The following is a 57,671-nucleotide window of genomic DNA, read 5'->3' as shown; positions in this document are numbered from 1 at the left end:
TAGACGCTGCCGGCATAGCCCACCACCAGCTTGCAGGGAACGCCCTGACTGCGGAGCATTCCGGCCATCAGCGCGGCATAGTCGAAGCAGATTCCCTTGTTGCCCGCCAGAATGGTGTCCAGCTCGGGCAGATAGCCGCTCTGCACCGTCGCCGCTTTGGCGTTGTCATAGCTCAGACTGCCCACCACATAGTTGTACACCGCGCCCACCTTGTCCAGCGGGCCGCTGACATTCTGGGTCAGCTCCTTCGCCTTCGCGACGGTCTTGGGGGCATTCTCATAGTTGACATACTGGTTGGGCCGCAGGAAGGGCGCGAACTCATCCTTCAGCGACACCTCAAAGCTGGCTGAGGCCAGCACGGCATATTTCTTCCCCGTGGTGTTCTGGAGGGCCGTGACCTTATAGGTGCCGTTGCCGTCAGACAGGGGGAAGGTCGACCATCCCCCGGTGGGCAGGTCATAGGTATAGGTCGTGGTGGGACCGCCCACCTGCACCCGCAGCCGCTTGCTGCTGTTCCCCGCGAACCGGACCATCACATAGCCATCCTGCACGTTGGAGTAGTCGATCTCCGCGCCGCCGCCGCTCTTTACCGCCGTGCCCGAGGCCGCCGGCATCAGCACGGTGGACAGGGCCGCCGGAGAAGCGGTCATGGGCACAATGTCATCCTCCAGGTGGGTCTCCTCCATGGGCACCTGGTCGATATAGGCGGAGCCTCCCCCGGACGCGTTTGAGCTCGCCGCCGGCGTGGAGGTGCTCCCGGCGTCCGGCTCACCCTCCTCCTGATCGGCGGGGGGCTGGGGCTCCTCGCTGGAGGCGGTGCGCTGGGGCTGTCTGGCGCTGGAGGGGCCGAAGGCATCCTCGTCGGCGACAGCCTGCATACAGCCTGCCAGCATACACACTGCCAGCAGCAGGGGGATCAATTTTTTCAGCTTCATGGGGTCCTCCTTTTCACGAGCAAAACAAAGCATCTGCAATCCTGTTCCTGCTCTCCGCGGGCCGTCCCTCTCAGGCGGGCTCCTCCTCCATCTGAACACAGCGCACCGTGAAGCGCTGGCGTCCGCCGATGGTGCAGGTAAACAGGGTCAGGTCATAGCCGCCGTAGCCGTTGGCCGTCAGCATATCCCGGGTCTGGTTCGGCCTGAGCTGCTCCATGGCGGCCACCGAATAGTTGAACACATTGCCGTCCATATCGGTAAACTGGACCTGGTCGCCCACAGTCAGGTTTACCAGCTGGCCGAAGTGCCGCTTATAATTGTGGGCGGCGATGACCATATTCTTTAGATAGGCTGAGCCGTAGTAGCGGCAGGGGGCAATTTTCAGGTTGGGGTAGCTCCACTCATTCAGTACGGGCAGCTCCATGTCCAGAGCCGGAATACTGATGGTGCCGACATAGCTGTTCCCGTCGATCTCCTTCACCGGCATGTCAATCATGGGGTCGATCTCATAGATGGGGAGAATCTCCTCGGGCAGCTCAAGGGCATTCGTCTCATTGATGGCCGCCTGCAGCACCTGAAAGGCCTCGCCGGCACTGGCGCCGGCCCGGTCGTCCTCCCACATGTTGTGGGCGGTCAGTCCCCCCGCCGACAGCAGCAGCAGCAGCCCCAGGAGCATGCAGACAAGTCCATTTTTATTCCTCATACTGCGCCCCCCTGTACCGCACCCAGCCAATCAGGAACAGGAATATCCCGCTGATGGCCAGCAGGGGCACCGGCCACCACAGCTGGCCGGTCTGAGGCAGGTCTGACAGGGGCACCTCCGGGTCGTCCAGCTCGATCTCCTCATAGGGGTCGCCCGGAATTTTCGGCGGAGGTCCCAGAGGCACGTCCGGGTCCTCGATTTCAATCGGGGGCGGCGTGGGGGTCGGAGTATCCGGCTCATCCGGCTCATCCGGGGGATTGGGATTGTCTGGGGGATCTGGATTGTCCGGTTTGCCCGGTTTATCCGGTTTGTCCGGCTTATCCGGCGGGTCGTCCGGATCGTCCGGGTCACTCGGATCGCTCGGTCTCAGGGTATTGACAATCTCCACATTGAACTCGTCGTAGTAGTGATAGGTCACCCTGTACCCGCTGTTCCGCACCTCACGCACGGTCCATGAGTAGGAGCTGTCCAGCCCCTGCACAATGGCCTTCCAGTTGTCCGCCTTGGTCAGGGTGATGGTCCGATCATACTTGCCGTCCTTCAGCAGCTCCACCTGGATGCTGTTGGGCGGATTTCTGAGGGTGCCTCCGTTCTCGTTTCTCCAGCGCTTTACCACCTGGAGCGAGACCAGCTCGCCCGGGTCCTCGGGCGTGACCTTGCTGCGGACCTCAACAGCGCTGACCCAGCCCCATTTCTCCGCGCCCGTCCCGTCCTCATAGCTCATCCAGTTGGGCAGGCAGACCAGGTAGGGGGCCGGCTTATAGACCACATCCTTGTCCCGGTAGGTCTGGTTGGTGACCAGATACAGCCCGGGCTTCAGGCCAGTGAAGCTGGCGGTGCTCTTCTCGCCGCTGATCTGGGTCTCCTTCTGCCGGAAGGGCGTGTCCGGCAGGTGGCTGGACAGGGTTTTCGCCAGAGTCCGCCAGTCTCCGGCGGTCCGGGTTGTGTTCAGGTCCTCGCCCAGGTCCTCCAGGACAGAGGCGAACTGGCCCTTCGCCGCGTCGTAGGACACGCTCCGGCTGACGTCGGCCACATTATACAGCTCAACGGTAATCTTCACGCCCGGGTAGTTCAGGAGCAGGGAGCACTCCCTCCCATACTCCTCTGCCGTCATGTCCCGAATGCTCTCCGCAGCCAGGGCCGGCCGGGCCAGCAGGGCGGCGCACATAAACAGGCACAGGCCCCACGAAACGCTCCGCCGCAGGTATGTTTTCAGTTTCATTTGGATGCCCGCCTTTCCACGCCCGGCGCCTGAGGCGCCTCAGGGCGTTATATTCTTCTTCAATTTCGCTTTCTTCTTTTTCTTCTTCCCGCCGGGGTTGACAATCAGCCATATCGCCAGCAGAAGCAGCATGGGGGCGGCCACCACGGGGGCCACCAGCATGGGATCGACGCGCACCGCGTCGGAGGTCACCCGGGCCGAGCCCGAGTGGGGATTCTCAATCCGCGTGCCCCGCACCAGCAGCCGGTGGCTGTTGATGCCGTATGGGGTGCAGGTTACCAGGGTGCAGTAGTCCTGACCCTGGATAATGTTCAGATCATTCATCTCCTCCGGAAGGACGATGCGGATCTGGTCCACCTCATAGGTAAGTGTCTCGTTCAAAATCTGCAGCTGGAAGTAATCCCCTTCCACAAGCTGATCCAGGTCGGTAAACAGCTTGGCGCTGGGCAGGCCCCGGTGTCCCGACAGCACGCTGTGGCTGGACGGGCCGCCCACCGGCAGGGAGCTGCTCTCGATATGCCCCACCGCAATCTGGAGCACGGTTTCCGCCGTGCCGTGGTAGATGGGCAGGGTGCAGTTGATCTTCGGAATGTCAATATAGCCCATGACGCCGTTTTCCGTCATGTTCAGCTGGCTGAGATAGTCGGCCCACTCCGCCTCTGACAGCAGATAAGGGGTGGTTTTATCCGCCATCCGCTCGTTGTACTCCACGGCGCTCAGCCAGATTCTCTCATAGTCCTCGTGGTTCAGGTTGGCCACCTCTTCCGTATAGGTGGAAATGGCCTGGGATTGGTGGAAGGAGTTCCAATAGTCGCTTGCTGTGGGGTACAGCAGCAGGGCGACCCCCGCCAGAAGTACCCCAATCAGCAATACAGTGGACAGATGCTTTTTCATTCTGCTTCAATTCCCCTACCGCGCCGCGGCCATACCGCGGCGCGGCGGGGGCGCGGATTCTTTGTTAAGTTCTTGTCTTACTCGTCGTCAGAGCTGCCAACACGCCGCTTGGTGATCAGCAGAACCACCGCGCCAACGGCCAGCGCGCCGCCGAGAATGTAGAAGATTGTGGTGCCGATGCCGCCGGTCTCAGGCAGCTGCAGGCCCTGATTGTTTACGATGGTGCCGTTGATCACGCCGTCGTCGTCCACAGTAAGCTTGCTCTCCTGATTGACAGTAATTGTCAGCTTGCCGCCCTCAGGACCAGTGGTCTCAGTCTTATCAGCGGTAATCACAACCTCAATGGGGGCAATATCATTATACTTTTCGTCGGGCTTCTTAGTCTCCACCAGCATATAGGTCCCAGCCTTCAGGCCCTTAACGCTAAACCTGCTGCCGGCGGGCCAGGCAACGCCCTCACTATCTGTGAACTCTTCCGTGCTCGGAGTCAGGACATAAACAGGATCGCGGCCCTCGATGGGCTTGCCGTCCTCGCCGATATCATCCGGGTTGTACAGTGCGAACTCAGCGCCAGTCAGGGGCTTGCCGTCGCCATCCACCTTGTTCACGTCCAGCTCCAGCTCAAACACCTTAACCTCCTCGCCGGGGATAACGTCAGTATTGACATTCATATCTACCTTGTTGGAGTTACCGTCTGTGCCGGTGACGGCATTCTCATTCACCTGGGACTGATAGGTGATCTCGATCAGGGCGCCGGGAGCTGCATTTTCCAGCTCCTGCGCGTTGGGGATCTTGATTTCAAAGGTGCAGCTATCCTCAGGACTCTCAATCAAGGTATACAGGTCGGGCGAAGTCAGTACCTGATCCGGTTTGCCGGCGGCTTTCACTGTGATTACAACGCTCTCCGGCTTAAAGGTCAGCCCCTCGCTCTGCACATCGTGCAGTACGATGTTATAGCCGCTGGTGTCAGTCGCGTTCGTCCACTTCCCGCTCTTGATATCATCAGGCAGCGCCACAGTCAGCTTGAAGTTGACATCGTCGCCCACCTTGTAGATAGCGCCGTCGGACCAGCCGCCCACAACTTCGCCCTCTGCGTTCTTCTTATCCTCATCCCAGACCTCCTTGGTCACCTGGGAGGTGCTGTCCTTGGGGGCAATCTTTACGTCTCCAGTCACGGTCCGGAGCATATAGATGGGCTCGCCCGTGGTCGGCTGGTCTACCATCACACAGTAGCCGGTCAAAACATCCTGGGTGTTTTTGTCGGTCACCAGAACACTGGTATTGAACGCTCCGCTGGTGGCAATCGTCTTAGCCAGAGCGGCATTGTTCGCAACGCTGCTGAACTGGGAGCCAGGGGTCTCAAACTTGTCGTGCAGGACCTTCGCTACATCCTGAGCGCTAGATTCGGCGGTAATGGACTCAAAGGCCTCCGGAAAGTCCCGCTTCAGGGCCTCAATCAGGGTTCCGGGGATTACACTGTCACCCCACTCGATGGTATTTTCCTTCAGGGAGCTGCCGTCAGCGGGAGCAGCCTTGAAGAGCTGATATACGGTGAACTGATGCCCGGTGGAGGCTGTGCTCAGGGAAGCCTTTTTCGGGTCATTTCCGGCATAGGGATCGCCCTCCGCCGCCATCGCGGGGGCCACCATGCCCAGCGCCATAACCAGCGCCAGCATGGAAGCCGCCAATTTCTTGAATTTTTTCATGTTCTATTCTCCTTTCGACTTCTCGGTTTCAGGGGGGTGAGGCTGTTTGGAAGCTTTACAAAACATTCCTCGCCCCCCCTCTGTAGACTCGCCTTTTATACCACAGACAGCCCGCCGCGATCAGCGCCGCGCCCGCCCAGATATACAGATTGCTGCCCAGTCCTCCGGTTTCGGGCAGTTGGTAATAGAAGGTGTTGGTACACAGGACCTCCACGCTGGTCTGGTCGCCGTTGGTCATGGACCCGCCGCAGCTTGAGCCCTCCTGCGCATCACCGCCGTTGACCTGGAAGGAGGTCTTGCAGTTATCCAGGCCGTCCGTTTTCTCGGTCAGCTTATACGTCGCGGTGGCCGGGATGGGGTAAACCAGGAGGTATTCGCCGCTTTTCAGGGTGAAGTCAAGACCCTTTTCGTCGTTGCCTGTCACGCCCTCTTTCAGCGCTTCATCCTCAATTTTCTCTTCCTCTCCCGCTTCGTTTACCTTGTATTTCTCCACATTGAAGGTACTGCCGTCGCCGTTAATCTTCAGGTTGAAGTTGAACTCCTGGTCCATCCTGGTCTCGTCACCCTCCACCTGCTTCTCGATACGCAGGTAGTTGGCTTCGGCGGTGGGCGGCTTATACTGGGGCGCGGGGATCATGTTGGGGATAGTGAACTGCATCCAGCAGGTGGAGCCGGACGCACCGCGCTCGGTGTAGAAGAAATCCAGCCGGTGGGACTCGTTGCTCTCACGGTCTATGGAGATGTAGTCCCACAGGTTCACGTACTCGCCTACAGAGGAGTGAACGCCGCCGATGTCGCACACCAGCTTGCCGTCCAGGTACACCCACATGTCGTCGTCGCCGTAGAAGTAGTACTCCAGCGGGCCTACATACTCCTTTTGCAGGGTAAAGGTTACCGCGAAGCTCATACCGAAGTAGGAGTTGTGGCTCTGGAAGTCGTCGCTGGTCGGGAAAGCTGTCCATTCACTCGTGCTATCGTTCTCTCCATGATACAGCACTTTCGTCCTGTTCCCGAACAGCGGGTCCTTGCCCTTGTTATCAGCGGGGGCGTTGGCATAGATGCTGTCCATGGGCCAGAAGTTGTTGGTCCAGATGCTGGGATACTTTGGATCTGGATGTCTGAACTTCTCCAGGCCTGTAGTACCTGTTCCATTTACGGCAGACAAGGTATAGGTGTCACCCTCACGGTTGAACTGCAGAGAATAATCATCGTAGTAATACTTTCCGACCTGTTCATGGCCCTCGCCCCCAAAAATCTCAGGCGCGGCCATTTTAAAATCGGGTACTCCATCCTTCAGATAGTCGCCAACCAGCCCGAAGGAACATCCCTTATAGCCATCCTTGCCAGGCTCCGCACCTCTTGACGTGGTGTTTAACTTATTGATCAGGCTGCCATCCCGCTTATTTTCGCCAAAGTATGTGCCGGTATTGGCTCCGCCGAAGGCAAACTTATCCGCTGCATCAGAGTTCTCTCTACTGTTAATGCCCTCCGCTCCGGTATAATAGCCTCCTTTGGTATCCTGTTTTCCGTTTGTAATATCATAGTCGTAGAAGGTGGCTTTATAGCTTGTAGTCCCTTCGTTGGACGTCTCATACACCATACGGATAACTGTGTTGTTGGTAATCAGCACTGCACCGGTATCATAGGCAGTTTTGGCGCTGTTGGTGAAGTTCAGGGCGTTGAACACATCCTCCGTATAGGGGGTGTAGGCCGCAGGATCATTTTCGTTCTCCTCGGTCGCCCCATCGGGATAGATGCGGACCTCGGTCAGCTCATAGTGAGCGCCGTCTTCGCTTACTACCTTGCCCAGGTATTCGGTGGTCAGCTTTTCCACCTCAATGGGGTTATACTGGATCGTGGAGGACTGGAAAATCTCCCGCATCTCTTTTACAAAGATGACGTTGCCATTGTCGTCCAGCAGCAGCTCCGCGCTTCTTGGTTCACCATTCGTACCGTTCACATCATAATCTTTCCCATTCTGGGGCAGAATCCCCCCGCTGGTGTCAATGAAGGGCAGGACGTTTGCGGTGGACACCTGCTTACCGTCAATGGCATCGCCTCGTTTTGCCGGCCGGTTCAGGTTGGCGTAATACTCCACCGTGAACTCGGGGAACTGCCCCAGCTGGGCGGTAAAGAGCACGCTTCTCGACTGGGGCGAGACGTTGAAGTACATCACCGCCGGGTTGCCGGAGGGCTCCACAGTGTCCAGCACCAGGGTGCCCACCTCGCTGGGCTGCTCCATCGCGTCCGCCTCGCCCGCCTCCTCGGCCAGCGCGGCGATTCGAACCTCAGCGCTCTCCGGGCTCTGCGCCTCGCCGTCCTCATTGTCGATGGTCATAGTCTCCGAGCCCATATTGACCAGCGCGTCCACCAGCTCCTGGGTAAATTCCACCTCCGCCTCGATGCTGCACCGGGACAGATCAACCTCCCGACCGTCGCTGGCGGTCACGGAGAAGGTCAGCACCGACAGCACAATCTGCTCTGCCTCAGACTCGGGCACGGCGGCAGTGATGTTCCGATACTCCGGGCTGTCCTGATCGGGCTCGTTCACATGGAACTCAATCTTTATAGGCTCCCCCTCCCATTCAGGGGAGTCCGCCCAATCCGAATCCTCTGTCCAGTCGGGGGCGGCTGCCAGCGGCACATCAATATCACCGCTGATAACGCTGCCGTCCTCATCCACACCGCCGGCACTGCTGTCGCCGCCGCTGGTATCTCCGGCGTCACCGCGCTCGATGTCAGCCTCATCCGAAGACGCGGTCCCGGCGTCACTGCTCCCGCCGTCCGCCGGCCCGGCCGGCTCATCCGGGGACGCGGCCCCAGTGTCATCGACGTCTGGTTCAGCAGCCGGTCCCTCCGGCTGCTGGCCGTTTCCGCTGTCCAAGGACGGCGGGGCGCTCTCCTCTCCACCGCCCAAAGTGGCGATTCCCGTAATGTGGAAGGTAGCGTGGAATGCGTCGGTGTCATAGCTGAAGTAGTCGTCCAGCTCGATTCTGGTCGGCCTGGGCTCCATAGGCTCCTCGGGTATCTCAACCAGCTCGGGGGGCTCCTCCAGGCAGTCTACGCTGTGGATATGCTCAGGCAGGGTGCACCGCAGCTTGCCGCTCTCGAAGTAGCAGTCGTCCATATGAACGTGCTCCTTCTGTCCGCAGAGGTAGCTGTCCTCCTCCTCTTTGGGGATGATCTCTACATAGCACTCCTCCACATGGGTGTGCTCCTCCCTGTCACAGGTCAGCACCCGGGTCTCCACAGGGTCCCCCTCCGGGGTGAGGAAGCAGTCGTCGCTGTGCTGATGAAGGATAACCTCCGGCTTGTCGCAGATCAGCTCCTGATCCTCGATCTCTCCGGTCTCCTCATTGCAGGTGATCTCGTAGCACTCCTCTGTGTGCTCATGGAGGATCAGCTCCTCCTCCCGGCAGGACAGCAGCTCGGTAATCTCATAGCACTCGTCCGTGTGGACGTGGCCGCTCTCCCGCTCCTCCTCCTGACAGCGCATCTCCTGGGTCCAATCATAGCACACGTCAGTGTGGGTGTGGCCCCGCTCCTCCTCCTGGCAGTCCAGAATCTTCTCCTCCGGATAGCAGGCATCGGTATGCGTGTGGCCCCCGGTCTTTTCCTCACAGATGAGGGTCCGCTTCTCCGGGTAGCAGGCGTCAGTGTGGACGTGCTCTCCGCCCTCCTCCTGCGTACAGGTGAGGGTCCGCTCTGTGGGATAGCAGGCGTCGGAGTGGGTGTGGCCCTTGCTCTCCTTCTGGCCGCAGGTGAGGGTCCGCTCCGTTTTTGTCTCGTAGCAGCCGCCGGTGTGGGCGTGGCCCTCCGACTCCTTCTTTCCGCAGTCCGGCTCTGTGCTCCGCTTCTCCGTATAGCACCCGCCGGTGTGGGTGTGCTCCCCGTCCTCCTCCAGACCGCAGGTGAGAACCTCCTCCACGGGGTAGCAGGCGTCGGTGTGGGTGTGTCCGCCCGACTCCTTCTGGCCGCAGGTGAGGACCTCCTTCTCCTCCTCGGTGTAGCACTCGTCGGTGTGGGTATGCCCCTCCGACTCCGTCTTTCCGCAGTCGGGAGCGCCGCCCTGCTCCTCGGTGTAGCACCCGTCCGTGTGGACGTGGCCCTCCGACTCCAAACCGCAGCTGGGGACGTCGCCCCGCTCGATCTTATAGCAGGCGTCGGAGTGGACGTGGCCGCCCCCCTCTGTCAGACCGCAGTCAGGGGTGCCGCTGAGTTCCGTTCTGTAGCACGCGCTGGAATGGGTATGGCCGGCCGATTCCTCCAGGCCGCAGGTCAGCTCGCCCCGCACATAGGTGTAGCAGGATGGCCCGTGGGCGTGGCCCAGGACCTGTCTCTCCTCACAGATCAGCTCCCGGAACTCCCGGTAGCAGTCGGTGTTGTGGATGTGAAGCTCCCGCTCCCGGAGGGGGCAGATCAGCTCACCGTTTCGGTCGTAGCAGCTGGATTCGTGGGTGTGGACCACGGTCTCCCCATCCTGCCCCGCTGCACAGACCAGCTCCGGCTGAACAGGGACCAGCTCTTCTGTCCAGCATTCCTCGGTGTGAACATGGGCTTCCTTTCCGCACAGCAGCGCGTTGGACTGAGTCACCGCCGGCATAATCAGCGCGTAGGCAGTGGCAATCGCAACGACAAACGCCAGACAGCGCAGGACCGCCGCTCTGCGCCGGTTCTGCCGTCTGGTGGTCAGATAATACTGCACCCGCACCGCAAAATTCCGTCCCATGTGTCATTCCCCTCCTTCCTGTCAAAATAAGGCTTCCACTATAAATATAAGGTATCAGCTCCGCTTTTCCTTTAAAACAAGCTACAAAATTCCAAATGCCTCCAGGGGCCAGGCCCGGAAAATCAGCTTCCCGACAATCTGCTCATAGGCTATGCAGCCCAGCAGCGAGTTGCGGGAATCCAGAGACACGCTCCGGTGGTCCCCCATGACAAAGACTCTGGACTCCGGCACCTGATAGGGCAGGGTGATATCGCAGTCTCCAAAGGCCTTCTCCTCCAGATAGGGCTCATACAGCTCCCGGTCGTTGACATACACCGTGCCCGCCTCGTCGATATTGACCCAGTCGCCCGGGCCGGCGATGACCCGCTTTACCAGGATCTTATTGTCGTAATAGAACGCGATTACATCCCCCGTCTGGAAGCTGGACCCCTTCAGGGCCACCACCACGTCCCCGCCCGTCAGGGTAGGGGTCATGGAGTTTCCGCTGATCTGGAGCACTGGCACCCACAGGGTGGCCACCAGCACGGCGGCGGCGGCCACGGTAATCAGGGCATAGATGGTATTGCGCATGACCCGGCGGAAGCGCCAGCGGTATTTTTCCCGCCCCAGCTCCGCCTCCAGCTGCTCGATGGAGGGAATCTCCAGCGGTTTGCTCTCTTTGTTCTTTTTTTTCATCCGGTCACCATTTCCTAATCATGCTGCCAGCCGAAAAAGAGGGTCGTCTTGCCGTTTTCCTTCCGCTTTCTCGCCCGGAAGGGCGTCGTCCTGCTCTGGCTGGAGGAGCGGCGCTCCGAGCTCCGCTCCCGCTCTCTGGCGGCCGGTCTGGGCCGCGCCGGCTCCGACGCATAGAGCTCCTCGTTTAAGAAGTCCCACTCCAGCGGGGCCTCGGGCTCCAGCGGCATTTCCGGCTCCAGCGGAGGCTCGGGCTCCGGCTGGACCTCCGGCTCCGGCTGAAACACAGACTCCGGCTTGGCCTGAAACACGGGCTCTGGCCTCGCCTGGAACATGGGCTGAGGCGCGGCCGGGGCCTGAAATCTCGGCGGGGGCGGAGCCTCCGGCCTAAGCCTGGGCTCCATCCCCTCCGGGATTGCGTAAAACTCTTTCACACTTTGAAGATATTGGTTGGCGGCCTCCTGCGCCGCGTCAAATACGCCGTTCAGCCGCAGCGCGGCCTCCGCGATGCTCCCCACCTCCGACAGGTCGGTCTCCCGTTTCTCCCGCTCGGTCTGAAGCGTTGTCTGAAGCTCATGAATTTTGGCGTCCTTTTGGTCCAGACGCTCTCTTAAACGCTCATAGCTCTCTTCCATCTGGCTCAGCTGTCCCTCTGTGTCCCGCAGCAGCTTGCTCAGGCGGTCTGTCTCCTTCGCCTGATCCAGCAGCAGCTGCAGCAGCTCCCGGCGGCCGAGCTTTTGTAACTCCTTGTCTGTCATAGATGTGGGTTCCCTCCTGTAATCCGCAGCCGCGGGCCGCAGATTCCGTTCCAAAAGGCAGGGGCTGTCAGCGAGTTATATTTTATAGTTTTTGGCTTCATTTTTTCAATTTTTGTATACCTCGCTCTTGCACAATCATTATACATCTTCTTATATAGAAAAGCAAGTGCGTTTTTTTCGTAATATCGCCGAATTTTTCGCGCTGAAATTGGAACAAGCGGCAGTTCACTCCGCTGTCAGTATATGAACGCCGGCAGAAAAATGACTCACCTTCCGCCCCCGCGCTGAGAGCAGTCATTTTTCTGGCGCCCGCCCCTCTACGAAGGGGCGGGTCCCTGCGCCGAAGGCCCGCGCTGTTTCGGCACAGCGCGGACCCTCCCGGCAGATTTCAACTTGCGCTCAGGGGACGGGCACCGTTTCCACGGTGTAGCCCAGGTCCCGCAGACCCTGGACAATGCCGGTATTGCCGATCATGTGTCCCGCGCCCACGGTCAACAGGCCGGTGTGGGAGCCCTCCTGCTTCAGGTAGCGATCCGCCCAGGCGATCATGTTGGGGTCACGTCCCTCAAAGAGCTTGGCGTTGAGCTCGTCGGAGGTGTTGGCCTGGATGTCGTCCTTGGGGTAGTCCCCAGCGAAGCCCTGGATGTCCCGGCGCTTCCACTGGTCCATCCAGCGGTCAATGGCGTCGTCCTGCTCCTTCAGAGCGGCCTCATAAGCCGCCTTCTCCTCCTCGCTCAGGTCCTCGGCGGCATCCATTCCCAGATACATCGCCAAATTCATGGTCAGGTAATTCTCCTGATATTCATCGGACAGATCGTCGAAGATCCTGCCCTGGAAGGCGTAGGTCTCCACCCCCTCCACGGGGATGTCTGCGTTGGTAGCCCTGGCGTTGACATACAGGTCGATGGCCATAGCGTTATCGCCGCTGGTCTCATCAAGCATGGACAGAGCCGTAAAGGTGTTGGCCAGCGCCCAGGGCTTGAGCCGGGCGATCTCAGCCTCCGTCATGCCCAGGGGAGTCAGGGCATCGATGACCTCCTGATAGAGCTCAGAGTCGATGTGGTCCTTCAGGGTGGTGCCGTCGGAGTAGGCCTGCATGGCGGTAAACTCGTCAATGCCCTCCTGGCTGTTGAAGTCCAGCTCAAAGGCTGCCAGCTCGGCGGAGGTAATCACATCCCGCAGCTGCCTGTGGAAGGGGTAGAGGTTGTTCCGGTCGGTGTGGATGGAGCCCAGGAGATACAGGGTATTCCCATTCCCCTCGGCCTTCCACAGCAGGCCCAGAGAGCCGGCGTTCTGCTGGTCATACAGGGCCAGGATCAGACGATTGGCAAAGACGGCGGCCTCCAGAAGGGTGCAGGGCCGGTCCAGGCCCATGTCCCCGGCGCCGTCCCCTCTGACCACCCCCAGGGAGGACAGAAATTCCACCGGCCCGGCGTCGATGCCCGGGAAGGCATAGGGGAGGGCCTCCATATACAGGGCGTTGAGCACGCCGCCCCGGGTGGTGTCAAGCACGAAGGAGCCGGTGCCGGACCGCTGCTCCACTCCCAGCAGGGCCAGCTTATCCGCCACCACCTGTGTCATCCTGTCCAGCTGATGCTGCTCCACCGTCTTGTCCCGGTCGGAGGTCTCGATCTCGTCTCCAAACAGGCCCATGGCGTAGCCGTCGGCCATCTCGCTCCAGGCCCAGTCGGGAATACCCGCGGGGTCATACTCCACCGTGGTAATCGAGGTGTCCCCTCCACCCCCGTTAGGATCGGCGGGGACATTCTCCGCGGCCATAACAGGCATCGCGCTTCCAATCAGCCCCATTGCCAGCAGCAGGGCAAGCAGTTTCTTCATGTGTATCTTCCTTTCTTCGGGCAAAGCCCAATCATTCTATTATATTGTATCATGGAATCCTCGTATGTCAAATTAAATTCTCCACAAAAATACTCCTGCACCTCTTGTACCGCTGATTCAGAATAGCACACCGCATTTCACAAGTCAATTAAAAAGTGATTTAAATATTCAACTCACTTTGTGACATGGAATAACGATTGCCCGGCAAACTATAATGTACTCAAAAAGGAGTTTAAACAGTGAGGCACTATGGAGAAATTTATTATCACCCCCCGGGAGGACAAGACCGTCACCATGACCATCCGCATTGACAGATCCCTCCAGGAGCGGTACAACGAGCTCTCCGCCCGGACAAACCGCTCCCGGAACGAGCTCATCGGCATGGCCCTGCAATACGCACTGGACCACATGGAGCTGAGAACAGCAGAAACGCCTCCCCTGTAAAAGGGAGGCGTTTCCCATGCGGCGCTCAGGCCAAATCTAAAGCTCCAGCCACTCCGCCAGGTCCCACAGGTCGGGGGAGATGTGGTCGGGGCGGAAGCGGGCAAAGGCCTCAGCCGGAGTAGTCCCCAGGAGGACGGCAGCGAAGCGGGTCCCGGCGTTCCGGGCCGCCCCGGCGTCCAGCACAGTGTCCCCGCAGAACAGGGCGTTCTCCGGCCTGACCCCCAGCCGGTCCAGCACAAACAGCAGCCCCTCCGGGTCCGGCTTGTGCCGCTTGACGTCGGCGCTGCCCACCACCAGGTCCACTGTATCCGCCAACCCCAGCCGCTCCAGGATAATTTCGATGGTATCCCCCCGCTTGGTGCTGACGATGGCCGTCTTGACCCCCCGGGCCTTCAGCCCCCGGAGCAGCTCCTCCGCCCCGGGAAACAGGGTGGTCTCCCTCCGCTGGCGCTCCACCGCCACCTCAGAGAACAGCGCCCGGAACTTGGCCTGGCGCTCCGGGTCAAGGTCCCCGGTCAGCATGGAGTAGGCGTCTTCCAGCAGAAAGCCCACCGTTTTCCGCACCGCCTCCCGGTCAGGTGCGGGCCAGCCCAGCCCGGTCAGGCCGTGGACAAAGCCGGCCACGATGGAATCGGTGCAGTCCCCCAGCGTATAGTCAAAATCAAAGCAAACTGCCTGAAACATCACATTTCCTCCCTTAGGGCCCGTCTCGGGCTCTACTGCATCACAATCATATTGGGCCATCGGCTCTCTATCAGGCCGTCGTCATACTGCTGGTCCAGGAAGGCCTCAAAGGCGCCGGAGGGCTCCGGCTGGAGGGGCCGGGCGCCATACCGCAGCATGGCGGCACTGGTCAACAGGGCGTTGCACACCATCAGCCCCACCACCGCCCAGGTCATCACCTTGCCCGGCAGGGCGGGAACGGCCTCGATGGCCCGGGACATCACCGGGTAAATGCCCTTGATCCAAATCACCGCCAGCACCCCCCAGAAAAAACAGAAGAGCACATTGGTCCGCCCGCCAATGTTCAGGGGCATGTGGCTGTAGTCCCAGAACACAGTGCCGAAGACCAGCTCGGTGAACACGCTGCAAAGGTACTCATAGGTCCCGCCGATGACGAAGCCGGCAGCAAAGACAAAGAAGGAGTCCCGGTGAGCCAGCCCCTGTAGGGAGACGGTGAGCACAACCGCCCCCAGCCCCCAGACAAAGCTGAAGGGGCCGTAGAGCACGCTGGAGCGGTTCATCCACTGGCCGTTGACCAGTCCGCACCAGAAGGTCTCGATGATGTCCCCCAGCAGGGCCGAGGTGAGGAATACCCACACCAGCTTGTCCAGACAGATCCCCCTGGCGAAGGTATAGCTCCCCTGCTCCTCCGGGGTTATCTCCCGGATGCCCGGGTAAGCCTTCTGAAGCCGCCTCCACAAACTGGCGGTTATCCGCCCGGCGATCCGGCCCTCGCTGCTCTCCGCCTCCCGACGCTCATAGGCCCGGGCACCTCCGGTGCGCAGGGTGTACAGCACCCCTCCGAAGTCCGCCGCCATCAGGGTAAACAGGACCAGTACAGCGGCCATCTTCAGCAGCTCCGGTACAAGGGCCAGCAGAGCCAGCAGCAGGGGGTGGACCACCAGATAGATCACGTAGCAGCCTGCCGCCACCGCCAGGGAGTAGATCAGACCCCGGGCACTTCCCCCCAGCACACGGTCCCGCTTCCCGCCCCAGTCCACTCCAGGGCCCAACTGCCGGTTTAAGTGGTCTGCCATGCTCTCCGAAACCGAGACGATGGCCAGGGTGAACAAAAATTGCAGCCAGTACCGCCCCGTCAGGGCAGGCAGGGTGAGGATCATCAGGTCAAAGGCCGCCCCGTAAGACAGTAGGAAGGGCATGGTCAAAAAGCCCCGGTTATAAAACCGGCGTCGGGCCAGGGCATAGTACAGCACCTCTGCGCACCAGCCCAGAAAGGAGTAGATCAGCAGATAGAGCCCCAGGTCCAGCAACTGTGTCATATTCATGAAGCCGTTAACCTCTCTTTGCGTTTTTTAGCATTGAGCATTCCTGCCCCGAGAGCTCTTTCTCACCTCTGAAGCAGCTCCTGGGCCAGCTCGATGAAGCGCTGGCCGAAGTGTGACAGCTCCCGGCCCTCCCGATAGCCGGCCACCAGCCGGCCATAGGTGGACGGGTCGGTAAGGGGGAACAGGTCCACCCCCACCGACTCGGTGGTGGAGGCGGGGATGGCCCGGAGGAACAGCTCGGGGCAGATGGTGACCCCGATGCCCGCCTGGGCCATGGCCAGGGTGGTGACGGTGTTCTCCGTCTCCAAAATCAGCTGGGGCTTGAAGTAGTACCGGCTGAAATACTGGTCCACAATGCTCCGGGTGCGGTTCCCCCGCTTGATGAGGACGAAGGGCAGCTGCTCAAAGGCCCGGATATCCGCCCCCTGGGCATACTGCTGCCGGACCCGCTCCGTCTCCTCCCCAAACAGATACCGGGTAAAGGTTTTGGGCACCACCATCATCAGCCGCTGCTCCGTAAGGGGGACGGTAGCCACCCCCTCCAGAATGATGGGCTGGAAGCAGATAATCAGGTCGGTCCGCCCGTGGGACAGCTCCGACTCCAGCTGGGTGGAGTTGCCCTCATACAGGGAGAACTCCACCTGAGGGAACTCCGTGCGGAACCGGGGCAGGATGTCGGGCAGCAGAGCCAGGCCGCAGGTGTGGGAGATGCCCACCCGCAGGGCCCCCATATACTGCTTGTTGATGTCCCCCACCTTGGTCAGATACTGGCTGTACAGGTCCAGGATCTGGGTGGCGGTGTCCACCATCAGCCCCCCCGCGTAGGTGAGGGACAGCTTGGGGGAGCGGGTGAACAGCTTCACGTCCAGCTCCCGCTCCAGGTTGCCGATGTGGTTGGACAGGGACTGCTGGGAGATGTACAGCCGCTCCGCCGCCCGGGTGATGTTCAGCTCCTCCGCCACAGTCAAAAAATACTTCAAATGTTGAAAATTCACAAAAATACCCCGCTTTTTTTGTGGATGCCCCATTGTACCACAATTATTTGGCTGTGGCAACCCTCAACAAAAAGATACTTCTCAAAACGAAAAAAATATGGCATAATAGTCAACAGTGAGGTCACGAGAACGGGCTTTCGCCCAATTTTGATCGAATTGGAAAGGAATGTTGGCTTATGAAATGCTTAATTATCGACGTCGTCTCCCCCGCCATCGCCACAGAGCTGGGCAAATACATGGAGGTAGACACCAAGATTCTCCCCACCCAGGAGGAGCTGGCCGGGATGATCGGCGACTATGAGGTCCTGATTATGCGCGTGGACCCCGCCATCAACAAGGAAATCCTGGATGCCGCCAAGAAACTGAAGGTCATCGGCGTGTGCTCCGTGGGCCTGAACCACATCGACATGGCTGTCGCCAAGGAGAAGGGCATCCAGGTGTTCAACGCCCCCGGCCTGAACGACAACGCCGTGGCCGAGCTGACCATCTCCAAGATGCTGGACATTTCCCGCCACACCATCGACGCCTGCAACGACGTGAAGGTGGGCAAAAACTGGGACAAGTATAAGTTCATGGGCCGTGAGCTGCGGGGCAAAACCCTGGGCATTCTGGGCTTTGGCCGTGTGGGCCAGCGGGTGGCCAAGCTGGCCCACGCCTTCCAGATGTACGTGGTAGCCTACGCTCCCTATCTCCCCGAGTATGTCTTCGATCAGGAGGCCACCAAGGGCGTGTCCGTTGACGAGCTGCTGAAGGTGTCCGACTTTGTCTCCATCCACATGCCCCTCACCCCCGAGACCAAGGACCTGTTCAACGCCAAATCCATCGCCACCATGAAGGACGGCGCTGTGGTGCTGAACATGGCCCGGGGCGGCATTGTCAACGAGCAGGACATGTATGAGGCCCTGAAGTCCGGCAAGCTGGGCGGCTTCGCCACCGACGTGATGGCCAACGAGCTGGCCGCCGGCGGCCTGACCGAGGGCGCTGGCTTCGACTCCCCCCTCTTCGAGTGCGAAAACTTCATCGTCACCCCCCATCTGGGCGCCCAGACCACCGACGCCGCCCGGGCGATCGGCGTGCACATCATCAACAAGGTCAAGGATGCCATGGGCCTGAAATAAGCTGGAACCTCCGCCAAAAGGCCGGGGCGGCGCGTATAACGCGCCGCCCCGGATTTTTCTATTTTGCCTCCCGCAGCCTGCGGTATTGCAGCGGGGTCATCCCGGTATACTTCTTAAAGACAGTGCAGAAGTAGTTGCTGGACGACCACCCCATCCGGAAGGCCAGATCAATAATGGGCTCGTCCGTGCTCTCCAACAGCACCTTCGCCTTTTCCACCTTATACTTATTCACATACTTCTTCAGGGTAGTCCCCATCTCCTTGAGAAAGATGGACTCGAAGTAGGAGGCGGAGTACCCGGCCTCCTGGGCCAGCTGCTCCAGATTGAGGGGCTTCATGTAGTTCTCCTCAATATACCGCAGGGCGAAGCTGACCCGGCTGTCCGCCCTGGCGCCCTGTGTCTCCTCCACCGGCTGCATCAGGGTAAACTGGAACAGAAAGCAGGTCAGATATTGCAGGCCAATGCTGCGCTGCAGCGGCTCTCCGGTTGAAAACAGGTCGAAGGCCTGGCGGAGCAGGGAGATGCAGGTGAAGGGCACCTTGACATGCCGGTGCTCCATCCGCCGGTACTGCTCCCGGAGCAGGTCAGAGTGGGTCTGGTCCAGTCCCAGGATCTCCCCCTCCCCCTCCGTGCGAATCTGAAAGCCATAGAACTCGTTGGGGCTCTGCTGGGCCGGGCCGCTGCTGTGGGCCTCCCCAGGGAAGAGGATCAGCCCCTCCCCCGCCGAAAGCTGATAGCGCCTGATCTGTCCCTCCGCCGCAATGTTCGTCGCCCAGTGTCCCTTCACCACACAGTGTATCTCACACAGCCCCCGGTGGTAGTGGACGTCAGGCTGAGGGTCCGATATCAGCTGCTTGCGGTAGGAGAAGTTGCCCAGACCGGGAATGCCGTGGACATCCTGTGTGATAATGCGCTTGTTTTTCTCCCAGGTATAGGGATCAATCAATTCCTTCGCACCGCCGTCTGTCTGTCCCTTTGGCGCCTGACACACTGTGCCCACAGCGCTCACCTCCTTAAAAATTATAAAAAATCACTTCATATAATTTTGAACGCATTATCAATATACTTTATAGTATAATAGCCAAAAAGTTTCCGGAATGCCCCGTCCTTTTCTGCTATTCATACTGTTTACACCGGCCCTTTGTTAACTCAATATTAACATGCTTCCCTTCCTCCCGCAACCATTTTTTATCCGGTATTTCCCGTAAAAACGACAGAATCAGCCGTTCAGGGAGCCGGGAAAGGAGATCATCAGATGATTTACGACACCTTGGAGCACCTGGAGGTCTATCAGGGCGCTCACCCCGGCGTGATGAAGGCCCTGAGGCTGCTGCGGGACACCGATTTCTCCCAGTGGGAGGACGGCCGCCATGAGATCGACGGAGACCGGCTGTTCCTCCTGCTTCAAAGCTACGAGACCAAGCCGGAGAACGACACCCCCGAGGCCCACAAAAAGTACATCGACATCCAGTACCTTCTCTCCGGCCGGGAGCTGATGGGCGTCGCCCCCCTGGAGGACATGACCGAGGAGGTTGACGCCCGCCCCGAGGGGGACATCTGGTTTTACCGCGGCCCCGTGAGCAATTTCCTGCTGACCGGCAGCCGCTTCGCGGCCCTCTGGCCCGGAGACGCCCACGCCCCCTGCGTGGCGGTGGACGGAAAGCCCGTCCCCTGCCGGAAGTGCGTGGCTAAAGTCCTGGTGGACTGGGAAGGATGAAGCCGGACAGCCTGCCGGGAAAGCTTTTCCAAAAATATATCGAAAAGGAAAAGCAGCTCCACCGGAAAAAGCCCGCCATGCCCTTTGTGGGAGAAAAAAAGCAGATGTGGTATTTCCTCATGAATCAGATCGACCAGACGCCGCCGGAGCGCGGCGGGGAAGATGGGAGCGCCGGGGAATAACAGACCGGCCCTCCGTCAATACTTTAATTTTTTGGAGGCAGGAGCAATGAAAGAAATCAAGAACGGCATATGGCCGGTGATGATCACCCCCTTTACCCCGGACAACAAAATTGACTACACCGCAGTGCAGGGGATCATCGACTGGTACGCCAGCCACGGCGTGACCGGCATCTTCGCCGTCTGCCAGTCCAGCGAGATGTTCTTCCTCACCAGGGAGGAGCGGTACGAGCTGGCCAAATACGTGATTGACCACGGCCACGAGAAGGGCATGGGTGTGGTGGTGTCCGGCCACGTGGCGGAGAAGGTGGAGGACCAGGTGGAGGAGGGCCAGGCCATCATCGACATGGGCGCCGACTCCTACGTGTTCATCTCCAACCAGTTCGCCCCCCAGGGGGAGAGCGAGGAGGCGGCCAAGGAGCGCATCTCCTACCTGATCGAGCACATCAAGGCCGACAGCTTCGGCATCTATGAGTGCCCCTACCCCTACAAGCGGGTCCTCAGCCCCGAGCTGTTGAAGTGGTGCGCCAACACCGGAAAATTCGCCTTCCTGAAGGACACCTGCTGCGACCTGGAGCAGCTGAAGGCCAAGTGCGAGGCCGTGAAGGGCACCCCGCTGAAGATCTTCAACGCCAACGCGGCCACCCTGCTTGAGAGCATGCGGTACGGCGTGGCGGGCTACTCCGGTGTGATGGCCAACTTCCACCCCGACCTGTACGCCTGGCTGATGGAGCACTACACCGACGCCGGCGAGCAGAGCAAGGTGGAGCAGATGATGGCCTTCCTGGGGGCCGCCTCCATGGCGGAGTGCCAGGTCTACCCCATCAACGCCAAGTACCACATGAACCTGGAGGGTGTGCCCATGTCCCTGGTGACCCGCGTCCGCGACCCTCAGGAGCTGCTTATGGGCAAGGACCCCGCCGGGATTCCAAGCAGCAAGCTGCTGGAGATCCAGCAGTTCAAGGTCTGTGAGGACATGTTCCGCAAGGCGTTTTTCGCCTGACTGCCCCGCATATTTCCCTCTCGGGGGATATGAAATAAATCCAGTAAATTTTAGGAGGAAACAAAATGAAGAAGACCTTATCTCTCATGCTGGCCGTCTGCATGACGCTGTCTCTGTGCGCCTGCGGCGGCAAGACCCCCAGCACCTCCGGCTCCGGCGCCGGCAGCACCACTCCCCCCGCCAGCAGCGGCACTCCCTCTGGGAGCAGCACCCCCTCCGGCTCCGGCGCCTATGACGCCTCCGGCGACCCCAAGATCGACCTGATCTTCACTGCCAACGCCTCCAGCGCCGACTGGCACGGCATGGCTATGACCACCTTCGCCGAAGAGGTGGAGAAGCTCTCCGGCGGCTCCGTCACCTGCTCCGTCTTCCCTGACAGCACCCTGTACTCCTCCGAGAACGAGTGGGATGCCATCAGCCAGGGCCAGGACGGCGGCGGCGCCGACATGGCCTATATCTCCTTCCCCACCCTGTCCACCCAGCCCGGCCTGGAGTGGTGCGCCATGATCAACACCGCCTACTTCTGGTCCAGCTATGACCACATGACCTCTGTCCTGAACGGCGAGATCGGCCAGGATATGTATGCCCGCATCGCCGAGAAGACCAGCATCACCCCCCTGAACGCCTTCTACCTGGGCGCCCGGGCCATCAATACCCGCACCAAGCAGATTGACAAGCAGTCCGATATGAACGGCATCCTGCTGCGTATGCCCTCCTCTGAGGCATGGCTGAACCTGGGCCGCGCCCTGGGCGCCGAGCCCACCTCCATGGCCTTCTCCGAGCTGTACACCGCTCTTCAGACCGGCGCCATCGAGGGTCAGGACAACCCCCTGCCCTCCGACATCAACGCCAAATTCTATGAGGTCGCCAAGTACTTCGCCATCACCAACCACGTGGTGGACTCCATCCTGCCCTGCATCAACACCAACACCTGGAACAAGCTGACCGACGCCCAGAAGCAGGCCGTTATGGAGGCTCTGGAGGTCGCCCGGGAGTTCAACGACACCAAGCGTATTGAGCAGGAGAACGAGTGCGTGGACACTTTGAAGGAGAACGGCTGCACCGTTACCTACCCCGACATCCAGGAGTTCAAGGACTACGCCTCCAAGTGGTATTCCGATCACCCCGACGTGACTGCGGACTGGGATATGGATCTGTATCAGACCATCCAGGACGCCGCCAAGTAACAGCTCCCCCCGCGTTTCTTCGATTGCATTGAGACAAGGGCCTTGGGGACCGGGCCGTTGGACCCGGTCTCCAAGCGCTCTCATCAGAGGAGGTGTGCCCAGTGGAAGCTTTCAAAAATGTGGTGAAAAAAATCAACAACATTCTCGGAGTCTTATTCCCCTGCATCCTGTTCCTCGCGCTGTTTTTCAGCTTTGTCGTCACCGTCGCATACCGGTATCTTGCCAACAAGTCCGTCGTCTGGGGCAATGAGGTGGCCATTCTGGCCTACATGTGGATCATGTTCTTCGGCTGCGGAAAGGCCATGGAGAACGATGAGCACGTAGTGTTCAGCCTGGTTTACGACGTGGTGTCCCCCTTTGTCAAAATGGTTATGAAGCTTGTATATAACGCGGTACTGGCCATTTTCATGGTCATCTGCTTCCCGCCCTGCATGAAAGCGCTGATCGCCAGCACACAGATTACGGGCGTTTTAAAGGTCCCTTACACAGTCGTCTTCGCCCCGTTCTTCTGGATGATGCTGAATATTATCGTATATTCCATCATCAACATCAAGAAAGCCCTGGACGAGTACAAGGCGTCCGGCTCAGAGGGCAGTAAGGAGGCGAGCGTATGAACTGGGGCGTCTTTGTTCTTTTTGCAGTCTTGGCAGTCTGCTTTATTATCCGTATGCCCATCTCGTTCTCCATGCTGGTGGCCCCCATCGCCTATTTCCTAGTAGCCAACCCCAACCGTCTCAATTCGCTGTACACCGTCATCACGGGCAACATGATCGCCGGCTTCACCATGCTGGCCGCCCCGCTGTTCGTGTTCATGGCCAACGTGCTCAACGAGTCGGAAATCACCGACAAGATGTTCAATTTCTGTAACGGTCTCTTGGGCAGGATGAAGGGTGGCACCGCCCAGGTGAACGTTCTGATCTCCCTGATCTTCTCCGGCATGACCGGCTCCGCCATCGCCGACGCCTCGGGCATCGGCCTGATGGAAATCCAGCAGATGAAGAAGGAGGGCTACGACGCGGAGTTCAGCTGCGCCATCACCGCCGCCTCCGCCACCATCGGCCCCATCTTCCCCCCCTCCATCCCCATGGTCATCTACGGCATGCTCTCCGGCGCGTCGGTGGGCAAGCTGTTCATGGGCGGCATGGTCCCCGGCGTGCTGCTGGCCATCCTGCTGATGATCTATGTGTTCTTCATCTCCCATAAGCGCAACTACCCCTCCGGCGTCATTATGACTCTGGCCCAGTTCCTGCGGGCCACCCTCATCGCCCTGCCCGCCCTGCTCACCGTGATCCTGCTGCTGTGGGGCATCTACGGCGGCGTGTGCACCCCCACCGAGGCCGGCGCTCTGGCTTCCGCCTACGCCCTGCTCATCGGCTTTTTGGTGTACCGCTCCCTGGGCTGGGAGAAGCTGAAGATCATCCTGGTCAAGACCGCCGCCAACACCGCCACCTTGGCTCTGCTGTGCGGCTCCGCCTATCTGTTCTCCTATGTGGTAGCTCTGGAGAAGATTCCCGCCACCGTGGCCTCCTTCGTCACCGGCATCTGCCCCAATAAATACATTTTCCTGCTGGTGGTCAACATCGTCTTCCTGCTGCTGGGCTGCGTGCTGGATGTGTCCACCATTCAGCTGGTGTTCGTGCCCATGGTACTGCCCCTGGTCAAGGCCTTCGGCATCGACCTGGTCCACTTCGGTGTGGTCATCTGCCTGAATATGATGATCGGCCTGTCCACCCCGCCCTTCGGCATGCTGCTGTTCATCGTGTCCGGTCTGGGCAAGACCAAGATCGCTGGGGTAATCAGGGAGATCCTGCCCATGGTCATCATCATGATCGCTCTGCTCTTCCTGTGCACCTACTGCGAGCCCATCGTTATGTTCCTGCCCAACCTGATGCACGGAGCGTAAAATTTTATTCCTTTTCAAAACAAACCTGGGAAAAGGCCTTTTCTATCTATGAAAAGGCCTTTTCCATTGGTCCAAGGAGAATTGTTATGGAACACTGTGAACTTGACCAGCTGCGCCGGCAGCTGGAGGACCCGGACAGAGCCCTGCGCAGCGCCCCCTTTTGGGGCTGGAACAGCCGGCTGGACCGGGAGGAGCTGGCCTCCCAGGTCCGGGACATGGCGGACAAGGGTCTGGGGGGCTGCTTCATCCACTCCCGGGAGGGGCTGGAGACCCCCTATCTCTCAGAGGAGTGGATGGAGGACGTGTCCGCCGCCGCGGAGCAGGCGGAGGAGTCCGGCCTGGAGCTGTGGATTTATGACGAGGACAAATGGCCCTCCGGCAGCGCCGGGGGGATGGTGTCCGCCGCCGACCCGGAGGGGAACACCGCGAAGGCCCTCACCCTGGAGGTTGTCCCCTGTGGCTCCGCGCCGGAGCTGGGGGAGGATGTGGTGGCAGCCTGCCAGGTGGAGCTGGAGGGAAGGACCATCCGGCGCTTTGGCGGCGGCGGCACCCTGCTCATCCTCCGCCGGGAGCGCTCGGACAGCAGCGAGTGGTACAACGGCTCCGCCCCTGGCGACAATCTGAGTGCCGGCGCGGTGAGGCAGTTCATCGCCCTCACCCACGAGAGATACCGGGAGCGTTTCGCCCCAAAATTCGGCTCCACGGTCAAGGGCTTCTTTACGGATGAGCCCAACTTCTGCGACTTTTACAGCGCCTTCACCCCCGGCCGGCCCTGGCTGCCCTGGACGGAGGACTTTATCCCGGAGTTCATCCGCCGCCGGGGCTACGATCCGGAGGCCTGCCTCCCCCTGCTGTTCTTCGACGGCCCGGACAGCTCCATGATCCGCCACGACTACTGGCGCACCCTGTCGGAGCTGTTCGGCGAGCGGTACATGAAGCAGCTCTACGACTGGTGCGGGGAGCAGGGCCTGTCCCTCACCGGCCACATGCTCTATGAGAACGACCTGGGCTACAACATCCGGGTCTGCGGGGCGGCCATGCCCCAATACCGCTATCTCCACTGCCCCGGCATCGACATTCTGGGGGAGCAGTCCCGGGAGTATCTGACGGTGAAGCAGTGCACCAGCGTGGCCAATCAGTATGGCCGGAAAAGCGTGGTCTCCGAGACCTACGGCTGCACCGGCTGGGCCTTTGACTTTGAAGGCCAGAAGTGGCTGGGGGACTGGCAGTTTGCCCTTGGGGTGACCCGCCGGTGCCAGCACATGATGCTCTACTCCATCGCCGGCTGCCGGAAGCGGGACTACCCGCCGGTATTCAACTACCAGAGCTCCTGGTGGCAGTACAACCGTCTGATGGAGGACTACTTCGCCCGTCTGTCCGCCTGCACCTCCGCAGGCAGGCCGGTGCGGAGCATCCTGGTCCTCCACCCCATCTCCTCCCTGTGGACCAAATGTGCCAGCGCCCCGGAGGAGGACCTGTCCCACGTGGACATGAATACCGGCTGGTCAGACCCCCATATCACCGCTCTCAACGTGGAGGGGGAGGCCTGCAACCGGCTGGCCGAGGCCCTGTTCCGGGCTCACCGGGACTTCGACTTCGGGGATGAGACCATCCTGGCCGAGAAGGGCCGGGCGGAGGGGGGCGTCCTCACCGTGGGAGAGGCGTCCTACACCACCGTCATCGTCCCCAAGGTTTGCTCCCTGTTCCGCTCCACCATGGAGCTGCTGGAGGAGTACCTGAAGGGGGGCGGAAGGCTGATCTGGATGGGCGAGCTGCCCGGGATGACCGAAGGCCGCCCCGGAAACCGGGCCGCCGCCCTGCTTGAGCGGTATTCCTTCTCCCGTGCGGACAGCCTGGAGGACCTCCTCCGGGAGCTGGACCGCCTCTCTCCCCGGCCTCTCTCCATCACCAACCAGCTGGGGCAGGAGGATACGGAGCTGCTTTCCATGCTCCGACAGGTGGGGGAGGACCGGCTGCTTCTGGCGGTGAACCACGACAGGAGGGAGTCCCACTGGGTGAAGCTCACCCTCCCTGGGGGATATGAGGTGGAGGAGTACGATCCCTGGACCGGCAAATCCCGCCCTGTCACCGCCGGGCAGGAGGGGGGAAGCACCGTCTTTGCCGACACCCTGCCTCCGGCCTACAGCAAGGTCTACTTCCTCCGGGCGGGAGGAGCGGACCACCCCCTGTCCATCTCCCCGCCCTATGAGCACCCCCACCGCAGCGAGCCCCTCTTCGCCCTTCTGGGCCCCTCCGCCCCCTTCACCCGGACTATGCCCAACGCCCTGGTGCTGGACCTCTGCGCATACAGCCTGGCGGGCTCCGGCTTCTCCCCCGACATGGAGCTGTGGCGGGCCCAGAAGGAAATCCGGGAGGCTCTGGGGATGCAGCAGGTCTACTACAACGGCGCCCCCATGCGCTACCTGTGGGTGGAGAAGGAGAAAAACAAGGCCGGCGTCCCCTTCGCCCTGCGGCTGACCTTCCAGGTCTGGGAGACGCCGGACACCCCCTGCCGCCTGGCTATGGAGGCCCCGGAGGGGCTGGAGGTGCTGTGCAACGGTGTCCTCTGCCAGGAGGACGGCGGCTGGTATGTGGACAGGGCCATCCGCACCCTGACTCTGCCCGAGCTGGTCCCGGGGGAGAACGAGCTTCTCATCCGGGGGGCCTACCGGGGCCACCTGGAGCTGGAGGACCTGTTCATCATCGGCGATTTCGGGGTCAATCTGGCCCGGGAGATTGTCCGGGAACCGGACAGGCTCCATTTCGGCGACTGGTGCGCCCAGGGCTACTGCCACTACCCCGGCGACATGGTCTACCACTTCACCGCGCCCCCCTGCTGTCCGTCGGAGGGCCGGATTATCCTGACCCTGGAGGCCCACTCCGCCGCCCTGGTCCAGGTCACGGTCAACGGACAGGCCGCCGGCCACCTGTTCGGCGCGGGCTACAACACCCTGGACATCACCGCCCTTCTGGAGGACAGGGAAAACTCCATTGATCTCCGGCTGGTGGGCACCCCCCGGAACCTGTTCGGGCCCCTCCACCAGAAATACACAGGCTGTACTCGGATCAGCTGGGCGGACTTCCGCACTGAGGGAGCTCTGTACACCCCGGACTGTGTTCTCCACCCCTATGGCCTGTTGGGCCAGGTCAAGCTCATCAAAAGGTAAAATCGGGTCCCCGTCCTTTTGGACGGGGACCCGATCTCCTTTTCAGTCCAGAAAGCCTGGCCGGGCCCTCACGCTATACCGCTGCTCCAGCAGGTGCAGCTGCTCGTCGGTGATGGTGTGGAGCCGGGGCAGGTGGGCGATTTTCAGATAGACCTCTGCCGCCTTCTCCGCCGTCTCGATCAGGCCGAAGGTCTCGTCCAGATTCCGGCCCGCGCCGTAGATGCCGTGCTGGGCCCAGACCACCAGTCGGGCGGTGGTCATCTTCTCCGCGGTTGCCTCGCCGATCTGGGTGGTGCCGCAGAGCATCCAGGGCAGCACGTTCACTCCGTCGGGAAACACCACCAGGCACTCGGTGGACATCTGCCACAGGGTGCGGGTAAAGGCCCGGTCGTCCAGCGGGTGGACATAGGTCATAGCCAGCAGGTTCACCGGGTGGCAGTGCATGACCACCCGGTTCTCCGGGTCGGTCCTCAGCCGGGCGGCGTGGCTCATCATGTGGGTGGGAAATTCCGAGGTGAAGCTTCCCCCGTCAGAGTACCCCCATAGCAGCTGGGCCTGGGTGCCGCCCTCTGTCAGCCGGACCAGTCCCAGGTCCGCCTCCGGCTCATACCGCACGTTTTTGAAGTACTTCCCCGTTCCGGTGACCAGAAAATCCCGGCCCTCCAGCTCGGGCGCGGAGAAGCCGGTTGGGATGGTCCGCAGGACCTGGCCGGGGTCCACATATTCCTCCGCCTGCCCCCGGTCCAGCATCAGGCTGATGTTGCCGCCGTTGCGCTCGTCCCAGCCCTGGCCGTACATGCTGGCGGTGGTGCGGATCATCTCCGTCACAAAGGGCGCGTTCAAGATATCCTTCATGCTCTCTCCTCCAAAATATCCAGTAAATGTCCGCTCCCTGCCGGGGGAGCGGACATTTTCAGCTTGCTCAGCCCTTCAGGCTCTCGGCCCAGGCGGCGTACTTGGCTACCTTGGCCTCGGCCTCCTCCCTGGACGCGCCGTTAGCCAGGATGTAGACCTTGACCTTGGGCTCGGTGCCGGAGGGCCGGACGATCAGGCTGGTGCCGTCGGCCATCTCGTAGCGCAGCACGTTGGAGCCGGACAGCTCCATCCGGGACCTCTTGCCGCACTCCACGCAGACCACGCTGCCGTCCTTATAGTCCTTCTGCTCCTTGACAGCCACGCCGGCGATCTCCACCGGGGGCTTCTCCCGCAGGTTTGCCATGAGCCCGGCCATCTTTTTGAGACCGTCCAGGCCGGGCATGACCAGGTTGCAGGTCTTCTCACTGTAGAAGCCGTACTTGTCATACAGGGCCAGCAGGGCGTCGTACAGGGTCATCCCCTGGCCGGCGTACCAGGCGGCCATCTCGCTGAGGGCCACGGCGGCAGTGACGGCATCCTTATCCCGGACGAAGGAGCCCAGCATATAGCCGTAGCTCTCCTCATAGGACATAATCACGTTCCCCTCGCCGCTGCTCTCCAGCTGGTCCTTTTTCTGGGCCAGGAATTTGAAGCCGGTGAAGGTGTCGAAGCACTTCAGGCCGTTGACCTCGGCCACCTTCCGGGCCATCTCGGTGGTAACGATGGTCTTGAGGGCCACGGGATTGGCGGGCAGGCGGCCGGTGCGCTTCATGGCCCCGATGAGGTAGTCCAGCAGCAGCACGCCGGTCTGGTTGCCGGTGAGCACCTTGAACTCGCCGCCGCCCACGTTGACCATGATGCCCACCCGGTCGGCGTCGGGGTCGGAGCCCAGGATAAAGTCGGCCCCCTCCTTTTTGGCGATGTCCACCGCCAGGTAGAAGCCCTCCGGGTTCTCCGGGTTGGGGGATTTTACAGTGGGGAAGTTGCCGTCGATGACCATCTGCTCAGGGACGCAGATGACGTGCTTCATGCCCAGCCGGCGCAGGGCCTCGGGGATCAGCTTATATCCGGTGCCGTGGAAGGGGGTGTACACCATCTTGAAGGTGTCGGCCACCTTTTCCACCGCCTGGATGTCGATGGCCTGAGCCAGGGCGTTTGCCAGGAACTTCTCGTCGGTCTCCGCGCCCATGAGGACAATCTTACCCTCGGACACGGCCTGATCATAATCAGCCTTCTTCACGCAGGCAAAGACGTCCAGCTCCTGCATCTTCTTTGCCACCTCGTCGGCGTGCTTGGGGGGCAGCTGAGCGCCGTCCTCCCAGTAGACCTTATAGCCGTTGTACTCCTTGGGGTTGTGGCTGGCGGTGACGTTGATGCCGGCGATGCAGCCGTACTCCCGGATGGCGAAGGACAGCTCGGGGGTGGGGCGCAGGGCCTCAAACAGGCGGACAGGAATGCCGTTGCCCGCCATGACGCAGGCGGCCTCCCGGGCAAAGACATCGGAGTTGTTCCGGCAGTCGAAGCAGATGGCGACCCCCCGCTTGACGGCCTTGGGGCCCTCCTCCAGGATGACCTGGGCAAAGGCCTGGGTGGCGTGGCGGATGACGTGGACGTTCATCCGGTAGGTGCCGGCGCCCATAGTGCCCCGGAGACCGGCGGTGCCGAACTCCAGCTGGGAGAAGAACCGGGATTCGATCTCCTTGTCGTCGTTTTTGATGGCCTCCAGCTCGGCTTTCTCCTGGTTGGACAGGGCGGAGCTGACCAGCCAGGCCTCATAAGTATCGCGATAGGACATAATCACATTACCTCCTGCGGTTAAAATTTTACACATGCTATTGTACCACAGAGGGGATAGGATTTCCAGATATTTTTGTCAAAAATTACAGCTTCAGCCCGGCCATGTCCTGGGGCAGGGGGACGGCAAACTGCTGTTTTTCTTTTGTAATGGGGTGGAGGAAGGACAGATACCCCGAGTGGAGGGCGGGGCGGGAGATGAGGCTCCGGTCCTCCGTCCCGTAGAGGAAATCCCCAGTGAGGGGGTGGCCGATGTGGGCCATATGGACCCGGATCTGGTGGGTGCGGCCCGTCTCCAGCTCCAGGCTCACCAGGGCCCGGTCCCCCCAGCGCCGCAGAACCCCGTACCTCGTCCGGGCGGACTTGCCGTCGGGCCGGACCATCTGCTCCATGAGGGAGCCGGGGCGGGGGCCCAGAGGGGCGTCGATCACCCCGGCGGGGGGCTCCGGGACGCCCTCACACACCGCCAGATAGACCCGGCGGAAGGCATCCGTGTGGAGCTGATTTTTCAGCACCTCCTGGGCGTGGGGGTGCTTGGCGGCGACCATCAGCCCGCTGGTCCCCCGGTCCAGCCGGTGGACGGGGTGAAAATCGGCAGTTTCCCCCTCCTCATCGTAATGATAGAGGAGAAAATTACCTAGCGTATCGTCAAAGTGCCCCGGCCCCGGGTGGACGGACACCCCTGGGGCCTTGTTGAGGACAATCACGTCCAAATCCTCATAGACGATGTCCAGCGGCCCCGGCGCCGGGAGAATGCCGCTGCGCCGGTCCGGGTCGTCCAGCCGCACGGAGAGCACCTGTCCCGCCGCCGGCCGGAAATCGGTGTAGACCCGCGCCCCGTCGGCCAGGATGCCGTCCTCCAGCCACTTGATGCGCTTTACCACCGTCCCCGAAAGGCCCATCCGCTTCCGGAGCAGGGTGTCCACCTTGACCCCCGCCAGCTCGGGGGTAACGGTCAGCTCCAGCCGCCGGCTCACAGCTTTTTGGACAGCCAGGCGTTGGCGGTCACGAACGCGAGGCAGAACAGGGTCATGACCGCCAGCAGGGCTCGAAAGGCGTCCATACTCAAGGGCAGCACCACAAACAGTGCCGCCGCCGAGGCGAAGAAGGTCACTCCGCCCGCCACCTCAAAGGCGGTATGGACGATTTTCCGTTCCCGCTCGTCGGTCTCCTTGATTTTCGCCTTCCGCTGGGCCTGGGGGTGGGTGATGAGGTACTGGGTGCGGATCAGCAGCACCAGCGCCCCGGCGGTGATGCCGCTGGCCGCCCCCAGATAGAAGCCCTGGGCGTGCTCGGACAGGGGGCTGTTTGGCACCAGCAGAAACCAGCAGGCAAAGCCCACCAGCCCGATGCACAGCATGGCGATGGCCGCCCAGCGGCGCTGCTTCAGGGACTTGCCGTAGTCCCCGTTTCCGGTCAAAAGTTGTTTTATCAGCATGTTTCAGTTCTCCTTCCATATTTACAGGTTTGTACCATAAGGCCCCCTTCGCAAGGGGGCTCCCGGCGAAGCCGGGTGGGGATTTTCGGGGAAAACCCTCCGTCATTTGCTTCGCAAATGCCACCTCCCTTTGCGAAGGGAGGCTTTTTCGCCTGCGGGACGGGGAAACGGCGGGACGGGTCGTCCCGCCCTACACACGGTTCCCTCACATCTTTTTATTCCACCGATGGATGTTAATCATATAGAAGGTGCAGTGGAGGACGATGACCACCGAGATGGCCACCCCCCACAGGCCGCCCACAAAGATCTGGATGACCATGAACGCCGCCCACAGCATGTACAGCGTCCAGTACCAGGAGGACATGGCAGCCTTCTCCCGGATGGCCACGTTGCGCTCGTCACGCTCGCCCCGCTCATACTCTTTTTGCTGTTCCGGGGACATCCGGATGCGGCTTAGCGCGATTCCAACCGCCCCGAAGCCCATCAGCACACCGCCCAGGGTGAACATGGCAAGGCTGAGCTGCTCCGGGACACGCTCCCCCAGCAGGAACGCGGCGAGAATCAAGGCAAGAGCGGCTGCAAACATCACGTAGGGGAATATCTTTTTCAAAAAATCCTTCATAACAAAACCTCCTCAATACTTCCGGCTGACCCACCAGCGGGTAAGCCCAATCGCGCATATCCGAAAGAGATTGACCCAGATCAGCAGGGTGAAAATATCCCGGTTCTCCTGATAGAGGCCGTACACAAACAGCAGGACCACCCAAAGCCCGGTTTCCAAATCCAGAACGACACAGGCGGCCTTCCCCCGAATCATGTCGTTCCGCTCGTCCCGGTCCGCCCGGCTGCGCTCCTTCTGTTCCTCCTCCGGCAGGCTCTTGTAATACGCAAGGGAAAAGGCATTCATCACCAGCAGACCCACGCCGACGGGAATCAAAACCACAGGCAGCTTCTCCCGCAGAAGGGCGGGGACAAAGGGGAGCAGCAGAAGCAGTCCGGCCAGAAGAGCCCCCGCCGCCAGGGTCCAATCCCATTTCGACGGTTTTCCATAGCGTTGTCTCATGTCATCTCCTCCTCAAACAGAATTACCGCGTCTTAATATTTCCGCTCCAGCCACCAGCGGGTGGCAACACAGGCCAGCTCCCGGACGACCAGGACCAGGTACAAAATGCTGTACACAGACGGCTGGTTTCTAAAAACGAATACAATCGTCGCGATAATCAGCACAGCGTCCTCCAGGCTCCAGCAATTCCGCATTGCCCTGTCCTGAATCATCCGGCTGCGCTCATCACGCTTTTCCCGCTCCGCTTCCCGCTTCTCTTCCGGGGTCATGCGCTTGTCCCGCCATATCTGCCAAAATCCCAGGAGCGCTGTAATAATAACAAGCCAAAGCCCTGTAACCGCCATGTTTTTCTCCCACTGTCCGGCCCCCGCCTTGGTCACAAGGTAAATGCTGAGTCCCAACATTGACCCCAAGCGGATCAAATCGTCCTGCATCGCGTTACTTTTCAACAGCTTCATGTTGTCTCCTCCTCAAACAGAAATACCTCCTCGATGGTCAGCCCAAAATACTTCGCTATTTTGTGGGCCAGCAGCAGAGAGGCGTTGTACCGGCCGCTCTCCAGGGAGATGATGGTCTGCCGGGTGACGTCCACCCCGTCGGCCAGCTCCGCCTGAGAGATTTTCCGGGCTTTGCGCAATTCAGCGATACGGTTGGTCACCAGACCACCTCCTTATATACAAAAGTAAATTTTGTACTCCCGCCCGAAGGGCAGGAATACAGGGCTATGTGCGGGTGGGTGTAAAGCGTGCTTTACTGTCCGTAGTATAGCACGCTTTACATTTCGTGTCAAGGGAGCTTTACATTTTTTTGCAAAAAATTTGAGGCCGCCCAAACGGGCAGCCTCATAAAAAACTCACTGTATTTTCTGGCTCTCCAGATACTCGTCGTAGCTCATCTTCCGGTCGATGAGCTTTCCGTCGGCGGTGAAGTCAAAGACCCGGTTACACACGGTCTGAATGAGCTGATGGTCGTGGGAGGCCACCAGCACGTTGCACTTGACGGCCTCCAGCCCCTTGTTCAGGGCGGCGATGGACTCCAGGTCCAGGTGGTTGGTGGGCTGGTCCAGCATGAGGACGTTGGCCCCGGACAGCATCATCCGGGACAGCATACACCGCACCTTCTCACCGCCGGACAGGACCTTCACCGGCTTGTGGACCTCGTCCCCGGAGAAGAGCATCCGGCCCAAAAAGCCCCGGAGATACTGCTCCTGGGGGTCGGGGGAGAACTGGCGCAGCCACTGGACCAGGTCGTCGTCATTCTCCTGGAAGTAGGGGGTGTTGTCCTTGGGGAAGTAGGAGAAGGTGGCCGTCTGGCCCCACTTCACCGTCCCCTCGTCGGGCTCCAGCTCCCCGGCCAGAATCTTGAACAGGGCGGTGTGGGCGTTCTCGTTGTCCCCCACGAAGGCGATCTTCTCGTCGTGGCCCACGATGAAGGACACCTTGTCCAGCACCTTCACCCCATCGATGGTCTTGGACACGTCGGTGACAAAGAGGATGTCCTTGCCCACCTCCCGGTCGGGGGAGAAGCCCACCCAGGGGTAGCGGCGGGAGGAGGCGGGCATCTCCTCCACGGTGAGCTTGTCCAGGAGCTTGCGCCGGGCGGTGGCCTGCTTGCTCTTGGACTTGTTGGCGGAGAACCGGGAGATGAACTCCTGCAGCTCCTTGATCTTCTCCTCGTTGCGCTTGTTCTGGCTCTTGATAAGCTGCTGGACCAGCTGAGAGGACTCATACCAGAAGTCGTAGTTGCCCACATACATCTTGATTTTGCCGTAGTCGATGTCCACAATGTGGGTACAGACAGTGTTGAGGAAGTGCCGGTCGTGAGAGACCACGATCACGGTGCCCTCAAAGTCCAGCAGAAAGTCCTCCAGCCAGTTGACGGCGTCAATGTCCAGGTTGTTGGTGGGCTCGTCCATCATCAGCAGGTCGGGACTGCCGAAGAGGGCCTGGGCCAGCAGCACCTTCACCTTCAGCCGGGCATCCAGGGTGGCCATATCGTTGTAGTGCAGCTCGGTGCCCAGCCCCAGGCCCTGAAGGATGCGGCTGGCGTCGCTCTCCGCCTCCCAGCCCCCCAGCTCGGCGTACTCCTCCTCCAGCTGACAGGCCAGCATCCCGTCCTCGTCAGTCATCTCCTCCTTGGCGTAGAGGGCCTCCTTCTCCTTGCCCACATCGTAGAGCCGCTGGTTGCCCATGATGACGGTGTCCATCACGTTGTAGGCGTCGTAGGCGTTCTGGTCCTGCTTCAAAACGGACATGCGGATGTTGGGCAGGATGGACACCTGGCCGGAGGTGGACTCCAGCTCGCCGGACAGAATCTTCAGGAAGGTGGACTTGCCGGCGCCGTTGGCGCCGATGATGCCGTAGCAGTTGCCCCGGAGGAACTGCAAATCCACATGGGAAAACAGCGGGGTGCCGCTGTAGTTCAGGCTCAGGTCGGTGACGGTGATCATAGTCGTTCTCCTTTTGAAGCTCAAAATATTCGCTGACCATCATACCACATAACCGGAAAAAAAGACAGCGTTTTTTTCACAAAAGCGCCGCCTTTTTTCCCTTAATCATATTCACTGTGCCGATTCACATTTACCTCCAGCTCCTGAAAAAAGAGCTTGACCAGCGTATCGATGCGCTGGAAGCACCCCGGGTCATCCAGCTGGCTGTTATTCAGAATACAGCGGATGGCCTCCAGGGTCTGAACCGCCCGGCTCTCTATAGCAGACTGAAGCACATCCGGATCGATCCGCCCCACATAGTCCGCCACCATTCTGCCCAGCTCAGCATGATACAGAGTGGTTGAAATCGGGAATTCTTCTTTTTTTAACATACTTGTACTCCATTCATTGTATAATTATAATACATTCACATTATAATATATATTTACTTTATATGCAAGAGTAAACTTTATTTGTTAGGAGGGTTGTCCTATGCTGGATGAAATGCTGACAATTAAAGTGCGTGGAGACGACGGGCACCGCAATATTACCGTTAGAATTAAAGAACGGACACTTCAAGGCATCGAGGAGATCGTAAAAAGTACAGGTCACAGCCGGAACGAAGTGATCAGTCTCATGCTGGAATATGCCCTCCCTCGTATAAAAATAGAGTCCGAGTGAATAATTATTCATAATTTCCCTGTTTTTTGACATTTCTCGAAAAAATCTTTTATAAATTCACATTTTCCCTCTTGCCGGATTCTGGATATTGTGGTATACTGTCCTTGGTCGAAAGACCGCCTGTGCATATTTTCCCAGCGATAACGGCCGAGTCCCCTCTCGGCCGTTATTTCATGACCGCACGCCCAAAGCAGTAATTCCCCTGACGCCGCTCCTCCGGAGCTTCCGCGTCAGGGGAATTTTTCTGTCTCATTACAGGCACAGCGCCTCCAATATATTCCGGCCAAAGTCCTCCAGCCGGGTCTGAATGCCGGGCAGGTTCAGGGCCTGTCCGGGGAAATTGGCCGTCTCAATCAGGGCAAAATTCGGGGGGAGGTAGAATGATTTGTTCATGTTCATGGCGTCGATCACCTGCCGGGCCACCGCGTCTCCCCCGGAGTAGCCCGAGACCACAATGGCAAAGACCGCCTTGTCATAGAACCGGGTCTGGCGGAACAGGGCGGTAAGGCGGTTGACGCAGGCGGTGAGGTTGGCGGGCAGGGCATCGTTATAGTTGGGGCACAGCAGCACCAGGGCGTCCGCCGTGCGGACGGCGGGATAGACCTCGTTCTGCATCACGCCGCCGTAGAAGCATCCCCCCTTCTCGCCGAAGTGGAGGCACATGGTGTAGGGGCAGCCGGAGCAGTCGGAGAGCGTTCCGTTGCGCAGGCCGATCTCCTGGATGTCACACCGGCCCTCCAGCCTCTCCCGGACTCTGGACCACAGGTCCATGGTGTTGGAGGTGTGGTGGCTGGAGGCGTGGAGGACCAGCACATTGGGCCGCTCTCTTTTGGGAAGGGTCTCTGTCTCCACCCGCTCCGCCAGCTCCCCGGCGGCGGCCCGGTAGGCCCCCATCCGGTCGGTGCCCAGGTTTTTGGCCTGGACCTCAAAGTTAGCCAGAGAGCCGGTGGCCTCCACCAGGGGCCGGCCCACCAGGGCGCAGCCCGCCCTGTTCAAGGCCAGGGCGGCCTCGGCGGCGACGGATTTGGTGTACAGCTCCCCCGCCCCGTCTACAATGAGCCCGGCGGTGCAGCCGGCCAGCAGGTTGGGCTCCTTCCGCAGCCAGGCCAGCATCCGGACGTACTCCAGATTGGTGCCTGCCTCTCCCAGGGCCAGGGCGAAGAGCAGCCGCTGGCCCTTCAGACTGACCAGCTTCTTCGCCGTCCGAACCGCCCGGACCGCCCGCCCGGCCAGGACGCGATTCAGCACACCCTCCAGCCGCTGGCCCGCCCACCCCTCGTCGGGGGTGGGGTAAATGAGTGTAATGGACATAGTTCCACCTTCCTGACATGGTGTGTAGGGGCGGATATCATCCGCCCGCGGGAAACCGGCGCAGATCTGGCGGGCGCATATTATGCGCCCCTACAGAGGGCCGGCAGGGCGTGACCACTGGGCGCGCCGTTTTATCGGGCGGCCCGTCGCGCCCTGCATCAGATGATTCCCTTCAAATGCTCCGCCGCCTCCCGGATGTGGCCGAAGAGGGGGTCTGGGATGCGGGGCAGCAGCTCGGTCTCCACCCCGGCGGGGGTGAAGCGGTTTTTCACGCCCATATAGACCCCATCCAGGAAGACCGACCCGCAGTGCCACTCCCCCCGGAGGGTGAGCAGCAGGGACAGGGCCCCGGAGGACAGGGCGGGGGCCACATAGGGCTTGAAGCCGATCTCCCGCATTTTCAGGTTGGCGGTGACGGTGAGGCGAGTCAGCTCCTGAGACAGTTCCTCGTCGTAGTGGTCGATGGAGTTGGCGATGAACAACCCCGTTCCGTGCGGCCCGAAGGACCGGCCCTCGGTGAGGAAGGAGGCAAGCCTCTCGTCCCGCTTGGCGAAGTAGGCCGCCCGGGCGTTCATCACCCCCAGACCGAAGCCCTGGACCTGCTCGGGCCGCAGGCCCCTGCCGTCCCAGTTGCCGTTTTCGTCCTTGTTGCTCTCCAGATAGGCGGTCTTTGCCAGGGGGTCCACCGGGTCGGACACGGCGCACCACAGCCCCCGGAACCCCTTCTCCCGGGCCATTTTTGCGTAGTGCTTCACAATGCCGGCGTTGGCCTCAAACTGGGCCATGCGCACATCCTGCACCTGGGAGCCCACCGGCGGGATGCCCTTGGAGGCCACAAAGACAAACATGTCGCAGTCAAACAGCTCCTCCGGGGAGATGACCTCCACCTCGGGGAACATGTTGTAGTTCCAGGGCAGATTGATCTGACCCATCTCAAACTCCCACCGGGCGGTGATCTGGCTGCTGAGGTCGCAGATGCCGATGGAGGAGATCACATCCCCCCCCAGCAGCTTCAGCCCGGTGAGGAGGGTGGAGCCCACATCGCCGATGGCCACAATGTTTACCCGCTTTTTGCCGGAGCCAGGTGTCCACCGCAAAAGCTCCTCCCAGCCGGGGCGGCTGGTGTTGACGGCGGTGACCCGGCCGTCGGCGATGGCCTGCTCCACATTCTCGTCCACCATCAGGGGGATGGGGCGGTAGTCGGGCGGGGGCATGAGGGCCTCCCCCCAGGGACCGGTGCTGTCCAGATCGGGCAGGCGGGAGGCGTCCAGCGCCTCCAGACCGTGGCCGGCCAGCAGCTGGCCGGGGTGGTTCACCTTGAAGGACCCCCGGCCCAGCACCGGGTCACCCGGAACGGCGGCGAAGAGCCGCCAGCTGTTGGAGGGCTCCACCTCCGGGCCAAGGCCCTCCAGGGGAGTCAGCGAGGCCAGGGCCGCGCCGTTGACGTTGTAATAATACATGATAATATCACTTCCGGTATTGTGTTTATCCGTCGGTAGGGGGCGGTCTCTGTGCCGCCCCGTTTTTTCGATTTCGGCGACGGAGCGGGGCGGAGCCCGCCCCCTACAGGTCATTGATTCTGCCGGGCGTAGGGCGGGACGACCCGGCCCGCCGTTTTTCAGGGTAACGCCACCCTCCGGTATTGTATTTGCCCGTCGGTAGGGGGCGGCCTCTGCGCCGCCCCGTTTTTCAGCCTCTGCGCCGCCCCGTTTTTCAGCCTCTGCGCCGCCCCGTTTTTTCGTTTTCGGCGGCGTGCCGTTTTTCGATTTCGGCGGCAGGGCGGGGCGGAGCCCGCCCCCTACAGGTCACTGATTCTGCCTCAACAGCTGCTCCAAGTCGTTTTGCAGATAGACCGAGGCGGACAGATTGGGGTCGTAGTGCAGGCAGGTGCCCTTGTCGGGGCACAGGGGGAGGATAATGGCCTCAGGCAGCCGGGACAGGGTGAGGTTGCGTCCATAGAGCAGGCGGTACTCCTGCTCCAGGGTGGAGATCAGGTCCAGGGAACACTCCAGGCAGGTGCGGGACAGATTCAGCGAGGCCTCCTGGCCGCATTCGTCCTGGAACAGGGGCCTGGCGTAGGGCAGGATGTGATTGATGCCGGGCAGCAGTCCGGGCACTGGAGACCTCTGCCGCCGGACGGTGTTGCCCCCGATGAAGGGGTACAGGGTGGCCTCCACAAACCACTGGCGGATGCGGGGCAGGAAGTAGACGCTGTCCACCGGCTGATTCCAGGATGTCATCAAATCCTTTCCGTATCCCGACAGGATACCCACCAGCACCATCCGGATGGGCACTCCCTCCTGCTTCAGGACGGGACCCAGCCGCTTGAGGCGGAAGCCGGGGTGCATCAGGTCGTCCACCAGGATGACCGGGCGGTTGAAGGACTTGAGGGTGCGCACCTGGCTGGGGATGGGGGCGTAGTAGGGGAAGGCCTCCAGGGTGCTCTCCCGCAGGTCGGGAGAAAAAACCTTGTCTGTGTGGAGGGTCTTGGTCACGGTATTGGGCACCATCTTGCCCCGGAGCAGCTTGCCGAAGGGGACGCACATGCTCTCCCCCAGCACCCTGGGCTGGGTGGGGACCTCGGGAACATGGTTCAGGGAGGTGATTTTTTTCAGCAGCTTGTGGTGAATGGTGTCGGCGGACAGGGTGAGCACCAGGGAGCCGGGATACAGCCCGGTGAGGGCGGTCTGGAGCCGCTCATGTCCCCGGCGGATGGCGGCCAGCACCCGGCGGTTGCGGCTCAGGGGGTCCTGAATGGCGGTCTCCAGGTTTTGAATGAGGACCGTGGGGGCGTGCATGTCCACCTCCCAGAACATGCTCACGCCGGGATGGGGGGTAAAGCCCTGCCGGGCGAGCAGGTCCTCCAGCTCCCGGCTCATGGTGCGGCTGTGGGGGCGGAAGAGGCCATAGACACACTCCTGCTCCAGGGCGTAGGCCAGCAGCTCGCTGATGAGCAGCTGGAAGTAGTACCCGTGCATCTCGGTCTCCTCGGCAAAGAGGGAGGTAATCAGCAGGACGTTGCCCCCCGAGCTGAGCCGGACATGGTTGGCCAGCTCCTGGTCGGGGATGGAGGCGAAGAGCTGAGAGGTGGACAGCATCCGATAGCTGACATGGCCCAGCCGGCGGCCGGTAGCCGTCTCCACCAGGACAATCACCCGGTCCTTCTCCTCTACAATGCTGTTTCGGACCAGCTCGCTGTTTTTGTTGTGGATCTCCAGCTCGGCCAGCAGCTCGGGGGTGGGGGTGTCCATCCACTGGAAGTCCAGCTCGCCGGCGTCCAGCATGGGCTTCTCCTGGCCGTCACGGAGGTAGAGGCCGTTCTGATAGATAAAGTCCTGGATTACCGGGTCGATGAAGTTGGAGATATCCCGGTTCAGGTCCACGTTCTCCCGGATGCGGGTGGAGCTGATGTCCTCCAGGTGGGGGGGCAGCTGGAGCTGAATCACCTGACCGTTGATGGGCAGCGGGGCGGGCAGCTCCGCCTCCCCCGCCCGGCGGAAGATGACGTGGTTCATCTGGTGGACGGACCAGGGCTGGGGCTCGGCCCGGTAGGAGGAGGCGTTGGCCACCACGTCGCTCCCCGCCACCAGATAGACCTTTTGGCCGGGGAAGAGCTCTACCAGCCGCCTCAGGTCGGCGGGGTTGGCGATGTTCACCGGGATGTCGTCGGGGAAGAGGTGGACGTGGAAGTCCCCCGCCACCGACAGGTTGACGATCTGCCGGCGGATCAGGTGGGGCTGGGCCTTCTTGGACCAGGAGAACTCGTCCACCGCCAGATAGACCTCGAAGCCCATGTCCCGGATGGCGTGGACAATGCCCTTGTGGGACAGGGTGAAGGGGTCGAAGGTGCCGGGGAAGAAGGCGATCTTCCGGGGCTTTTCAAAGGTAAAGGGCCCGTGGTCCAGCCGGCGCAGGGCGATGAAGCGGTTGATGTGGGCCAGGGCGGAGGCCCGGTAAAACAGGGTCAGTCCGTCCTGCCGGGGGGACTCCTGGATCAGGAAGAGCAGCTTGCGGTAGCACAGGGCAAACAGCCGGGCCTTCTCCTCCATATCCAGGCCGGAGCTCTCAAAGAGGAGCTTGCCGGTGACCAGCAAGGCCTCCTGCCGCACCGTCTCCCGGTAGTGGGCCAACCCCTGGAGGAGCAGGCCCAGCAGTTCCTGCCGCCTGGCCTCATAGACCTCGGCCCGCTCCGGAAAGCGGTGCTGATAATCCGGATAGTGCTGGAGCAGCACGGCGATGGTGTTCAGCGCCCCGGCCACGGCGGAGTCGTTGGGGGAGCCCAGCAGCCCCTTGAGCCAGAGCACCTGCTCGTCCAGCTCGCTGGGGTGGAGATACAGGGCGGCCTCCCCCAGGTATTGGGGGATGTATTTGGAGATCTCATACTGGCCCATCTCCAGGCCCTTGCCCAGCTCCACCACCACCTCGTTGCGCTGGTCCCGGCGCAGCAGGGACAGGGTGCGTACCAGGGCGGCGCCGGCGGTGTGCCGCACGCCCACCCGTTCAGACACCTTGACCAGGTTGGAGAAGTGGGTGGCGATGTGGAGTATGTGGGTCTTCACCCCGTGCTCCACCTGGTCCCGAAGCAGCTCCACGCCGGCCACCTTGACAATCCAGGGGGTGGCAATCTTCAGGTTGTCCAGAAAGACCTCGCTGGTGATATCGGTGTCATACAGGGTGTGCTCCAGGGCGGACACATCCCGGCCCGCCCGGCGCAGGATGCGGCACTTTAAAAACACCGTGGTCAGCTGGCGGGAGGGGGTGTCCTCCACAATCTGGGCGATGCGGGCCATCTGGGGGTGGTCCCGGGGGATATTCCGCACCGTCTCCCGGAGGAACTGGAGGGCCGCGGTGACCAGGCGGGGGTCGTCCAGGGTGGTGAAGTGGGCGGCGAAGTTGACCAGCATCTCCCGGGTCTCCTCGTCATAGTGCTTGGGGGGCAGATACCGGGCGGCGTCCAGCAGGGTGAAAGCGGTGTCCGCGCTGGTGTGCTCCGGGTCGGCGTAGTAGCGCAGCAGCATCTCCAAAAACCGGGGGATATCCCCGGGCCGGGCGTGGTTCAGCATGGACTCGATCATCAGCTTCAGACAGTAGGCGATGTGGGCCCGCTGCTGGGGGGTGGTCTTGTGGTCGGGGAAGATAATCATGTCCAGATACTGGCCCCACAGGGTGAAGGGGACCTCCTCCGCCGGGTCGTTCTGGGCGTCGGCGGGGACCTCCTTGCGGTAGACCAGGTGGAAACGGGCGATGATCTGACCAATGAGGGCGCCGGCCTGACGGCGGATGTCACCCTCACGGTGCATCAGAAGCTCATAGAGGAAGCTCAGGGCCTGGGTCTTCTGCCGCACCGACAGATAGGTAAAGTACTCCTCGAACACGTTGAGGTAGGCCCGCAGCTGCTGCCAGCTCTTGGTGGACCGGGCCCCCTCGATGATGTTGCCGAACTTCTGCTCGTTGGACAGCATGTGCATCAGCTTCAGGTTGTGCTCCACCGACAGCAGGATCAGTCCGTTCAGGGTCTCCTCCTGGCCCATGAGGGCCGGGTCCTTGTGGGGGGCGGGCTCCGTCTGGCCGCCGGTGAGGTCCACATCCACCCCCAGGGCGCGCATGTAGTCCTCAAAATCGTGGAGCTTGCCGTAGACGAACTCATAACGGCGGCGCTTTTTCCGGTCCACATTGTCCAGCTTGGACAAAATCACCTGGAAGGACTCGTCCAGGGGATAGAGGATGACCACCTCGCTGCCGTCCCTGTCCCGCTCCGATTTGGAGCGGAAGTCGGCGTAGATGAGCAGCAGGGACTCGGCCGACAGGGACTCCAGCTCCAGGTCCCAGGTGGAGTGGTTGGAGGCGATGTGGCTGATGTCCCCCATCTTCCGCTCCAGCAGCCACTGGTCGGTGTAGTAGTAGTGGAGATAGGGCACCCGCTCCCCGGGGCGGCAGCCGAATTTGCCCAGGTCGTGGGCGGCGGCGGCCCCGGAGATCAGGGCCAGATCCACCTCCACCCCCGCCTTGGCCAGCCCTCTGGCGGCGGTCATGGCGATGTAGTGGACGCCGGCGATGTGGCTCAGGGTCTTGAAGGGGGTGAACTCCATCCCCAGGCGCATCAGCTCATAGAGGAACTCCTCCCGCCAGGCGGTCATCAGGCGGCGGTACTCCCGGGCCTTGTCACAGCCCTCATACTCCTCCTCAGATAAGAACTCAAAGTCCAGCATGGGGTCGAAGGGCAGGGCCTCCCGCTCCCAGTCCAGCAGAATCTGGAGGACGGTGAGGTAAAATACCGCCCCTCCGGCACAGCGGGGGGCCTCGGGGGCAAAGCCGCTGTTGGGGAACATGACGCGGCAGATGTACTGATAGCAGAATGGGCCCCAGCCCTTCTCCGGCGGCTCGGGGCAGATCATGTCCAGAACAGGGGCGCACAGCTCCAGAATGTGGGCGCAGCTCAGCCGCTCCCGGATGGGAAACAGCGCGGACAGCCCCTCCTCCCAGGCGGGAGCCTTCAGCAGCTCGTGCAGAGCCCGGCGGCCGGGGAACTTGTCCGGCTTTCTGGCTGCCAGGGATTCAATAATTTCGTGGTTCAGCTGGCGGATCAGTTTGTTCATAGTGCCACCTCATCCCGCCGCCCATCCCTCCGGGGCGGCAAAATTTTTTCATGGTAATTGTAGCACAGTTCAGCCCGTTTGGAAAGAGGAAACCCGGCCCGAAACCCGGGCCGCGCCGCCGAAAATTTCCTTGTGTCCTCTGTCGAATTATGCTATAGTTAAAATATATGCTGCTGAAATAATCCCCAAAGACAACATGAGAGGAAGGAAATCTATGAAAAAGAAAGCCCTGTCCCTCGCGCTGGCTCTGGCAATGTGCCTTGGCCTGACCGTCCCAGCGTTTGCCGAGGAAAACAAGACTGCAATTACAGACGACGACGGATACAGTTATACTCTGTCCCAGGCAACCGTAGGCAGCTATATTATGGAACGTGGCTTGCACAGCGATAAGGAGACGGGCACTACCGCAGAAAATGTAACCGTCTACCAAATCCAGGAAGGCACTATAATCACGCCGGTATGCTCCGAAGGCACTTTGAATCGAGAGCATACTTTGGGCAGTGGTTATGAACTGACAAAGGAGGAGGGCTTAAAACAGGCTGGCGCAGTGATCGGCGAAGACCGTGCGGAACGCGCCATACAGTTTGTTGTTGTCTACCAGGAAGTAGAGGCTGAGGACAGCGGATATATGCGCGCCCTCAAGAATTTAGTGTATGAATATGATGATACTTATAACGAAGTAGTAACGCAGCCGCTGTCTGAAGGACTACATCTAATTCGCCGTGAGATCAGATGGATCTATGCTGGAGACAGCAGTAACCCGTCGGCTGTTATTCCCCCTTCTCAGGGCGAGGGATGTGCCAGCTATCTCTATGTTGAGGTCGTGTCGAAGAACCAGCCCACCGATCCCCAGCCCACCACCCCTCCCGCCGAAACCATCCCTGCCAGCGGCACAGCCAAGGCCAGCACTCAGGCGGTTGAGGTGGACGGCAAGGCGGTGGAGTTCCAGATGTACGCCCTGCTGGACGCCAACGGCAACAGCACCAACTATGTGAAGCTGCGCGACCTGGCCCATGTGCTCAACGGCACAGCCGCCCAGTTCTCTGTGGGCTATGACGGAACCATATCTCTGACCACCGGCCAGCCCTATGAGGACACCGGCTCCGAGATGACCACCCCCTTCTCCGGCGACCGGGCCTACACCGGCGGCGGACAGTCCGTCAAGATCAACGGACAGGCCGTGGAGCTCACCGCCATCAACCTCCTGGACGACAACGGCGGCGGGTACAACTACTTCAAGCTGCGCGACCTGGGCGCCGCCCTGGGCTTCAACGTGAGCTGGTCCGCTGAAAGGGGCATCTTCGTGGAGACCGACAAGCCCTACGCGGGATAACATCAAAAACCCGCCTCGAAATCGAGGCGGGTTTTTCATCTCTTCATTCTGTCCTCCACCACCCGGCCCACCACCGCCCCCAGCAGCAGAATATTGCCGCACAGGTAGAGCCACACCAGCAGGATAATCAGGGAGGCAAGGGAGCCGTATACCAAGGCATAGCGGGACGACATACCGATGAACCAGGAGAACACCACCGACGCGCCGGCGATGGCGGCGGCGGCCAGCAGAGAGGACAGCAGCAGCACCCGGTTCCTCATGACCCGCCGAGGGGTTCCCGTCCGATAGACCATCAGCACCAGCAGCAGCACAAAGCAGAACAGCAGCAGATAGCGCATCCACCGCCACAGTCCGGACAGGGGCGGAATGCGCTCCGCCAAGCCCTGGGGCAGGCTTGCCTCCAGCAGCCAGAAAAACCACTCGCCCGTGAAGATGACCACCACCGACAGATAGACGGTGAGCAGAAACAGGGCCGACAGCAGCACGCTCACCGCCACCCGGCGCACCGGGCGGACGTTCTCCGTGCCGTGGAGGTGGTCCAGGGTAGCCAGCAGCGTGCGCAGTCCCGCCGAGGCGGAGACGAGGATGGTCGCCAGGCTGGCCAGCACCAGGGCCCGGGACTGACTGTCTGCCACATAGCCCAGATAGTCCTCCATCACCGCCAGCGCCTCGGGGGGGATAATCTGGTCCAGCGACCGGAGCAGATTCTCCAGGTCCAGATGGAACAGGCCGATAAAGTAGTTGACGCACACCAGCAGGGGGAACAGGGTCAGGATGAGAAAGTAGGACAGGGCCGCCGCCGACCGGGGCGCCCCCACCCGCAGAAAGGTGTCCGCCGCCTCCAGCGCGAAGGAGACCGGGGGAAATGACAGGATTTTTTTCATCAACGGGCCTCCTTTCATCAGGAAAAGGCGGTGGCGTGTGTGCAGGGACGGACATTGTCCGCCCGCGGGCGCGCACTGCGCGCCCCTGCATGATCCTTTCGCCGCGGGGGCGGATATCCTCCGCCCGTGACGACATCTCCCTATAGAAGGCGGGCGCATACTATGCGCCCCTGCACAATTCTATCACAGCCTGCCGTCGAAATACATACGAAAAAAGCCGTCTGTACCTCAGACGGCTTTCTACGCGGCTTCAGGAGCTCAGGCCAGCTTGCTCAGCTTGACGGTCATCTTGCTCTTCTTGTTGGCGGCATTGTTGCGGTGCAGCAGACCCTTGGCAGCGGCCTTGTCCACCGCCTTGACAGCCACCTTGTAAGCGGCATCGGCCTCGCTGCGGTTGCCTTCCGCCACCGCGGCCTCAAACTTTTTGATGTCGGTCTTCAGCGCGGATCTCGCGGCCTTGTTCTGCGCGGCCTTGGTCTGGGCGACCAGCACACGCTTCTTGGCAGACTTAATATTCGGCAAACCAAACACCTCCTCCGATTTTATAATTTTGACTTTGGGCGTCAATCCACCCACGCAGATTTGTATTGTACCACCCCTTTCCGAAAAAATCAACTGTTTTTCGGGTTTTTTTTATAATCGCCGGATAGTTTTTCAAAAGCCGCAAAAGCTAGGGCGGAAAAGGAAAATATTCCACAACATCTTGCATAACAGGAGGCGCGTCTGATGCGGATAAGGCGGACGGACCTGGCCCTGGAGGCCAGGGAGCTATGGCAGGAGCAGGCGGGACGGCTCACCGCCCTGCCCGGGGTGGAGGCCCACGACGGCCTCCGCGAGGGCATTCCGGTGGACACGGTCAGGATTCTGAACCAGGAGGGGGAGCAGGCCCTGGGCAAGCCCAGCGGGACCTACATCACCCTCACCCTGGAGGGGCTGGCCAACCGGGAGGAGGATATCTTCCGGCGGGCGGTCCAGGCGGTGGCGGCGGAGCTGTCCGGCCTGCTCCGGCCCGTCCCGGCGGACGGCCTGGTGCTGGTGGCCGGCCTGGGCAACCGGGCCATCACCCCCGACGCCATCGGTCCGAGGGTCCACGAAAATGTGTTGGTTACCCGCCATTTGGTTCAGAAAATGCCGGAGCATTTCGGCCATCTGCGGCCGGTGGCCTCGGTGACGGCGGAGGTTATGGGCAGCACCGGGGTGGAGAGCGGCGAGCTGGTGCGGGCGGTGTGTGAGAAGATCAGGCCCGCCTGCGTGGTGGCGGTGGACGCCCTGGCCTCCCGGTCGCTGAAGCGGCTGTGCCGGACGGTCCAGCTGGCCGATACGGGCATCACCCCCGGCTCCGGGGTGGGCAACCACCGCATGGGCCTCACCCGGGACACACTGGGTGTACCCGTTGTGGCCGTGGGCGTTCCCACTGTGGTGGACGGGGCCACCCTGGCTGCCGATCTGCTGGGCTCCGACGGCTTGCCCGACCTGGGGGAGGGCCGGGACCTGCTGGTCACCCCCAAGGACATCGACAGCCAGGTGAGCGACCTGTCTAAGGTCATCGGCTACGGGCTGAGCATGGCCCTCCAGCCCGGCATCGCCCTGGAGGAGCTGGAGCTGCTGCTGTCATAGGGGGCGGTCTCCGCGCCGCCCCCGCTCCGCTGTCCCTTAAAAATCGGGCCGGCACAGAGGCCGGCCCTGCAAAAAATTTATGGAATACCCTTGCCTAATTCAGGCAAGACTAGAGGAAAAGGCTGGCAAAGGATGTGACAGATATGGTGAAGGGCATCACCCGCCAGGTGATCCTGGTAAAATCCCCCGACCCCCGCCTCTTTGAGGAGGCCATCTTCATTGTCAAGGAGGAGGCACTGGCCCGGGAGGGGGTCAGCGCCGACAAGGTACTCCGGGAGGCCCGGCAGGCCGCCGACGGCTATATCAGGCAGGGCAAGGTCTGGAACCGGCGGCTGGAGCGGCTGCCCGCCCCTGTCTGGGGGGCCGTGGGGGCCGTCCTGGCCTCGGCGGGCTGGGTCCTCTGGCTGTTTCTGCTGTAACCCGCCGCCCCGGCCGGCATAGAATGAACTGAGAGGGCCGGCGGCCCTCTCCCCTCCCGTACCACAGAGGTACTTTCACCAAGGACAGCGGTTTTCTTCTTTCCTCCTTACTATAATCTGGCGGCCCGACGGAACAGTATTCCGGCGGGCCGTTTTGTCGTGCCGTCAGGCGCCCGGTCTCCCGCTCCAAAATAAGCTGAAAAATCGCTTGCATATCGGCAAAATTTGCGCTACAATGGGGACAAGGCAAACATAAGGCAGGACGTGGGGCGCTTCCAACACCCCACGCCCCTATGCGGGAGAAATGCCCTCCCACACAACAGCATTTGCTGCACCAGCCCTTATTATACCGAAATTGCCGCCGCTTTACAAGTGGCGGTTTAAGGGTTTGTGTCTTCTTTTGCGGTGTGGGATTTTATCCTGCGCCGCTTTTTGTTTGCCTTGGCGGAACTGCCGGGGGAAAGCTCCGGTCCCCCGGCGCGGTCCGCTGAGGAAAACAGAAAAGGAGAGAAAGACATGAAGAAAATATTGGCGGGTCTGCTCGCCCTCTGCCTGCTGTCTGGCCTTTGCGCCTGCGGCGGGGGCAGGGATTCAGCACCCCTTCCGCCAGCCACAGAGAACAGCCCATCCATCGACAATATGACCGGGGAGGACCGCATTTCGGAGGTGGTGGAGCAATTTTACAATGGTGCGTATACCATCGAGGATATTCAGAATATGTATCGAAGCGGTGAACTCCCTGCAAATGTCCTTTGGGATTCGCTGGGTGTTGATCCGCCCCCCGATCTAGAGGATCAGTTCAAGGCCGAATACTGGGAGCATCAGATGATCTATATGGGGGTCACTGAGGAAAATATTCTGGATTTGTATCAACACGGTGAGGTCTCTGAAGCCGTTCTGAGCAGACTGGGGATTGAGGTGCCGGAAAAAGCCGGAGGACCCATAGATATTACCGCAGGGCCGATTCTGATGGAGGGTTCTCTCCAGCAGGGATTTACAGCGGCGCAAATGGATTTGTCCACCGGAGAATTGAAAACGGTTTTTACATTCTATAACGATAAGCAGTATCAATTCCCATTTGGAACCGACGGCTATCTGGGGTGCTATTTTGCCCAACAGTTGTTTGATGAGAAGATGACAAAATTAGCTGTGTCATGGTACAACCAGACAGATTCTTCTCAGCATGTCGGCTGGGTTGATGGGGACGGAAATTTGACCGATGTCACAGAAATACTTCATCCGCATACAACGGATTTTTCCAGTAAAATTCCTCATGATAACTACGCTCTGTTTTCACCTGATGGATATTTTGTGTTCACGGACCTGGATAAGGAATGCTATTGCTTTGTGGATATTGACACAATGTCCGTTGTGGATGAAGTTCCATATATGATTGACGACAGTTCATATTACAGCGAAAAATTTGGCAACACTGCTTATCGGGTTGTTTTCATGCCAAACGGATCACTCAAAGCACTGTGGCATACAGAAGACCTTAACTATGCGGGCGCTAATATTATAGATTTTGGCGACTGCTGTATTGAATTGCCAGACGGAGGCAGTAGTTCTCATTTGACCACATGGGATTGCTTTGGCGATGAGATCATTTTATGCACGGGGCACGATTCGGAAGGACATTTTATTGCGGAGATAGGCAAGGGAATTGGTGAGCAGAAGCTTGAAAAGTACGGAAAAATGAAGGGGAACTATGTTTGGAACCTGCATGAATCAAATGGTGATGTAGTAACGATAAAGATTACCCCTCATTCAGATTACAGACTTGAACGCTGCGCCTACTCTAACGGGCAAATTGCTTTTATAGGGAGTCGGGGCAGTGAGCGGTTTCTGTTCACGGTAGAGGAAGCCGAAAACTCAAATCCGACACAAATCGCACCCCTTGAATCCTCTTGGCAGCTATTGTTTTGGAAATAACAGACGGCCCGGTGAGATGTTCACCGGGCCGCTCTCTTGTCGTCGCAGGACATTATTCCTCATCCAGCTTCAAAACCGCCATGAAGGCCTCAGTGGGCAGCTGGACAGTGCCCAGGGTGCGCATTTTCTTTTTGCCCTCCTTCTGCTTCTCGAGGAGCTTCTTCTTCCGGGTAATGTCGCCGCCGTAGCACTTGGCCAGCACGTCCTTGCGCATGGCCTTCACCGTCTCCCGGGCGATGATCTTGCCCCCGATGGCCGCCTGGACGGGGACCTCGAAGAGCTGGCGGGGGATGTTCTCCTTCAGCTTCTCGCAGATGCGCCTGGCCCTGCCGTAGGCCTTCTCCCGGTGGACGATGAAGCTCAGGGCGTCCACCTGGTCGCCGTTGAGAAGCAGGTCCACCTTCACCAGGTCGCTGGGCTCATAGCCCTCCAGTTCGTAGTCCAGGGAGGCGTACCCCTTGGTGCGGGCTTTCAGGGCGTCGAAAAAGTCGTAGATGATCTCGCCGATTGGCATGGAGTAGTGCAGCTCCACCAGGTTGGTGTCCAGATACTGCATATCCTTAAACACCCCCCGCCGCTCCTGACACATGGGCATGATGTTGCCCACATAGTCCGGGGGCGAGATGATGGACACCTTGGCGTAGGGCTCCCGGGCCTGGGAGATGGCTCCGGGGTCGGGGTAGTTGTGGGGATTGTCCACCCGGACCACAGTCCCGTCCGTTTTGGTGACCTCATAAATTACCGAGGGTAATGTGGTCACCAGGTCCAGGTCGAACTCCCGCTCCAGCCGCTCCTGGATGATCTCCATGTGGAGCATCCCCAGAAAGCCGCACCGGAAGCCGAAGCCCAGGGCCACCGAGGACTCGGGCTCGAAGGACAGGGAGGCGTCGTTGAGCTGGAGCTTCTCCAGGGCGTCCCGCAGGTCGGGGTATTTGGACCCGTCCTCTGTGTAGATACCGCAGTAGACCATGGCCTGGGCGGGGCGGTAGCCGGGCAGGGGGGCGCCGGCGGGGCTGTCCGCGCCAGTGATGGTGTCCCCCACGCTGGTGTCCTTCACGTTCTTGATGGACGCGGTGAACCAGCCCACCTCCCCGGCGGACAGCTCCGGAGCGGACTCCATCCCCAGGGGCTTCAAATAGCCGCAGTCCAAAACCTGGTATGCGGCCCCCGAGGCCATCATTTTCACGTTCATCCCCTTTTTCAGGGTGCCCTCCATGATCCGGAAGTAGACGATCACCCCCACATAGGGGTCATACTGGCTATCGAAGATCAGGGCCTTCAGGGGGGCGGCGGGGTCCCCCTCCGGGGCGGGTATGTTGCGCACAATGTCCTCCAGCACGGCTGGGATGTTGACCCCCTGCTTGGCGGAAATCTCCGGGGCGTCCAGGGCGGGGAGGGCCAGAATGTTCTCGATCTCCTCTTTCACACGCTGCGGGTCGGCGGCGGGCAGATCGATCTTGTTCACCACCGGGAGGATCTCCAGGTCGTGCTCCATAGCCAGGTAGGTGTTGGCCAGGGTCTGGGCCTCGATGCCCTGGGAGGCGTCCACAATGAGCACCGCCCCCTCGCAGGCCGCCAGGGAACGGCTGACCTCATAGTTGAAGTCCACATGCCCCGGGGTGTCGATGAGGTTCAGGTGGTAGACCTCCCCATCCTCCGCCTGGTAGTCCAGACGGACCGCCCGGGCCTTGATGGTGATGCCCCGCTCCTTCTCCAGGTCCATGTTGTCCAGCAGCTGGGACTCCATCTGCCGCTGCTCCACCGCCCCGCACAGCTCAATTAAACGGTCTGACAGGGTGGACTTGCCGTGGTCGATGTGGGCGATGATAGAAAAGTTTCTGATTTTACTTTGGTCGGTCATTATGTGTGCCTCCTTGAGGTGTGGAAATCAGGCCCCCTTCCCAAGGGGGCTCCCGGCGAAGCCGGGTGGGGGTTTCTCCTGTGGAAACGGATGCGTTTCGTCAGGGGAAAACCCTCCGTCATTTGCTTCGCAAATGCCACCTCCCTTTTTGAAGGGAGGCCTTCGGGCGGCCGCAGGCCGCCCCTGGAGGATTACCGGCAGCGGCTGATTTTTGCGCTCTCCTCCGGGGAGAACAGGTACTCGTTCCGATACCGCTCCCGCAGCTCCGCCAGGGGCGTGCCCGACAGGGCGGTACGCAAGTCCTGCTGGAGCAGAGCGATGACTTGGGCGAAGGTTGAGGTTCTATAGATCCCGCGTTCCCGGCGTTTCAGCTTAGCCAGAGGGTGGCCGTCGAAATTGTCCAGATCGTCCAGGCAGACTGTATCCAAAAAGTCGATCATATTCATGGCGATATCCTCGTAGAGCACGCACCCCACATCCTCCCAGCCCAGGGGATATCCGTCACTTCTGTCAATATCCTGCATCATGGTGGCCAACCAGATACAAAAGTTGTTGTAGGATTCGGACTCCCATTGGCTGAAGTGCGCCTGATAGAAGGCCTCGCTCTCCGGGTCCTTCTTCAGGCTGTCCTCATCCATGAAGCTGAACACGGCCACCCGGGCGGCCTCGTAAAAGCTCTTCTTGAACCGGCCAAATTCCCTGTCTCCGCATTTCCCCTCCAGAAAGTCCCACAGCAGCTCAATGGCGGTCCCAAGGATCTCCGGGGTGGGCTCCTCCGGGGCTATATGCTTGTAGGAGTTCCACCAGCGGGTGAAGATCAGGGTGTCGGCCAGGCGCTGGACCTCAATAGGCTTATCTGCAAGGCACGCCTCAATGTTCTCCTGCAGGTCGGTTATAAAGTCTACCTTCTCCTTCAGGCTCAGGGCAGGGAAATCAATTTCATAGATCGGTTTCACGGTGTCCTCCTTATTTCTCATCCCGGGCCGCCCTACAGGTCTCGGCAATGGCTGATCTTCGCGCTGTCCTCCGGGGAGAACAGGTACTCGTTCCGATACCGCTCCCGCAGCTCCGCCAGGGGCGTGCCCGACAGGGCGGTACGCATGTCCTGCTGGAGCAGAGCGATGACTTGGACAAAGGTTGGGGTGCTGTAGATTGCACGTTCCCGGCGCTCCAGCCCATCTAAAGGGTGGCCGCCGGAATTGTCCTGATCGTCTTGGCAGACTGTCTCTAAAAAGCCGATCATGGTCAGGGCGATATCGTTATAGAGCACGTAATCCACCGGAATCCAATACAGGGGATATCCCTCACTCCCGGCAATATCTTCCATCACAGCGGCCAGCCAGACACAAAAGTTGTTGTAGGATTCGGACTCCCATTGGCCGAAGTGCGCCTGATAGAAGGCCTCGCTCTCCGGGTCCTCCTTCAGCCTGTCCTCACCCATGAAGCTGAACACGGCCACCCGGGCGGCCTCGTGAAAGCTCTTCTAGAACCGGTCAAATTCCCTGTCCCCGCATTTCCCCTCCAGAAAATCCCAAAGCAGCTCAATGGCGGTCCCAAGAATCTCCGGGGTGGGCTCCTCCGGGGCTATATGCTTGTAGGAGTTCCACCAGCGGGTGAAGATCAGGGTCATGGCCAGGCGCTGGACCTCAAGGGGTTCATCTTCAAAGCACGCCTCCATATCATCCTGCAGGTAGTTCATAAATCTTTGCTTCCCCTCCGGACTCAGCGCGGAGAAATCAATTTCATAGATCAGTTTCATGGCGTCCCCTCATTTCTTATCCTGGCTCGCCTTCCGTCCCCCGCAGGGCAAGGCCCCCCCCTTGTGGGGGAGCTGTCACGCGAAGCGTGACTGAGGGGGCCCACCTCCCAATACCCCCTCCGTCTGGCCTACGGCCAGCCCCCTCCCCCATATAGGGGGAGGCTTTTTTGCGCTCCACTACAGTCTATTTCTTCTCCTGCTTCTTCCTGCCTCCACTGATGGCGTTGACCCGCGCGCCGGTGTTGTGGACCACCTGGAGGATGGACTGGTACAGCACGGGGTAGTCCCGGGCCAGGGCGTCGTGGGTCATCTCGGGCCATGGGCCCTTGGCCTTGGCGTGGGCGGCCAGGGCGTCGGCCAGCTCGGCCTCGCAGCACTTCATGTCCGCCTCATGGAGGCCGGCCTGAAAGTGCCGGGGGGGGACGGAGAAGAAGTCGGGGTTGTTGTCCGGGTTAGCGTCGTAGAGCCGGCGGTAGACGGTGTACACGGCGGTGGACAGGTAGCCGGCGGCGGCCTGGATGGCCTCCCGGCTGCCCGTCCTGCCCAGCAGGCCGAAGAGGACGCCGATGGAGTTGACCAGCAGCTTCTTGCTCAGCAGGGCAAGCACCCCCCCCTTGATGGAGTTGTTCTTCTCGTCGCTGATGTCGTAGAGCTCCTCGGCGGAGATGGTGGCGCCGTCCCGGGTCAGGGTCCGGCCCAGAAGGAAGTCGGCGGACACGCCGTAGTAGTCGCAGGCCTTCACCACAAAGGGCAGGCCGGGCTCCCGGATACCGTTCTCATAGTGGCTGAGCAGGGCCTGGGAGATGCCCAGGGCGGAGGCCGCGGTGCGCTGGCTGACCTTCTTCTCCTGCCGCAGCAGAGACAGGGTGCGGGCAAATTCTTCGTTCATATCTCTCTCTCCTCATAATCAACGGCCGGGGGCCCGGCCCTTCAATACGCTTGGTATAGTATACCTGAAATCACTCCCCGGCGTAAAGAGGGAATCCAAAAATTTTCCCGGGATTTTTTGCTCCCTTTCCGGAAAAACTATGCCTGCGGCTCTTGCTTTTTGCCCGGGAAAATGTTACCATCTTATCATGGAAGCAGATGTGCTGTCACATCTATCTTTGATTTGGAAGGAAGTTGTCACATGTTTAAAAAACTCATTGAGATCCTGAAAGCCCACCCTCGCAAGATTGTATTCACCGAGGGCACCGACCCCCGTATTCTGGAGGCCTCCGCCCGCCTTCTGTCCGGTACCTTCCTGACCCCCATCCTCATCGGCAACGCCGCCGAGATTCAGGAGGCCGCCGAGGACGCCGGCTTCAACATCCGGGGCGCCATCATCTACGACCCCGAGACCTATGAGAATATGGACGCCATGGTGGAGCGGATGGTGGAGCTGCGCAAGGGCAAGATGACCCCCGACGAGTGCCGGGTCATGCTGAAAAAGGGCAACTACTTCGGCACCATGCTGGTGGCTATGGGCGTGGCCGACGCCCTGCTTGGCGGCGCTACCTACTCCACCGCTGACACCGTCCGTCCCGCCCTCCAGCTGGTTAAGACCAAGCCGGGCAACACCATCGTGTCCTCCTGCTTCATCCTGGTGCGCCCCTCTGCCACCGGCGGCAACATGGTGCTGGCTATGGCCGACTGCGCCATCAACATCGACCCCAGCGAGGACGAGCTGGTGGAGATCGCCTCCGAGACCGTCTCCTGCGCCAAGATCTTCGGCGTGGACCCCAAGGTGGCCTTCCTCAGCTACTCCACCCTCGGCTCCGGCAAGGGCGCCGCCGTGGACAAGATGCGCAGCGCCGCCGAGAAGGCCAAGCTGGCTATGCCCAATGTGCCCATCGAGGGCGAGCTGCAGTTTGACGCCGCCGTCTCCCCCCGGGTGGCCGAGACCAAGTGCCCCGACTCCAAGGTGGCCGGCTACGCCAACACCTTCATCTTCCCCGACATCAGCGCGGGCAACATCGGCTATAAGATCGCCCAGCGCCTGGGCTCCTTCGAGGCCTACGGCCCCATCCTGCTTGGCCTGAACGCCCCCATTAACGACCTGAGCCGGGGCTGCAACGCCCAGGAGGTCTACTCCATGGCTATCATCACCGCCGCTCTGGCCTGATTTAGAGCGCCCTATGGGGCGCTCTTTTTTGCGGGCAGGGAAATCAGCAAACAGGAGCGCTCCTCAGAGCGCTCCTGTTTTTTTACGCCTTATGCTTTTCAAGAAGGGCGTCAATCTTCGCCTTAATCTCTCCGGGCTTCAGGTATTTCAGCAGGTAGCCCGCCGGCTTCAGAGACAGCAGCGCCCGCACCACCTCCGGGTCGTCCCGGCCGGTGAGGAAGATCACCGGGATACTGGCGAAGCTCTTCTCCGAGCGGAGCATCTCCAGGGTCTGCTTGCCGTCTACCACCGGCATCTCATAGTCCAGCAGCACCAGATCGGGCTTGTTCAGGGTGATGGTCCGGATGGCGGCCACCCCCGACTCCGCCAAAGCCACCTCATAGTCCTTCTCCAGCAGCTGCTTCATTCCCTGGCGGATGGTCATGGAGTCGTCCACCACCAGAATCTTCAGCCGGTGCTCGATCTCCTCCTGCTCCTCCTGCTTCTCCCGCTTCGCCAGATATTCCTCCACCTCAGCCAGAGCGCTGGCGTTCTCGTTCTCGATGGCGGTGCCCACTCCCTCCTCCAGCAGGTGGGGGGCGATGACGCAGTAGGCGAAGTAGCCCGCGCCGCCGGTGTTCAGCAGCAGGCTGACCTGCATGGTCTCCTTCTCAAAGACCTTCTGGAACTGCTCGTAGGACAGCAGGGTCTCCTCCTTCAGTTCGTAATTCTGCATGGAGGGGAACTGCTCCATAATCCGCCCCACGAACTGCCGGGCGGTATACCGGGCGGCGTGGATCAGCATGGTATCCAGCTTGCCGGTCTGAAGGCCCATGACCTTGCCCACGGTGTTGATGAGCAGCTTCTCCTCAAAAACCAGCATAATCTCCTGGCGCTGCTCGCTCTTCTTCGTTTTGTAGGACAGGCGGTAATATACACCCTTTCCGAATTTCTCGCCGCTGTAGGCGTCGCTGATAACCTGGGACTCCAGATGGAACATGTCGAAAACCAGCTGGATGATGACCTTCTTCATCTCCGCAACTTCTTCCCCGGGCAGCAGGGACTTCCAGGAGCTGGTCCGCTTGCCGGCAATGGCCTGGTCCTCTGTCAGCGTATGTCCGATGAGCCAGCCGGCGCACACCCCCAAAAAGTGCTCCACCGCGTCCGGGGCGTAGTCCGTCTGCTCCAGCTCCTGCTCCAGGGCCGGGAGGGTCTGCTCCCGGAAGATCCTGTGGATGCGCTGGTGCTCCTCCAGCCCCTCATAGCCGACGGAGGCCATGTAGGCCTCCTCGTCGGAGAAGTGCTTCATCGCGTGCCCCTTGAAATACTTGATACCCTCCTGGCAGGTCCACTGGCTGTCCTTCTCCTCCTCCCGGAAGCGGAACAGCTTGTTGATAATCTTAAACAGCCGCTGGTGCTCCTTGTCGATAGACTCGACTCCGGTGTTAAACTCCTCACGCCACTCAAATCTGGCGTCCATAAAAACCCCTCCTCACCGCCATGATTTCCGCAGTTTTCTTTTAAGCAAGATACCACAAAAGAGTCCTCATTTCAATAGCAATTTGGAAAATTTCCATAGAAAAACCGGAGCCCGGCCAGCCCTATTTTCCTACGCAGAATTTCGCGAAAATTCGGCCGGTCACATCCTCCCGAACGCTCTGGCCGGTAAGCTCCCCCAGGGCTGTGATCGCCTCCTCCACGTCGGTGAGCAGGGCGTCAGGGGTGACCCCCGCCCCCAGGGCCTCACGGGCCCGGTGGACGCTCTCAAGAGCCCTGCGGGCGGCCTCCTCCTGCCGGGCGTTGGTGAGAAGCTGGCCGTAGGGGACGGACTCCTCTCTGGGGAACAGCTCGGCCACCGCCGCCTCCAGCAAATCCAGCCCCTGCCCGGTCCTGGCGCTGATCCCCACAACAGGTACGCCCTCCGGCAGGTCCAAAAACGGGGTGGATTCATCCGCCTTGGTCAATACGGAAATCACACCGCTCAAGCGGGCAGGGTCCTGAAGGGCAAACAGAACGGGGGCGGCGGGCAGGTCCCCCTTGGTCCACACCAGAATGGTGGGGGCCAGGGATATGGCCTCTTGCAAAAGGAGAAAGTCCTCGTCCTGGGCGGGCCGTGAGGCGTCGATGAGCACCAGAATCAGCCCCGCCTCCTCCATGGCCTTTCGGGAGCGCTCCACCCCCAGCTTCTCCACCGGGTCGTCGGTGTCCCGCAGGCCAGCGGTGTCGATGAGCCGCAGGGGGACGCCCTCCAGCTCGCACCGTTCCTCCACCGTGTCCCGGGTGGTGCCCGGGACGTCGGTGACGATAGCCCGGTCCCAGCCCAGCATGGCGTTGAGCAGGGAGGACTTGCCCGCGTTGGGCCGGCCCACGATGGCGCAGGGCACCCCCTCCCGCAGCCGCCGCCCCCGGCCGCAGGTGGCCAGCAGGGCGGACAGCG

The 57,671-nt window shown here is 60.7% G+C and carries 50 protein-coding genes (1 of these 50 running past the window's edge); 15 read left to right on the top strand and 35 right to left on the bottom strand.

From position 1 onward, the window contains the following. The 9 genes from D1641_RS05890 to D1641_RS05850 form a co-directional block, all read right to left on the bottom strand. On the bottom strand, positions 1–935 hold the 5' portion of the coding sequence (locus D1641_RS05890; RefSeq protein WP_243149280.1) for a transglutaminase-like domain-containing protein. The gene continues 178 nt to the left of window position 1, outside the view; 935 of the gene's 1,113 nt are visible here — the first part of the coding sequence; its start codon is at positions 933–935; its stop codon lies off the left edge, out of view. A gap of 70 nt (positions 936–1,005) precedes the next feature. After that, complete coding sequence (locus D1641_RS05885) at positions 1,006–1,638, bottom strand: sortase (protein ID WP_160663643.1); 633 nt, start codon at positions 1,636–1,638, stop codon at positions 1,006–1,008. After that, entirely contained in the window at positions 1,628–2,860 is a 1,233-nt protein-coding gene (locus tag D1641_RS05880; protein WP_160663641.1) for a Cna B-type domain-containing protein, read from the bottom strand. The genes D1641_RS05885 and D1641_RS05880 overlap by 11 nt, the downstream gene beginning before the upstream one ends. A 39-nt stretch (positions 2,861–2,899) precedes the next feature. After that, positions 2,900–3,754: a class C sortase gene (locus D1641_RS05875; protein WP_160663639.1), complete on the bottom strand. Its 855-nt coding sequence runs from the start codon at positions 3,752–3,754 to the stop codon at positions 2,900–2,902. Positions 3,755–3,831: 77 nt separating this feature from the next. Then, positions 3,832–5,460, bottom strand: a complete 1,629-nt coding sequence (locus D1641_RS05870) for an isopeptide-forming domain-containing fimbrial protein (RefSeq protein ID WP_160663637.1) — start codon at positions 5,458–5,460, stop codon at positions 3,832–3,834. Between the two features lie 55 nt (positions 5,461–5,515). Further along, on the bottom strand, positions 5,516–10,189 hold the full coding sequence (locus D1641_RS05865) for a fibro-slime domain-containing protein (RefSeq protein ID WP_160663635.1): 4,674 nt from the start codon (positions 10,187–10,189) through the stop codon (positions 5,516–5,518). Between the two features lie 81 nt (positions 10,190–10,270). Next, entirely contained in the window at positions 10,271–10,864 is a 594-nt protein-coding gene (gene lepB, locus D1641_RS05860; RefSeq protein ID WP_160663633.1) for a signal peptidase I, read from the bottom strand. A gap of 14 nt (positions 10,865–10,878) precedes the next feature. Then, a complete protein-coding gene (locus D1641_RS19120) occupies positions 10,879–11,619 on the bottom strand; it encodes a hypothetical protein (RefSeq protein ID WP_201757263.1) in 741 nt (246 codons plus the stop codon). A gap of 399 nt (positions 11,620–12,018) precedes the next feature. Continuing rightward, entirely contained in the window at positions 12,019–13,458 is a 1,440-nt protein-coding gene (locus D1641_RS05850; protein WP_160663631.1) for a TraB/GumN family protein, read from the bottom strand. 249 nt (positions 13,459–13,707) lie between these two features. On the opposite strand from D1641_RS05850, the gene D1641_RS05845 reads away from it, so the two are divergent. Next, positions 13,708–13,902 carry a CopG family transcriptional regulator gene (locus D1641_RS05845; RefSeq protein ID WP_160663629.1) on the top strand — a complete coding sequence of 65 codons (195 nt, stop codon included), beginning with the start codon at positions 13,708–13,710 and terminating at the stop codon, positions 13,900–13,902. A 36-nt stretch (positions 13,903–13,938) separates the two neighbouring features. On the opposite strand, the gene D1641_RS05840 is transcribed toward D1641_RS05845, so the two are convergent. From D1641_RS05840 to D1641_RS05830, 3 genes are all read right to left on the bottom strand, one after another. Beyond that, positions 13,939–14,586 carry an HAD-IA family hydrolase gene (locus tag D1641_RS05840; RefSeq protein ID WP_243149279.1) on the bottom strand — a complete coding sequence of 216 codons (648 nt, stop codon included), beginning with the start codon at positions 14,584–14,586 and terminating at the stop codon, positions 13,939–13,941. A 32-nt stretch (positions 14,587–14,618) separates the two neighbouring features. Beyond that, a complete protein-coding gene (locus tag D1641_RS05835) occupies positions 14,619–15,911 on the bottom strand; it encodes a putative ABC transporter permease (RefSeq protein WP_160663625.1) in 1,293 nt (430 codons plus the stop codon). A 62-nt stretch (positions 15,912–15,973) separates the two neighbouring features. Continuing rightward, positions 15,974–16,906: a LysR family transcriptional regulator gene (locus D1641_RS05830; RefSeq protein WP_160663623.1), complete on the bottom strand. Its 933-nt coding sequence runs from the start codon at positions 16,904–16,906 to the stop codon at positions 15,974–15,976. 176 nt (positions 16,907–17,082) lie between these two features. On the opposite strand from D1641_RS05830, the gene D1641_RS05825 reads away from it, so the two are divergent. Further along, the gene (locus tag D1641_RS05825) at positions 17,083–18,024 is read left to right on the top strand and encodes a D-2-hydroxyacid dehydrogenase (protein WP_160663620.1); all 942 of its coding nucleotides are present in this window, start codon (positions 17,083–17,085) and stop codon (positions 18,022–18,024) included. Between the two features lie 58 nt (positions 18,025–18,082). Here the strand turns inward: D1641_RS05825 and D1641_RS19840 are convergent, their stop codons facing one another. After that, positions 18,083–19,024, bottom strand: a complete 942-nt coding sequence (locus D1641_RS19840; protein ID WP_160663618.1) for an AraC family transcriptional regulator — start codon at positions 19,022–19,024, stop codon at positions 18,083–18,085. A gap of 255 nt (positions 19,025–19,279) precedes the next feature. Between D1641_RS19840 and D1641_RS05815 the strand changes: the two genes are divergently transcribed. The 7 genes from D1641_RS05815 to D1641_RS05785 all read left to right on the top strand — a co-directional run bounded on the left by D1641_RS05815 (position 19,280) and on the right by D1641_RS05785 (position 27,180). After that, positions 19,280–19,741 carry a YhcH/YjgK/YiaL family protein gene (locus D1641_RS05815; RefSeq protein WP_160663616.1) on the top strand — a complete coding sequence of 154 codons (462 nt, stop codon included), beginning with the start codon at positions 19,280–19,282 and terminating at the stop codon, positions 19,739–19,741. Beyond that, positions 19,738–19,923, top strand: coding sequence for a hypothetical protein (locus D1641_RS05810; protein ID WP_160663614.1), 186 nt, complete (start codon positions 19,738–19,740; stop codon positions 19,921–19,923). The genes D1641_RS05815 and D1641_RS05810 overlap by 4 nt, the downstream gene beginning before the upstream one ends. A gap of 46 nt (positions 19,924–19,969) precedes the next feature. Then, positions 19,970–20,923: a dihydrodipicolinate synthase family protein gene (locus D1641_RS05805; protein WP_160663612.1), complete on the top strand. Its 954-nt coding sequence runs from the start codon at positions 19,970–19,972 to the stop codon at positions 20,921–20,923. Between the two features lie 65 nt (positions 20,924–20,988). Then, entirely contained in the window at positions 20,989–22,110 is a 1,122-nt protein-coding gene (locus D1641_RS05800; RefSeq protein WP_160663610.1) for a DctP family TRAP transporter solute-binding subunit, read from the top strand. A 101-nt stretch (positions 22,111–22,211) separates the two neighbouring features. Continuing rightward, positions 22,212–22,724, top strand: a complete 513-nt coding sequence (locus D1641_RS05795; protein WP_160663608.1) for a TRAP transporter small permease subunit — start codon at positions 22,212–22,214, stop codon at positions 22,722–22,724. After that, complete coding sequence (locus D1641_RS05790) at positions 22,721–24,013, top strand: TRAP transporter large permease (protein WP_160663606.1); 1,293 nt, start codon at positions 22,721–22,723, stop codon at positions 24,011–24,013. Before D1641_RS05795 ends, D1641_RS05790 begins: the two co-directional genes overlap by 4 nt. Positions 24,014–24,099: 86 nt before the next feature. Then, complete coding sequence (locus D1641_RS05785) at positions 24,100–27,180, top strand: glycosyl hydrolase (protein WP_160663604.1); 3,081 nt, start codon at positions 24,100–24,102, stop codon at positions 27,178–27,180. 42 nt (positions 27,181–27,222) lie between these two features. Here D1641_RS05785 and rhaD read toward each other — a convergent pair whose 3' ends face one another. From rhaD to D1641_RS05735, 10 genes are all read right to left on the bottom strand, one after another. Continuing rightward, positions 27,223–28,035, bottom strand: coding sequence for a rhamnulose-1-phosphate aldolase (rhaD, locus tag D1641_RS05780; RefSeq protein ID WP_160663602.1), 813 nt, complete (start codon positions 28,033–28,035; stop codon positions 27,223–27,225). Positions 28,036–28,102: 67 nt separating this feature from the next. Continuing rightward, the gene (locus tag D1641_RS05775) at positions 28,103–29,830 is read right to left on the bottom strand and encodes a phospho-sugar mutase (RefSeq protein WP_160663600.1); all 1,728 of its coding nucleotides are present in this window, start codon (positions 29,828–29,830) and stop codon (positions 28,103–28,105) included. A gap of 85 nt (positions 29,831–29,915) precedes the next feature. After that, the gene (locus D1641_RS05770; protein WP_347707392.1) at positions 29,916–30,806 is read right to left on the bottom strand and encodes an RluA family pseudouridine synthase; all 891 of its coding nucleotides are present in this window, start codon (positions 30,804–30,806) and stop codon (positions 29,916–29,918) included. Continuing rightward, on the bottom strand, positions 30,803–31,267 hold the full coding sequence (locus D1641_RS05765) for a hypothetical protein (RefSeq protein WP_160663598.1): 465 nt from the start codon (positions 31,265–31,267) through the stop codon (positions 30,803–30,805). The genes D1641_RS05770 and D1641_RS05765 overlap by 4 nt, the downstream gene beginning before the upstream one ends. A gap of 205 nt (positions 31,268–31,472) precedes the next feature. Further along, on the bottom strand, positions 31,473–31,889 hold the full coding sequence (locus D1641_RS05760) for a hypothetical protein (protein WP_160663596.1): 417 nt from the start codon (positions 31,887–31,889) through the stop codon (positions 31,473–31,475). A 12-nt stretch (positions 31,890–31,901) separates the two neighbouring features. Continuing rightward, positions 31,902–32,330 (bottom strand): hypothetical protein, encoded by a 429-nt coding sequence (locus tag D1641_RS05755; RefSeq protein ID WP_160663594.1) that lies wholly within the window; start codon positions 32,328–32,330, stop codon positions 31,902–31,904. 32 nt (positions 32,331–32,362) lie between these two features. Further along, positions 32,363–32,788, bottom strand: coding sequence for a hypothetical protein (locus D1641_RS05750; RefSeq protein WP_160663592.1), 426 nt, complete (start codon positions 32,786–32,788; stop codon positions 32,363–32,365). Then, the gene (locus tag D1641_RS05745) at positions 32,785–32,988 is read right to left on the bottom strand and encodes a helix-turn-helix transcriptional regulator (protein WP_160663590.1); all 204 of its coding nucleotides are present in this window, start codon (positions 32,986–32,988) and stop codon (positions 32,785–32,787) included. The genes D1641_RS05750 and D1641_RS05745 overlap by 4 nt, the downstream gene beginning before the upstream one ends. A gap of 195 nt (positions 32,989–33,183) precedes the next feature. After that, complete coding sequence (locus tag D1641_RS05740) at positions 33,184–34,779, bottom strand: ATP-binding cassette domain-containing protein (protein WP_160663588.1); 1,596 nt, start codon at positions 34,777–34,779, stop codon at positions 33,184–33,186. Between the two features lie 101 nt (positions 34,780–34,880). After that, entirely contained in the window at positions 34,881–35,150 is a 270-nt protein-coding gene (locus D1641_RS05735; protein ID WP_160663586.1) for a hypothetical protein, read from the bottom strand. A 100-nt stretch (positions 35,151–35,250) separates the two neighbouring features. Between D1641_RS05735 and D1641_RS05730 the strand changes: the two genes are divergently transcribed. Continuing rightward, entirely contained in the window at positions 35,251–35,439 is a 189-nt protein-coding gene (locus D1641_RS05730; RefSeq protein WP_160663584.1) for a CopG family transcriptional regulator, read from the top strand. A gap of 252 nt (positions 35,440–35,691) precedes the next feature. Here D1641_RS05730 and D1641_RS05725 read toward each other — a convergent pair whose 3' ends face one another. From D1641_RS05725 to D1641_RS05715, 3 genes are all read right to left on the bottom strand, one after another. Continuing rightward, on the bottom strand, positions 35,692–36,750 hold the full coding sequence (locus D1641_RS05725; protein ID WP_160663582.1) for an NAD(P)H-dependent oxidoreductase: 1,059 nt from the start codon (positions 36,748–36,750) through the stop codon (positions 35,692–35,694). A gap of 158 nt (positions 36,751–36,908) precedes the next feature. Further along, positions 36,909–38,210 (bottom strand): lactate dehydrogenase, encoded by a 1,302-nt coding sequence (locus D1641_RS05720; protein WP_160663580.1) that lies wholly within the window; start codon positions 38,208–38,210, stop codon positions 36,909–36,911. Between the two features lie 345 nt (positions 38,211–38,555). Next, positions 38,556–43,346 carry a cytidyltransferase-related domain protein gene (locus D1641_RS05715; RefSeq protein ID WP_160663578.1) on the bottom strand — a complete coding sequence of 1,597 codons (4,791 nt, stop codon included), beginning with the start codon at positions 43,344–43,346 and terminating at the stop codon, positions 38,556–38,558. A gap of 214 nt (positions 43,347–43,560) precedes the next feature. Between D1641_RS05715 and D1641_RS05710 the strand changes: the two genes are divergently transcribed. Further along, the gene (locus tag D1641_RS05710) at positions 43,561–44,679 is read left to right on the top strand and encodes a hypothetical protein (protein WP_160663576.1); all 1,119 of its coding nucleotides are present in this window, start codon (positions 43,561–43,563) and stop codon (positions 44,677–44,679) included. A 35-nt stretch (positions 44,680–44,714) separates the two neighbouring features. On the opposite strand, the gene D1641_RS05705 is transcribed toward D1641_RS05710, so the two are convergent. Then, positions 44,715–45,563: a YihY/virulence factor BrkB family protein gene (locus tag D1641_RS05705; RefSeq protein WP_160663574.1), complete on the bottom strand. Its 849-nt coding sequence runs from the start codon at positions 45,561–45,563 to the stop codon at positions 44,715–44,717. A 258-nt stretch (positions 45,564–45,821) separates the two neighbouring features. Continuing rightward, a complete protein-coding gene (rpsT, locus tag D1641_RS05700; protein WP_160663572.1) occupies positions 45,822–46,085 on the bottom strand; it encodes a 30S ribosomal protein S20 in 264 nt (87 codons plus the stop codon). 204 nt (positions 46,086–46,289) lie between these two features. On the opposite strand from rpsT, the gene gpr reads away from it, so the two are divergent. From gpr to D1641_RS05685, 3 genes are all read left to right on the top strand, one after another. Further along, on the top strand, positions 46,290–47,180 hold the full coding sequence (gpr, locus tag D1641_RS05695; protein WP_160663570.1) for a GPR endopeptidase: 891 nt from the start codon (positions 46,290–46,292) through the stop codon (positions 47,178–47,180). Between the two features lie 143 nt (positions 47,181–47,323). Next, complete coding sequence (locus D1641_RS05690; protein WP_201757261.1) at positions 47,324–47,599, top strand: translation initiation factor 2; 276 nt, start codon at positions 47,324–47,326, stop codon at positions 47,597–47,599. A 516-nt stretch (positions 47,600–48,115) separates the two neighbouring features. Beyond that, positions 48,116–49,531, top strand: coding sequence for a hypothetical protein (locus D1641_RS05685; RefSeq protein ID WP_160663566.1), 1,416 nt, complete (start codon positions 48,116–48,118; stop codon positions 49,529–49,531). 52 nt (positions 49,532–49,583) lie between these two features. Here the strand turns inward: D1641_RS05685 and lepA are convergent, their stop codons facing one another. The 5 genes from lepA to D1641_RS05660 form a co-directional block, all read right to left on the bottom strand. Next, the gene (gene lepA, locus D1641_RS05680; protein ID WP_160663564.1) at positions 49,584–51,392 is read right to left on the bottom strand and encodes a translation elongation factor 4; all 1,809 of its coding nucleotides are present in this window, start codon (positions 51,390–51,392) and stop codon (positions 49,584–49,586) included. A gap of 191 nt (positions 51,393–51,583) precedes the next feature. After that, entirely contained in the window at positions 51,584–52,348 is a 765-nt protein-coding gene (locus D1641_RS05675; protein WP_160663562.1) for a hypothetical protein, read from the bottom strand. Between the two features lie 32 nt (positions 52,349–52,380). Then, positions 52,381–52,851 (bottom strand): hypothetical protein, encoded by a 471-nt coding sequence (locus D1641_RS05670; protein ID WP_160663560.1) that lies wholly within the window; start codon positions 52,849–52,851, stop codon positions 52,381–52,383. 24 nt (positions 52,852–52,875) lie between these two features. Further along, positions 52,876–53,151, bottom strand: coding sequence for a hypothetical protein (locus tag D1641_RS05665; protein WP_160663558.1), 276 nt, complete (start codon positions 53,149–53,151; stop codon positions 52,876–52,878). A gap of 184 nt (positions 53,152–53,335) precedes the next feature. Beyond that, complete coding sequence (locus tag D1641_RS05660; RefSeq protein WP_160663556.1) at positions 53,336–54,040, bottom strand: helix-turn-helix transcriptional regulator; 705 nt, start codon at positions 54,038–54,040, stop codon at positions 53,336–53,338. A 240-nt stretch (positions 54,041–54,280) separates the two neighbouring features. On the opposite strand from D1641_RS05660, the gene pta reads away from it, so the two are divergent. After that, complete coding sequence (gene pta, locus D1641_RS05655) at positions 54,281–55,255, top strand: phosphate acetyltransferase (RefSeq protein ID WP_160663554.1); 975 nt, start codon at positions 54,281–54,283, stop codon at positions 55,253–55,255. 82 nt (positions 55,256–55,337) lie between these two features. Here pta and D1641_RS05650 read toward each other — a convergent pair whose 3' ends face one another. Beyond that, the gene (locus tag D1641_RS05650) at positions 55,338–56,714 is read right to left on the bottom strand and encodes a hemerythrin domain-containing protein (RefSeq protein WP_160663552.1); all 1,377 of its coding nucleotides are present in this window, start codon (positions 56,712–56,714) and stop codon (positions 55,338–55,340) included. A 121-nt stretch (positions 56,715–56,835) separates the two neighbouring features. Continuing rightward, positions 56,836–57,671, bottom strand: an 836-nt coding sequence (locus D1641_RS05645) for a GTPase (protein WP_160663550.1), incomplete at its 5' end; no start/stop codon positions are given.

This window comes from Colidextribacter sp. OB.20 (assembly GCF_009911595.1).
Taxonomy (GTDB): Bacteria; Bacillota; Clostridia; order Oscillospirales; family Oscillospiraceae; genus Lawsonibacter.
The sequence above is the reverse complement of the archived record's forward strand: the minus strand, read 5'-3'. Positions and strand labels throughout refer to the sequence as shown.

Excerpts from the sequence above, each read along its gene's own strand:
- D1641_RS05885 (WP_160663643.1), bottom strand. The coding sequence starts at position 1,638 with ATGAGGAATAAAAATGGACTTGTCTGCATGCTCCTGGGGCTGCTGCTG.
- D1641_RS05880 (WP_160663641.1), bottom strand. The coding sequence starts at position 2,860 with ATGAAACTGAAAACATACCTGCGGCGGAGCGTTTCGTGGGGCCTGTGC.
- D1641_RS05875 (WP_160663639.1), bottom strand. The coding sequence starts at position 3,754 with ATGAAAAAGCATCTGTCCACTGTATTGCTGATTGGGGTACTTCTGGCG.
- D1641_RS05870 (WP_160663637.1), bottom strand. The coding sequence starts at position 5,460 with ATGAAAAAATTCAAGAAATTGGCGGCTTCCATGCTGGCGCTGGTTATG.
- D1641_RS05865 (WP_160663635.1), bottom strand. The coding sequence starts at position 10,189 with ATGGGACGGAATTTTGCGGTGCGGGTGCAGTATTATCTGACCACCAGA.
- lepB (WP_160663633.1), bottom strand. The coding sequence starts at position 10,864 with ATGAAAAAAAAGAACAAAGAGAGCAAACCGCTGGAGATTCCCTCCATC.
- D1641_RS19120 (WP_201757263.1), bottom strand. The coding sequence starts at position 11,619 with ATGACAGACAAGGAGTTACAAAAGCTCGGCCGCCGGGAGCTGCTGCAG.
- D1641_RS05850 (WP_160663631.1), bottom strand. The coding sequence starts at position 13,458 with ATGAAGAAACTGCTTGCCCTGCTGCTGGCAATGGGGCTGATTGGAAGC.
- D1641_RS05845 (WP_160663629.1), top strand. The coding sequence starts at position 13,708 with ATGGAGAAATTTATTATCACCCCCCGGGAGGACAAGACCGTCACCATG.
- D1641_RS05840 (WP_243149279.1), bottom strand. The coding sequence starts at position 14,586 with ATGTTTCAGGCAGTTTGCTTTGATTTTGACTATACGCTGGGGGACTGC.
- D1641_RS05835 (WP_160663625.1), bottom strand. The coding sequence starts at position 15,911 with ATGAATATGACACAGTTGCTGGACCTGGGGCTCTATCTGCTGATCTAC.
- D1641_RS05825 (WP_160663620.1), top strand. The coding sequence starts at position 17,083 with ATGAAATGCTTAATTATCGACGTCGTCTCCCCCGCCATCGCCACAGAG.
- D1641_RS05815 (WP_160663616.1), top strand. The coding sequence starts at position 19,280 with ATGATTTACGACACCTTGGAGCACCTGGAGGTCTATCAGGGCGCTCAC.
- D1641_RS05810 (WP_160663614.1), top strand. The coding sequence starts at position 19,738 with ATGAAGCCGGACAGCCTGCCGGGAAAGCTTTTCCAAAAATATATCGAA.
- D1641_RS05805 (WP_160663612.1), top strand. The coding sequence starts at position 19,970 with ATGAAAGAAATCAAGAACGGCATATGGCCGGTGATGATCACCCCCTTT.
- D1641_RS05800 (WP_160663610.1), top strand. The coding sequence starts at position 20,989 with ATGAAGAAGACCTTATCTCTCATGCTGGCCGTCTGCATGACGCTGTCT.
- D1641_RS05790 (WP_160663606.1), top strand. The coding sequence starts at position 22,721 with ATGAACTGGGGCGTCTTTGTTCTTTTTGCAGTCTTGGCAGTCTGCTTT.
- D1641_RS05785 (WP_160663604.1), top strand. The coding sequence starts at position 24,100 with ATGGAACACTGTGAACTTGACCAGCTGCGCCGGCAGCTGGAGGACCCG.
- rhaD (WP_160663602.1), bottom strand. The coding sequence starts at position 28,035 with ATGAAGGATATCTTGAACGCGCCCTTTGTGACGGAGATGATCCGCACC.
- D1641_RS05775 (WP_160663600.1), bottom strand. The coding sequence starts at position 29,830 with ATGTCCTATCGCGATACTTATGAGGCCTGGCTGGTCAGCTCCGCCCTG.
- D1641_RS05765 (WP_160663598.1), bottom strand. The coding sequence starts at position 31,267 with ATGCTGATAAAACAACTTTTGACCGGAAACGGGGACTACGGCAAGTCC.
- D1641_RS05760 (WP_160663596.1), bottom strand. The coding sequence starts at position 31,889 with ATGAAGGATTTTTTGAAAAAGATATTCCCCTACGTGATGTTTGCAGCC.
- D1641_RS05755 (WP_160663594.1), bottom strand. The coding sequence starts at position 32,330 with ATGAGACAACGCTATGGAAAACCGTCGAAATGGGATTGGACCCTGGCG.
- D1641_RS05750 (WP_160663592.1), bottom strand. The coding sequence starts at position 32,788 with ATGAAGCTGTTGAAAAGTAACGCGATGCAGGACGATTTGATCCGCTTG.
- D1641_RS05740 (WP_160663588.1), bottom strand. The coding sequence starts at position 34,779 with ATGATCACCGTCACCGACCTGAGCCTGAACTACAGCGGCACCCCGCTG.
- D1641_RS05735 (WP_160663586.1), bottom strand. The coding sequence starts at position 35,150 with ATGTTAAAAAAAGAAGAATTCCCGATTTCAACCACTCTGTATCATGCT.
- D1641_RS05730 (WP_160663584.1), top strand. The coding sequence starts at position 35,251 with ATGCTGGATGAAATGCTGACAATTAAAGTGCGTGGAGACGACGGGCAC.
- D1641_RS05725 (WP_160663582.1), bottom strand. The coding sequence starts at position 36,750 with ATGTCCATTACACTCATTTACCCCACCCCCGACGAGGGGTGGGCGGGC.
- D1641_RS05720 (WP_160663580.1), bottom strand. The coding sequence starts at position 38,210 with ATGTATTATTACAACGTCAACGGCGCGGCCCTGGCCTCGCTGACTCCC.
- D1641_RS05715 (WP_160663578.1), bottom strand. The coding sequence starts at position 43,346 with ATGAACAAACTGATCCGCCAGCTGAACCACGAAATTATTGAATCCCTG.
- D1641_RS05710 (WP_160663576.1), top strand. The coding sequence starts at position 43,561 with ATGAAAAAGAAAGCCCTGTCCCTCGCGCTGGCTCTGGCAATGTGCCTT.
- D1641_RS05705 (WP_160663574.1), bottom strand. The coding sequence starts at position 45,563 with ATGAAAAAAATCCTGTCATTTCCCCCGGTCTCCTTCGCGCTGGAGGCG.
- gpr (WP_160663570.1), top strand. The coding sequence starts at position 46,290 with ATGCGGATAAGGCGGACGGACCTGGCCCTGGAGGCCAGGGAGCTATGG.
- D1641_RS05690 (WP_201757261.1), top strand. The coding sequence starts at position 47,324 with ATGGTGAAGGGCATCACCCGCCAGGTGATCCTGGTAAAATCCCCCGAC.
- D1641_RS05685 (WP_160663566.1), top strand. The coding sequence starts at position 48,116 with ATGAAGAAAATATTGGCGGGTCTGCTCGCCCTCTGCCTGCTGTCTGGC.
- lepA (WP_160663564.1), bottom strand. The coding sequence starts at position 51,392 with ATGACCGACCAAAGTAAAATCAGAAACTTTTCTATCATCGCCCACATC.
- D1641_RS05665 (WP_160663558.1), bottom strand. The coding sequence starts at position 53,151 with ATGAAACTGATCTATGAAATTGATTTCTCCGCGCTGAGTCCGGAGGGG.
- D1641_RS05660 (WP_160663556.1), bottom strand. The coding sequence starts at position 54,040 with ATGAACGAAGAATTTGCCCGCACCCTGTCTCTGCTGCGGCAGGAGAAG.
- pta (WP_160663554.1), top strand. The coding sequence starts at position 54,281 with ATGTTTAAAAAACTCATTGAGATCCTGAAAGCCCACCCTCGCAAGATT.
- D1641_RS05650 (WP_160663552.1), bottom strand. The coding sequence starts at position 56,714 with ATGGACGCCAGATTTGAGTGGCGTGAGGAGTTTAACACCGGAGTCGAG.